This is a genomic window from Dietzia sp. UCD-THP (assembly GCF_000349585.1).
In the GTDB taxonomy this organism is placed as follows: Bacteria; Actinomycetota; Actinomycetes; order Mycobacteriales; family Mycobacteriaceae; genus Dietzia; species Dietzia natronolimnaea_A.
This window is the reverse complement of sequence record NZ_AOSR01000062.1, coordinates 1-56423: the sequence shown is the minus strand read 5'-3', so window position 1 is coordinate 56423 and position 56423 is coordinate 1. Positions and strand designations below refer to the sequence as shown.

Genomic DNA, 56423 nt, shown 5'->3' with positions numbered 1-56423 from the left:
CCGCGGCGGTGGCGGCGTCGACGGGCCGCACGGATCGCGCTGGCCGCCGCACTGGTGATCGCCGCGCCGGTCGTCGCACGTCAGTCCCCGGCGGAGGTGCCGGCGCCGCCGACGGCGGACCCCCGTCATCACGCCGACAACCGGAACGTGCGGGTGGTCCCGGTCCCCCTGGCGGACCCGTCAGTCGCCGACCTCCTGAGCGCTGGTGACCTCGTGGATCTGATCGGCACGGTCGACCCGGACTCGCCCGGCGGGCCGCTGGTGATCGCGCGCGCCGCCCGCGTCGCCGACACCCCGTCCGGCCGGGGCGGGAGCCGGTCGATCCTCGTCGAGGTACCGGAATCCGACGCCGCCCGGGTGGCCTCCCACGCCGCCGGGACCCCGCTGGCGATCCTGGTGCACGGGTGACCTCGACACGGATCGTGCTGGTAACGTCCCTGCGGTTCAGATCGGCGCGCACGCACGCGCACGCGGTGGACCACGCCGCGTCTCCAGGGAGGGGTGCAGGATGCTCAAGGGCTTCAAAGACTTCATCATGCAGGGCAACGTGATCGACCTGGCGGTCGCCGTGGTCATCGGCACGGCGTTCGCGTCGATCGTCGACGCCTTCACCACCGCGATCATCAACCCGCTCATCGCGCTGTTGGGTGGTAACAGCGAGATCGGGTTCGCCGTCCAACTACTGGACAACAACCCCGAGACCCGGATGGACTTCGGGTTGCTGCTCACCGCGATCATCAACTTCCTGCTGATCGCCGCGGTCATCTACTTCGTCCTGGTGGGGCCGATGAACAAGCTGAAGGAGGCCGCCGCCAAGCGTAAGGGTGTGGATGCCCCCGCCTCGGACAACGACCTCCTGGTGGAGATCCGCGACCTGCTCGCCGGGCGTCCGCTCAGCCATCCCTCGGACCCGCGGAACCCGTCCGGCGAGTCCTGACCCCGCACTAGTCCTGACCCTGCACTAGTCCTGACCCCGCGCCCGGGCAACTCACCCGTGGTGGGGCGGGCGTTGCTCCCTCCACCAGTCGTCGCCGAGCCGGCCGTCCCGGTCGCGGACCTCGTCGGAGGTGGTCCGAGGCAGGACCTCGCCGAACACCTCATCGATCCGGGCGCTGTCTATCCGGGCACTGTCCCGCGGCCCGCCGTCCTCGACCCGCCGGTCGGTTACCACTCGTCGATCGCCGACAGCTGAGCCACCACGTACGAGACCAGCGGGCACAGCGTCGCCATCCCGTCACGGATCGCGGCGCGACTCGGCGCGAGGTTGGCGACCACCGTGCTGCCGGACACCCCGACCAGACCGCGGGAGACGATCGAGTCGACGGCTCCGGCCGTGAGACCTGACGACCGGACGGCCTCGGCGATGCCGGGCAGGCGCTGGTCGAGGATCTCCTCCGTCACCTCGGGGGTGATGTCCCGCGGTCCGACTCCGGTGCCGCCGACGGTCACCACGAAGTCGAACCCGCCGACCACCGCGGTCTCGAGTGCCTTGCGGACCTCGGCCTCGTCGGAGGCCACTCCCACGACGCCGCCCACCAGGAACCCCTCCTCCTCGAGCAACTCGGTGACCAGCGGGCCGATCGAATCCTCCCGGCCGTCCAACCGGTCGGTGACCACCACGACCATCGCGCGACCGGCGATGGGAGTGTCCGCCGGCTCGGTGGCCGCGGGGTCGAAATCCACGTCAGCCTGGAGCCTGCGCCCACCGGGCAGAGACCTCGGATCGAATCTCGTGCTCATCTCGCCTCTCCCAGTACCACGTCGACAGTCGTCGGCTGATCGCCCACACGAGAAGCATAGGTGACGGAGATCGTCTCCCCCGGAGCCCTCGAGCGGATGGCGGCGACCAACGCGTCGCCGCTCTCGATCACCCGGTCACCGACCCCGGTGATCACCGCCCCCTCCTCGATTCCCGCCTGCTCGGCGGGTCCCCCCGCCTCGGTGGTGCGCACCAGCGCGCCGCTGATGTCCCGCTGGTCGCTCACCGTGACCCCGAGCACCGCACGGGTGGCGAAACCCTGTTTGATCAGCTGGTCCGCGATCCGCCGGGCCTGGTCGACCGGGATGGCGAAGCCCAGGCCGATGGATCCCGCGTTCCCGGATCCCAGCGACGCGATGGCCGAGTTGATGCCCACCAACTCGCCGTTCATGTTGACCAGTGCGCCACCGGAGTTGCCGGGGTTGACCGCGGCGTCGGTCTGGATGGCATCGATCACCGTGCTCTGGTCGGACTGCGCACCGCCGGCGCGCACCGGCCTGTCGAGCGCGGAGACGATGCCGGTGGTCACGGTGCCGGACAGACCGAGCGGAGAGCCGACGGCGGCGACGGCCTGGCCCTCGTCGAGGGTCGCGGAGGACCCGAGTGCGATCGGGGTGAGCGACCGGTCGGTCTCCGCCCTGATCACGGCGATGTCTGTCGCCGGATCGGTACCGACGATCGTCGCCGGGGCCCTCGACCCGTCGTGGAAGCGCACCTCGATCTGTCCGCCGGCGGCACCCAACGCGATCACGTGGTTGTTGGTGATGATCAGACCGTCCGGGGTCAGGATCACGCCGGATCCCTCACCGCGCCCGGCCTGCCCACGGACATCGATAGAGACCACGCTCGGCAGCACCGTGTCCGCGACGGACTCGACGGTCCCGTCCGCGGCCTGGCTCTCGGGCTGCGCGGCGGAGATCGGGGAGGCGAGCCTCGCGCCGTCGCCCCCGCCGGCCACCGTGGCGCCTATCCACCCGCCGAGGCCACCGGAGACCAGCATCGCCGCCACCAGGCCGGCGACCAGCAGGCCCCGCCCCGACCTGGCGGGAGCGGCCGTCCCGGTGTCCGCGCCGCCGTGCGGGGGGTTCGGGGGCGGTGCCGCGGCCGGGGCGCCCGGGCCACCCCATCCCTGCTCGGGCTGAACGTGCCCGTACTGCCCCTGTCCGTACTGCCCCTGTCCGTACTGGCCCTGCGCCTGCGGGCCCTGTCCGTACTGGCCCTGTCCGTACTGATGCTGTGTGTGCCCGCCCGCGCCCGGGCCCGAGGCCCACTCGTCGCCGGGCCGGGGATCACCTGTTCCCCGATCGTTCTCGTTCTCCATGGGGGCCATGCTTCCTCACCGCGCTGTGTGCCCGCTGAGACCACCGGCGCCGCCACCGGCCGGTTCAGGAACTGTTCAGCTCGGGGGCCGGTCGCTTCCGGGGATGGTCATGCGCACCTCGGTGCCCCCACCGTCCGCGTCGTGGATCTCCACGGTCCCCCCGTGCCTGGTGACCACCTGACGGACGATCGCCAACCCGAGCCCCGAACCCGGCATCGCGCGCGCCTCCCGCGACCGGTGGAACCGGTCGAAGACCAGCTCCTTGTCCGCTTCGGGGATGCCCGGACCCTGGTCGGCGACGGTCAGCTCCACGACCGAGTCCGACACCGGGTTCATCCGTACCGTCACCGTTCCCCCGGTGGGGCTCCACTTGGCCGCGTTGTCGCAGATGTTCAGGACCGCACGCTCGATGCCCGCACTGTCACCGAACGAGTACCAGGGCGCCAGCTCCACGTCGAAGTGCACGTCGTGACGCCGCCGACGGACCCGCTCGAGAGCCCGCTCCACCGCCTCCGACACCGCGACCGGTTCCAGTTCGACATCCCCGGAATCCTCCCGGGCCAGTTCGACCAGGTCCCCGACGAGCTGGGTGAGCTCAGAGATCTGACCGACCACGTCGACCTCGAGCGCACCCCTGTCCGCGTCCGGGATCGTCGGCGCCCCCGGCCTGCTGGCGGCGATCAACAGCTCCACGTTGGTGCGCAGGCTGGTCAGGGGCGTCTTGAGCTCGTGACCGGCGTCGGCCACGAGCCTCGATTGTCGCTCCCTGCTCTCCCCCAGCGCGACGAGCATCTGGTTGAAACTCGCGGTGAGTCGGGCGATCTCGTCGTCACCCGCGACCGGGATGGGCCGCAGGTCATCGGTCCGGGCGATCCTCTCCACCGCCCGGGTCAGCCGGGCGACCGGGGCCAGACCCGTGCGCCCGACCGCCGTCCCGGCCACCGCCGCCAGCGCGATGCCGGCCGCGCCCACCAGGGTCAGGACTATCGCCAGGCGGTTCAGCGCGGCCCTCGTGGGGCTCAGATCCTGCGCGAGGATGAGTGTCGAGCCGTCACGGACACCCACGGCATAGATCTGCTTTCCCCCGGCCGTCCGCAGACTCGAGTCGGCCTCGCCACGCACCACCGCGATCTCCGGGCCACCGATCTGGAACGGTTCGCCGGTGGCCGTCCGCACACCGGAGGGGGCGACGATCTGCGCGTCCAGGTTGGGGTTGAAGGCCCGCAGCGCGATGAGGGTACTGCGGGACTGGAGGGCGAACTCCGAGGCGAGCTGACTGTTCACGAGCTGATCGGCCTGTTGCTGGAGCCGGTTGTTGACCTCGCTGTACATGGACCCGGACACGACGAAGTACGCCGCGACGGCCATCAACGCCACCGCGACGCCCACCGAGCTCGCCGCCAACAGAGTGACCCGCTGATGCAGGGAGATCGGCGTGGAGGACCACCCCACCGTGCGGGCTGGCACTACGGCGTCTCGCGCAACACGTACCCCACACCCCGCACGGTGTGGATCAGCCGACTCTCCCCCTCGCCCTCGGTCTTGCGGCGCAGATATCCGATGTAGACCTCGAGCGCGTTACCCGACGTGGGGAAGTCGTAACCCCACACCTCCTCGAGGATGTGACTCCGGGTGAGGACCCGACGGGGATGGTGCAGGAGAAGTTCGAGCAGCGAGAACTCGGTGCGCGTCAACTGGATCCGGCGGTCGCCCCGGCTGACCTCTCGCGTGGCCAGGTCCATCCGCAGGTCCTCGAACTCCAGCACCTCGTCGACGTCCTCGGCCTCGGGGCCCCGACGGCGCAGCAGCGCCCGGAGCCGGGCCAGGAGTTCTTCCAGGGCGAAGGGCTTGGGCAGGTAGTCGTCGGCACCCGCGTCCAGCCCCGCCACCCGCTCGGACACCGCGTCGCGCGCGGTCAGCATCAGAACCGGGAGATCGTCCCCGCGGCTCCGGAGTATCCGGCAGACCTCGAGACCGTCGCGCCGGGGCATCATGACGTCCAGGATCACCGCGTCCGGACGGTTCGTGTCGAGTCGCTCGACCGCCTCGACCCCGTCCCCGGCGAGTTCCACCGTGTAACCGTTGAACGTGAGGGAGCGGCGCAGCGATTCACGCACGGCCTGGTCGTCGTCCACAACGAGGATCTTCATACGGGGCAGTCTCTCCCACATCCCTGAACCACGGCTGAGGAACACCGCGACCGATGCGCATCGCGCTCGTGATCCGCAGACGCCGACGAGCCCGGCGGGTCGGGGTGGACCCGCCGGGCTCGTGACCGGGCGTGTGCGAGCGGCGCGCGGGCGCCGCAGGGCTCAATGGACCGCGGTCAGCGGTCGAGGTCGATCAGGCCGAGCTTGGCGGCCTTGACCAGGCGACGGGGCAGCACCACGGGGCGGCCGTCGATCTTGGTCTCCTGGAGGGCCGGGTTCTCGGCCTTCCACTGCGAGCGGCGGGAATGGGTGTTGGCGCGCGAGAGGCGACGCTTCGGAACTGCCATGACTGTTACGTCCTCTTAGGTCTCGGGTGTGTGGGAGGGCCGGCGGCGCACCGCCGGCCCTCGGCTCACTTGCTGCGACGGGTGCGGTTGCCGTAACGGCGCTGGAACTTCTCGACACGGCCGGCCGTGTCCATGACGCGCTGCGCGCCGGTCCAGAACGGGTGCGACTCACTGGTCACGTCGACCACGATGAGCGGGTAGGAGTTGCCGTCCTCCCACTCGACGGTCCGCTCGCTCTTGGCGGTGGAGCGGGTGAGGAACTTGGTGCCCGTGCCCGAGTCCTGGAAGACCACCGGGTGGTAGTCGGGGTGGATGTCGTTCTTCATACTGGATCCCTCTAGCTCGGTAGAAGTCTTGGGTCTGGCGCCCGCCCCGTCAGGGACGCGCGAGTGCCAGTGGCCGAACCGGGGATCCCGGTATCAGCACACGCATCGGTAGATCGTACCCGTACGATGACCGGGTACCCAATTCGCGCGCCTCGCCCGCCCTCGCCACCGGCGTTGACGTGCTGATTACCGTTTCGCGCGGTCGGGCCGTAAACTAGACCATCGCTGTTGTCTGCACGTTTGCTATCGCCTCTCACGGTGCCCGCGACGTGACGGTCCACTAGTGCTCGGCGCAGGCCGACACCTGGTTGCGACCCTCACGCGCCACCGTACGGGGAGGCGGAAGGAGAACCACGCCATGTCGGCGCATTGCCAGGTAACGGGACGGAAGCCGGGTTTCGGCAAGTCCGTCTCGCACTCACACCGCAGGACCAACCGTCGCTGGAACCCGAACATCCAGCGTCGTAGCTACTTCCTGCCCTCCGAGGGACGTCGCGTCACGTTGACCGTCTCCACCAAGGGCATCAAGACCATCGACCGCGATGGCATCGAGGCCGTCGTGGCCCGTATCCGCGCCCGTGGGGAGAAGATCTGAGATGGCACGTAACGACGTTCGACCCATCATCAAGCTCAAGTCCACGGCCGGTACCGGGTTCACGTACGTGACCCGCAAGAACCGCCGCAACAACCCGGACCGCATCGTCCTCAAGAAGTTCGACCCGGTCGTCCGCAAGCACGTCGAATTCCGAGAGGAGCGCTGACCCGTGGCCAAGAAGTCAAAGATCGCGCGTAACGAGCAGCGCAAGGCCAAGGTGGCCCGGTTCGCCGAGCGGCGCGCCGAGCTCAAGGCGATCATCAAGAACCCCGAGAGCACGGACGAGGCGCGCATGGACGCCCAGACCGCGCTCAACAAGATGCCGCGTGACGCCTCGCCCGTGCGGGTGCGTAACCGCGACGTCGCCGACGGCCGCCCGCGCGGCTACCTCCGCAAGTTCGGTCTCTCCCGCGTCCGGATGCGCGAGATGGCCCACCGTGGCGAGCTGCCCGGTGTCACGAAGTCGAGTTGGTGAGTAGGTAATCATGGCAAAAGCGCGTAGCACCCCGTCCAAGAAGGTCCGTGCCCAGGAGGGTCGTCGCCCCAAGAAGAACCCGTTGAAGGTCGCGGGTATCGAGACGGTCGACTACAAGGACGTCAACACCCTCCGCACGTTCATCTCCGACCGCGGCAAGATCCGTTCGCGCCGCGTCACCGGTCTCACGCCGCAGCAGCAGCGGCAGGTCGCCGTCGCGGTCAAAAACGCCCGCGAGATGGCACTGCTCCCGTTCACCAGCCGCTGAGCCATCGCTCGGCGCGGTCGAACCGCACCGCACGTCCCGCCCGCGGCACCTAGCCGCCGACTCGGACAACAGCAACCCGATCGGGGTCGCGCCTCCTGGATTCAGGAGTGCACGGCCCCGATCGGCGTTATCGCTCCCCCGTTCCCGACCCCCTCCCCGACCCTCAGGAGACCGCTGTGGCCGGCGTCCTCAACGGCTTCGCCGTGATCGTCGCGCTCGTCGCGCTCGGGTGGCTGCTCGCCCGTTCACGGGTCCTCGGCACCGATGCGCGGTTGGTGCTCAACCGGCTCGTGTTCTTCGTCGCCACCCCGGCCCTGTTGTTCGACGCGCTCGCGCGGACGACGCTCGACCAGGTCTTCACCGGGGTCTTCGTGGTCTCCGCCGGTACGGCGATCGTGATGGCGGTCGCCTACGTGCTCATCGCGAAGGTGTGGCTGCGGCGCCCGACCGCCGACCTCGCGGTCGGGGCCCTGTCCGCCAGCTACGTCAACTCCGCCAACCTCGGCATCCCCATCGCCGTCTACGTCCTGGGGGACTTCGGGTTCGTCATGCCGCTCCTGCTGTTCCAGGTGGCGGTGCTGCAGCCGATCGCGATCGCCGTGCTCGAGCGGGCCGCCCGCGCGGAGGGCACCACCGACGGGGGTGGAGGCGCGCTGGCCTCGGCGCTGCAGGCGGCCCGGACCCCCCTGGTCCTGGCCGCGCTCGCAGGGGTGGTGGTGGCCGCCCTCCCGTGGTCGCCGCCGGAACGCCTCCTCGAACCCGTCCACCTGGTCGGCCAGATCTCGGTCCCCGGCGCCCTCCTCGTCTTCGGCATGTCCCTCTACGGCGTGAAGGTGCTCGAGGCCGGGGCCTCACCCCGGCGGGAGATCGCGTTGGCGAGCGGTCTGAAGCTGGTGGCGCACCCACTCCTGGCGTACGCCGTCGGCGTCGGACTCATGGGGATGCGGGGTCACGAGTTGCTCACCGTCGTGGTGGCCGCTGCCCTGCCCACAGCGCAGAACGTCCTCGTGGTGGCCACCCGGTACGGGCACGGGACGCTGCTGGCCCGCGACTCGGCGGTCCTCACCACCCTCGGGTCGCTCCCCGTCCTGCTGCTGGTGTCCGCGCTGTTGGCCTGAGACCTGCTCAGGTCGCTCCCGCCGCCACGATGCCGGCGAACACGACCGCGTTGTTGACCCCGTGGAGCACGATCCCCGGGACGATCGACCGGTACCACTGCGCCATCACGCACAGTGAGATCCCCACCACGAGCAGGTACGGCAGGGCGGGTGGGATCAGGTGCACCGCGGCGAATACCGCCCCCGCGAGCGCGATCCCCGGGACGGCCCGGAACCGCGCACGCAGCGCGGGCAGGACGATCCCCCGGAACACCACCTCTTCGGCCACGGGGACGAGCACCGCCACGGCGAGCAGCCCCAGCACCACGAAGACGGGCCCACCGGTGGCGAGGTCCGCCAGAGCGTCGTCGGAGCCCTCCTGCCCGGCCCCCAGGGGGATGAGCACGACCATGGACGCGGCGACCCCCGCGGCCATCACGGCCGGGATCTGCCACAGCAGGTGCAACGGCGACCGCTCGGGGGCGCGCAGCCCCACGTCGGCCCAGCGCAACCCGCGTCGACGGAGCAGGTGCACCCACACCGCGAGCAGCGCCGCGACCGCCGTGCCGCCGAGCACCACGAGGGCGAGCAACGCGGTGTCGGGACGCGCGGTACCCACAACGTTCGCGACGAGGAGTCCGAGGAGGACGACGACGACGAGACCGACCACATACCCGGCGGTCCAGGCCAACGCAGAGAGCGCCGCACGGCCCCTGACCGGTGTGATCCAGAGGCCGGCGGCGGGCACGGGTGGTGGCGTGATTACCGCAGCCCCTCGATCACTGCAGCCCCTCGGCGACCCGGTACGGGGCTGCCGTGGCGGCGGCGACCTGATCGAGGGTCACCCCGTCGACCAGCTCGACCAGGGTCAGCCCGTCGGAGTCGCGGTCGAAGACCCCGAGTTCGGTGATGATGCGGTCCACGCACCCCAGGCCGGTGAGCGGCAGGGAGGTCTCCGAGACGATCTTGGACGAGCCGTTCTTGGCCAGCTGGTCCATCACCACGACGATCCGGCGGGCACCCACCACGAGGTCCATCGCGCCACCCATGCCCTTGACCATGGCCCCGGGGACCATCCAGTTGGCGATGTCGCCGGCCGGGTTGACCTCCATGGCGCCGAGGATGGCCACGTCGATCTTCCCCGAGCGGATCATGCCGAAGCTCATCGCGGAGTCGAAGATCGACGAGCCGGGCAGCGTGGTGACGGTCTCCTTGCCGGCGTTGATCAGGTCCGGGTCGACATCATCCGGGTGCGGGTAGGGGCCGATGCCGAGCAGGCCGTTCTCCGACTGCAGGGTGACGTTGACGCCCTCGGGGACGTAGTTGGGCACCAGCGTCGGCAGACCGATCCCCAGGTTGACGTACTGGCCGTCCGAGAGCTCGAGGGCCGCGCGGGCGGCCATGGCCTTGCGGTCGCGTCCGAGTCGGGCGGGCGTGCCGGGAGTGCTCATCAGCGCTGTCCTTCCGAGGGCGGGTTGGTGGTGGTCTTCTCGATCCACTTGGTCTGCTCCACCTGCTGCGGGGTGAGCTCGACCAGGCGGTGCACGAAGATGCCGGGCAGGTGGATGTCGTCGGGAGCCAGTTCTCCGACCTCGACGATCTCCTCGGCCTCGACGATGCACACCCGACCGGCCATGGCGGCCAGCGGCGAGAAGTTGCGGGCGGTGAGGTTGAACCGCAGGTTTCCGCTGCGGTCCGCGACCGCGGCCCGCACGAGCGAGAAGTCGGCCTCGATGGCCTGCTCGAGCACGTAGGTCTCGCCCCGGATCTCCCGGGTCTCCTTGGGTGGGGAGGCCAGCGCGACCCCGCCCTCGGAGTCGTACTTCCACGGCATCCCGCCGTCGGCCACGTAGGTGCCCACGCCGGTGCGCGTGTAGAACGCCCCGATCCCGGAGCCGCCCGCCCGCATCCGCTCGGCGAGAGTGCCCTGCGGCGTCAGCTCGACCTCGAGCTCACCGGACAGGTATTGCCGCGCGAACTCCTTGTTCTCCCCGACGTACGACGAGACGATGCGTCGCAGTTTGCCGGTCTCCAGGAGCATGCCGAGGCCCTTGCCGTCGACACCCGCGTTGTTGGAGAAGACCTCGAAGTCCCCGACGTCGCGGGCCGCGAGTGCCTCGATGACGACCTGCGGGATCCCGCAGAGGCCGAAACCGCCGGCGGCGATCGACGCCCCGTCCGGGATGTCCGCGACGGCCTGTTCCGCGGTCATGATCTTGCTGGACATACTCGTCCTCCTTGAATGTGGGCTGTCAGGCGATGCCGAGGATCTCGATCGCCGTCTTGCGCATGTCGACCTTGCGGACCTTCCCTGTGACGGTCATGGGGAACTCGTCCACCACGTGGACGTACCTGGGGATCTTGTGACGGGCCAGCTTGCCGGTCGCGAAGTCCCGGACCTCCTCGGCGGTCAGGTCGTCGCGTCCGGGCTTGAGCCGGATCCACGCCATCAGTTCCTCACCGTACTTCGGATCCGGGACCCCGATCACCTGGGCGTCGAGGATGTCGGGGTGGGTGTAGAGGAACTCCTCGACCTCACGCGGGTAGATGTTCTCGCCCCCGCGGATCACCATGTCCTTGATGCGGCCGGTGATCCTCACATAGCCGTCGGCGTCCATCTCCCCGATGTCGCCGGTGTGCATCCACCCGTCGGCGTCGAGTGCCTCGGCGGTCTTCTCCGGCTCGTTCCAGTACCCGATCATCACGCTGTAGCCCTTGGTGCAGAACTCCCCCGCCTCGCCGCGCGGCAGGGTCTCACCCGACTCCGGGTCCACGATCTTGATCTCGAGGTGCTGACCGACCCGCCCCACGGTGGTGACGCGGCGGTCCAGCGAGTCGTCGGCCCGGGTCTGGGTGGACACCGGGGAGGTCTCGGTCATGCCGTAGCAGATCGAGACCTCCTCCATGTTCATCCGGTCGATCACCTGACGCATGGTCGCCTCCGGACAGGGCGAGCCCGCCATGATGCCGGTCCGCAGGGAGGACAGGTCGTAGGAGTCGAAGTCCTCGAGCGCGAGCTCGGCGATGAACATCGTCGGCACGCCGTACAGGCTCGTGCACTTCTCCTGCGCGACCGCCCGCAGCGAGGCCGCGGGGTCGAACGCGGGCGCCGGGATCACCATGCACGACCCGTGGGTGGTGCACGCGAGGTTGCCCATCACCATGCCGAAGCAGTGGTAGAAGGGCACCGGGATACAGACCCGGTCCACCTCCGAGTAGTTGATCGTCTCCCCCACGAAGAACCCGTTGTTGAGGATGTTGGTGTGCGAGAGGGTGGCGCCCTTGGGGAAGCCGGTCGTGCCCGAGGTGTACTGGATGTTGATGGGATCGCCGGCTCCGAGACCCGCACGGATCCCGGCCAGCTCGTCGGCGTCGGTGGGCCCCGACATCATGGACTCCCACTCCTCGTCGCCGAACAGCACCACCACCTCCAGGTCCGGGCAGTTCGGCTGGACCTGGGACAGCATGCCGGTGTAGTCCGAGTCCTTGAACTGAGGCGCGGCGACCACGGCCTTGATCCCCGCCTGAGTGAGCACGTACTCGAGCTCGTGGACCCGATAGGAGGGGTTGATGTTGACCAGCACCGCCCCGATCTCGGCGGTGGCGTACTGGATCATCACCCACTCCCAGCGGTTGGGGGACCAGATCCCCACGCGGTCGCCGGTCCGGATCCCGAGCCGCAGCAGACCCGAGGCCAGGCGACGGACGTCGGCGTGGAACTCCGCGTAGGTCCACCGGCGTCCGGCCTGCACGTCGACGAGGGCGTCGCGGTCACCGAATCGCGCGACCGTGGCGGCCAGGTTGTCGGCGATCGTCTGCGTGAGCAGCGGGACGTCGGTGTCCCCCCGGGTGTGGGAGAGCGCGGGGTCCAGTGGGGTGGAATCGAGATCGGAGGTGGTCATCTCGGTGCTCCTTGGCGGTCTGTCGGGGTGTCGGGGTGTCGAGGTGTCGGGGCGTTAGGTCGTGGCGGCCGCGGCGCGACGCATCGTCGCCTCGGCCTGACGGAAGACGGGACCGTCGACCATGCGGCCGTCCAGCCGGAAGACGCCCTGGTTGCTCCGGGCGGCGTCGAGAACCTTCCGGGCCCAGGCCACCTCGTCGTCGTCGGGCGCGTAGGCCTGTCGCACCACCGCCACCTGGGACGGATGGATGCAGGCCGTGGCCACGAAGCCCAGGGCGACGGCGTCGAGCGCCTCGGCGCGCTGACCGGCCTCGTCGGCGATGTCGAGGTGGACCGAGTCCACCGCCCACCGACCGAAGGCGGCCGCGGCGAGCGCGACCTGCGCACGCGCGTGCCGGGGGACGTCGCGGTACTCCCCCGCGACCCGGGGGCCACCGGCCTCGACTGCCGAGAATCGGCTGGTCGACCCGCCCATGGCGGCCAGGAGGTCCTCGGCGCCCCACATCATCCCGGCGCAGCCGGGGGCGGCGGCGATCTCCCCGGCGCGGATCACTCCCAGGGGGGTCTCCACCAGTGCCAGGACCGCCGCGCCGATGGCGGCGTGGACGTCGGCGACCTGGGCCGCCGACTCGGTCTTGGCGAGCATGACGCAACGGTAGCCCGTGGCGGCGAGGGCCTCGAGGTCCGCGGAGTGGTCCTCGGTGTCGACGGGGTTGACGCGGACGATCGTCCGCTCCGGATCCAGGTCGGAGGCCACGAGCGCCTCCCGGGCGGCCGGTCGCGCGTCCGGGGCGACCGCGTCCTCCAGGTCGACGATCACCACGTCCGCCCGCTCGGCCGCCTTGCCGTACCGCTCGGGGCGGTCGGCCGGGCAGAACAGCAGCGCCGGGCCCGGCGGGATCCAGGCCGGGGTCATGCCGTTCCCTCCCCCACCTGGTCGGCCGGACGCTTGCGAACCAGCGTCTTGCGGACGGCTCTGGCCACCACGTCACCGTGCTGGTTGCGGCCGATGTGCTCGAGCGTCACGATGCCCTCTCCCGGCCGCGACTTCGACTCCCGTTTGTCAGTGCACACCGTCTCGGCGTAGAGGGTGTCGCCGTGCAGGACCGGCTTGGGGAAGGTGACCTCGGAGAACCCGAGGTTGGCCACGATCGTGCCCTGGGTGAGCTGCGCGACCGACAGCCCGACCAGCGTAGACAGTGTGTGCATGGAGTTCATGAGCCGCTCGCCGCCGAAACCGGGCTGCTCGGCCGACCACGCGGCGTCCAGGTGCAGGGCCTGGGTGTTCATCGTGAGCGTGGTGAACAGGACGTTGTCCGTCTCGGTCATGGTGCGCCCCGGGCGGTGGAGGTACGCCGTGCCGACCTCGTACTCCTCGAACCACAGTCCGCGTTGGACGACCTCTTTGCGCTGGTCCGTCATGGCCTCAACCTTCTCACTCACAACCCGAGTCCCCGCGCGATCAGCATGAGCTGCACCTCGGTGGTGCCCTCGCCGATCTCGAGGATCTTGGAGTCGCGGTAATGCCGTGCCACCGGGTACTCGTTCATGAACCCGTAGCCGCCGTGGATCTGGGTGGCGTCCCGGGCGTTGTCCATGGCCGCCTCGGAGGAGACCATCTTGGCGATGGCGGCCTCCTTCTTGAAGGGCTTGCCGGCCAGCATGAGGCGAGCGGCCTCGTAGTAGGCGCAGCGCGCGGTATGGGCGCGAGCCTCCATGCGGGCGATCTTGAAGGCGATCGCCTGGAACGACCCGATCTTCTGGCCCATCGACTCGCGCTCACGCGCGTACTTGACCGATTCGTCCACACACCCCTGCGCGGCGCCGGTGGCCACCGCGGCGATCGCGATGCGGCCCTCGTCGAGGATCGACAGGAAGTTCGCGTACCCGCGCCCCTCCTCCCCGAGCAGGTTCTCCGCCGGGACCCGCACGTCGGAGAAGGTCAGCGGATGGGTGTCGGAGGAGTTCCACCCGACCTTGTCGTAGGCCGGCTCGACCGTGAAACCGGGCGTGCCGGACGGGACGATGATGGTCGAGATGGCCTTCTTGCCGTTATCGCGGACGCCGGTCACGGCGGTGACGTTGACCAGCGACGTGATGTCGGTGCCCGAGTTGGTGATGAACTGCTTGTTGCCGTTGACCACCCACTCGTCGCCGTCCCGCTTGGCGGTGGTCCTGGTCGCTCCTGCGTCCGACCCAGCACCGGGCTCGGTGAGCCCGAAGCCCGCGAGCGTCTTCCCGGCCGCGAGATCGGGGAGCCAGGTGTTCTTCTGCTCCTCGGTACCGAAGTGGTAGATCGGCATCGCCCCGAGGCCCACGCCGGCCTCGAGGGTCATGGCGGTGGACTGGTCGACACGGCCCAGTTCCTCGAGGGCCAGGGACAGGGCGAAGTAGTCGCCGCCCATGCCGCCGAACTCCTCGGGGAAGGGAAGACCGAACAGGCCCATCTCCCCCATCCCGGCCACGATCTCGTAGGGGAACGTGTGGTTGCGGTCGTGCTCGGCCGAGGCGGGGGCGACCACCTTGTCGGCGAACTCGGCGACCGTCGACTTCAGGTCGGCGTAGTGCTCTTCCAACTCAGGCATTGCCTTCTCCTTCGGATTCCTCGGTGGAGGGGTCGGGGGTTGAGGGGTGGGGCTCGACCGTCGCGAGCAGGTGGTCGGCGGGCACCTGCTCGCCGGTGGTGACGTTCAGCCGGACCACGCCGTCGATCGGCGCGGCCAGGGAGTGCTCCATCTTCATGGCCTCGACGGCCAGGACGTTCTGTCCCGCGGTCACCTCGTCGCCGTCGGCGGCGAAGCACGCGATGACCGAACCGGGCATGGGGCTGAGGATCTGGCCGTCCGACATACCGGCGTCGTGGATCCGGGAGTCGATCAACGGGAGCAGCCGCAGGTCCCAGGTGCCGCCGTCCCCGGCGACCCAGTAGGTGTCCGATGATCTGGGGGCGGTCGAGCGCACCACGGTCCAGCGCTGCTGGGTGTCGTCGACGGTCAGTCGCAGCGACCGGCCGTCCCGGGCGACCCGGGCCCGGTGCCGCGAGGAGACCTCGGGCTCGGCCGTGGAGCCGATCGTGGCGTCGGTGATGGTCACCTCGGCGTCGTCGGGTGTTCCCCTGAGACCGACGGTGACGGCCGCCGATCCCGGACCGGAGTCCAGCCGGGTCCACACCTCGGCGCGCCCGCCGACCCGCCAGCCGTTGGGGACGTCCCACGGCCCCCGCCGGGCGGCCGGCACGCGGGCCCAGCGCTCCTCGGTGCGGTGCATGGCCACCGCGACCAGGGCGCCCTCGGGCGCCGGGGTCGCGGTGTAGTCGTCGAGAGTCCGGTCGAGTAGTCCTGTGTCGAGGTCACCGGCGACGACCTCCGGCTGGGAGAGCAGGAACCGGCAGAAGTCGATGTTGGTCCGCAGGCCCAGCACGTGGGTGTCGGCGAGCGCGGCGTCGAGCCGGGCCAGCGCCTCGGCCCGGTCGGCGCCGTGGGCGATGACCTTGCCGAGCATCGGGTCGTAGTCACTGCCGACGACCGTGCCGACGCGCAGGCCGGAGTCCACGCGGATGCCGTCGCCCGCGGGTTCCTCCAGCCCGAGCACGGTGCCGCCAGTCGGAAGGAAGCCCTTGGCCGGGTCCTCCGCGTAGACGCGGGCCTCGATCGCGTGACCGGTGAGCGTCACGTCCTCCTGGCGCAGCGTCAGTTCCTCGCCCGCGGCGATGCGGACCTGCCAGTCGACCAGGTCCACGCCGGTGACCATCTCGGTGACCGGGTGTTCGACCTGGAGCCGGGTGTTCATCTCCATGAAGAAGAACTCGTCCGGGGCGTGGGCCGAGACGATGAACTCGACCGTGCCCGCACCCACGTAGCCGACCGAGCGGGCCGCGTCGCACGCGGCGGCACCGATCCGCTGGCGGGTGACCTCGTCGAGCAGCGCGCTGGGCGCCTCCTCGATGACCTTCTGGTGGCGGCGCTGCAGCGAGCACTCACGCTCTCCCAGGTGGATGACGTTGCCGTGGGTGTCGGCGAGGACCTGGACCTCGATGTGTCGCGGGGTGTCGACGAACCGCTCGAGGAACAGGGTGTCGTCGCCGAACGCACCCGCGGACTCGCGTCGGGAGGAGTCGAGCGCGGCGCGCAGGTCCTCGGGTCGCTCGACGCGTCGCATGCCCTTGCCGCCGCCGCCCGCAGACGGCTTGACGAGGACCGGGTATCCGACCTCGTCTGCGCCGGCCACCAGTTCGTCGTCGGTCAGTCCCGGCCGCGAGATCCCGGGCACGGTCGGCACGTCCCGGGCGGACACCGCCGCCTTGGCGGTGATCTTGTCCCCCATGGTCTCGATGGCGGTGGCCGGTGGCCCCACGAAGATCAGGCCGGCCTCCTCCAGCGCCCGCGCGAACCGGGAGTTCTCCGACAGGAACCCGTAGCCCGGGTGGACCGCCTGCGCGCCGGTCCGGCGGCAGGCGTCGATCACCTTGTCGATGTCGAGATAGGACTCCGAGGCCTGCGCCGGGCCCAGGCGGACCGCCGCGTCGGCCATGCGCACGTGCAGGGCGTCGGCGTCCGCGTCGGAGTAGACGGCGACCGAGCGGATCCCCGCTGCCCGCAGGGAGCGGATCACGCGGCAGGCGATCTCCCCGCGGTTGGCCACCAGAACGGTGTGGAGTTTCTGGGACAGTTCCTCTGACATGGGGCTACTCACATCCTGAAGACGCCGTTGTTGACCGGCTGGAGGGGGGCGTTGGCGGCGGCCGCGAGGGCCAGACCGAGGACGGTGCGGGTGTCGGCGGGGTCGATGATCCCGTCGTCCCAGAGGCGGGCTGTGGAGTAGTAGGCGGTGGACTGCTCCTCGAACTGCTCGCGGATGGGCGCGGTGAACTCCGCCTGCTGCTCGTCGGTCCACTCCCCGCCCGACTTGGTCACCTGCGCGGCGCGCACCGAGGCGAGGGTGTCCGCGGCCTGGGGCCCGCCCATCACGGCGATCCGGGCGTTGGGCCACATCCACAGGAATCGCGGCGAGTAGGCGCGGCCACACATGGAGTAGTTGCCGGCGCCGAAGGACCCGCCCACCACGATCGTGAACTTGGGCACGCGCGCGCACGCCACCGCGGCGACCATCTTGGCGCCGTTCTTGGCGATGCCGCCCGCTTCGTACTGACGACCGACCATGAAGCCGGTGATGTTCTGGAGGAAGACCAGCGGGATCTTGCGGCGATCACACAGTTCGATGAAGTGCGCGCCCTTGAGCGCGGATTCGGAGAAGATGACGCCGTTGTTGCCGATGATCCCCACCGGATGACCGTGGATGTGGGCGAACGCGGTGACCATCGACGTGCCGTAGTCCCTCTTGAACTCCGTGAACTCGCCACCGTCGACGACGGTCCCGATGATGTCGCGCACGTCGTAGGGCTGCCGGGAGTCCACCGGGACCAGGTCGTAGAGGTCCGTCTGCGGACGCACAGGTTCGCGGGGCTCGAGGACCTCCCAGTCCGGCTCGGGGGCCGGCGGGCAGGTCGCGATGATCTCGCGGACCTTCATGAGTGCGTCATAGTCGTCGTCGGCGAGGTGGTCCACCACACCCGAGGTCTTGGCGTGCAGGTCGCCGCCTCCGAGCTCCTCGGCGGTGACCTCCTCGCCGGTGGCGGCCTTCACCAGCGGCGGACCGGCGAGGAAGATCGTGCCCTGGTTGCGCACGATCACGGCCTCGTCGCTCATCGCGGGGACGTAGGCGCCGCCGGCGGTGCACGACCCCATCACCGCGGCGATCTGCGGGATCCCCTGGGCCGACATGGTGGCCTGGTTGTAGAAGATGCGGCCGAAGTGGTCCCGGTCGGGGAACACGTCGTCCTGCTGGAGCAACATCGCTCCGCCCGAGTCCACCAGGTAGATGCACGGCAGGTTGTTGGCCAACGCCACCTCCTGGCCGCGCAGGTGCTTTTTGACGGTCATCGGGTAGTAGGTACCGCCGGAGACGGTCGCGTCGTTGGCGATCACCAGGCACTCGCGGCCCGACACCCGCCCGATCCCGGCGACCACGCCGGCGCCGGGCGCCTTGCCCCCGTACATCTCCTCCGCCGCCAGGGGTGACAGCTCGAGGAACGGGCTACCCGGATCCAGCAGCACGTCGACCCGCTGGCGCGCGAGGAGCTTGCCGCGCTCGAGGTGCCGGGCCCGGGCCTTCTCGCCGCCGCCCATCGCGGCCCGCTCGAGGCGGTCGCGGAGGTCGGCGAGCAGCTCCTCGTGCGCCTGGCGGTTGGTGGGCGGGTTGTCGGTGGACGAGCTGTCGGTGGACGAGCTGTCGGTGGACGGGCGATCGGTGGTCGCGGAAGACATCAGCGCCGCTCCCTTTCAGTTAAGTCGGATTAACTGAGTTCGACCATAGTGCCCTGGCTCACAGATGTCCAGAAGGCGGCACGACCCGGGCCGACGGGAGCTCGACAGCGCGGCATGACCGGCCGGGAGATCACGGATGAACCCGGAGCAAAGAGCAGGTCAGGTGCTAAGGCTAACCTGACCTAGCACAGGCTCTCCTTGCTTGCAAGTCGGCGCGACCGGGGGTTGACTCGGTGGCACCCGACCGGATCGACTCACCGACCGGATCGACTCACCGATACGAGGAGCACCCGACATGGCCACTCTGACCGGAATCAGCAACTGCACCGTCACCACGTGCTCGTTCAACGCCGACGCCGACTGCACGGCACCGGCGATCACCGTGGCGGGATCACCCGACCACGCCGAGTGTGGGACGTTCATCTCGCTCGACGTGCGGGGCGGACTGCCCACGGCGACCGCACACGTCGGCGCCTGCCAGCGCGTCGAGTGCACGCACAACAAGGATCTGCTCTGCTCGGCGGAATCAGTGAAGATCGGCTCCGGCGCCGACACCGCCGATTGCCTGACCTACTCCCCGGCCTAGGAGTTCACCGGCCTAGGGGTTCAGCTCGCCCGGGCCACGTACTGGCCCATCTCGCGGACCACGTCCCCCAGGCTCTGCGCCCGGGTCATGAACGGCAGGTGCACGACATCGGCGTCGCGCCCGAGCGCGGTGAGCAGGTGCAGGCCATCGGGGTCGACGCCCAGGACGAACGGCGGATGAGCCGGGTCGCCCGACCCGGCCAGGATCGCCAGGTGCTCTCCGAAGCGCGCCCGTATCTCGTCCGCGAGGCCGGGCGCCTCGGCGGCCAGCGGGTCCGAGGGAACCGAATCCAGGTCGCGCGCGTGGACCGTCCCCTGGTGCCCGAGCCGACGCACCTGCAGGTCACCGAGGTCGATCTCGATCTCGACGACCCAGCCCTCACCCTGGCGCGCGGACCGCGCGACCCCGAAACCGTACAGGCTGGCCACGTGCACCTTCGCCTCCACGATGGGGGCGAACTCGTCGATCATCACGACCACCTCGACCGACGACCCCGGCTCCACGATCAGGCCCGACCACGGTGCGGGAGCCCCGGTGACCACGATGGAACCACCACCGACCCAGCGGTGCTGTGCGGAGACCATCACATCCGAGCGGTTCCGGGTCCCCCGGACGGCGACTGTGGCGACGCCCGACCCGTCCAGCAGTCGTCGGGCGCCGTTCTCGATCGGATTCGGTGCCATCGTTCACCCTCCACGGGTCGCCTACGGCGAGGTCTCGACGGCGAGGTTTAGGTGACCCTCGCCTAACTTAGGTACCCCTAAAGTGCCTGAGTCCCCCGGTCGCTGTCAAGCGGAGGCCCTAGAGTGGTGCCGTGACCGACACCACAACCGACGCCACCGGCAACCCGGGCCCCGCCCTCTCCCCCACCGAGATGCCGCGCCGGGTGCACGCCTTCCGGGACGACGCGCTCGGATACGACGACGCCTCGGCCCTCGCGGAACGTGTCCGCAGCCGGGAGGTCTCACCCACGGAGCTGATCGAGGCCGCCATCGATCGGTGCGCAGCGGTCGACCCCGTACTGGGAGCCCTGGTGCACACCGACTACGAACGCGCGCGTCACCGGGCGTCCTGGGTCCGGGACTCCCACCTGTCGGCCCCGCTCGCCGGCGTCCCGTCCGCATTCAAGGACGCGGTCCGGGTGGAGGGCCTGCCCATGACGCTCGGATCCTCGGCGGTGCCCACCCGGCCCGCCCTCCACGACGGCCCCTACGCACCCCTGTTCCGTGCGACCGGACTCATCCCGCTGGGAACGACCGCGATGCCACCCTTCGGCTGGACCGCCGCCACCGAACGGCAGGGAGGTCTCGTCACCCGTAATCCGTGGGACACCGGCCGCACCAGCGGGGGGTCGTCGGGAGGATCCGCCGCACTCGTGGCCGCCGGCGCGTTGCCGATCGCCCACGCCAACGACGGTGGCGGCTCTATCCGGATCCCTGCGGCGGTCACCGGGCTCGTCGGGTTCAAACCCAGTCGCGGCAGGCACCCCGACGAGGAGTTCTCGGCGAACATGCCGATCCCGATCATCTCCCAGTCCGTGGTCTCCCGGTCCGTGCGCGACACGGTGGCCTTCCTGACCGCCTTCGAGGCCGGGCACCGTCCGGTGGGGGTCCCGCCGCTGGGTGCGGTCTCGCCGACACCCACCCGGCGGTTGCGCATCGGCCTGGTCGAGCACAGTCCCGCGGGCGATCCGACCGATGCCGCCACCCTGGCGGTGCTGCGGAAGGCCGCCGACCGGCTGGAGGCGCTGGGCCACGAGATCGTGCCGACGCCCGCGCCGGTCCCGTCCTCGTTCCGCGAGGACTTCATCGCCTACTGGGGCCTGCTCGCGCTGGCCACGTCCTCCGGTGGGCGGGGCATGTTCAGCCCCGAGTTCGCGGCGGATCGGCTTGATCCGTTCACGATCGGCCTCGCCGCGATGGCCCGGCGGTCCCTGCCCTCGCTCCCGGTGCACCTGTTCCGCCTCTATCGGGCCAGGCGACGGTTCGACTCGGCGTTCGGCGATCTCGACGTGTACCTCAACCCCGTGGTCAACCACGAGACCCCGGAGGTCGGGTACCTGGACGCGGACCTGGACTACGAGACCCACCTCCAGAGGGTGTCCGACTGGGTCACCTTCACCCCCCTCCAGAACATCGCGGGGTCGCCCGCCGTCTCCCTCCCGGCCGGTCGGGCTCCGGACGGCCTGCCCATCGGCGTGCACCTGTCGTCGAGGATCGGTCACGACCGCCTACTACTCGAACTCGCCTCCGAGTACGAGGAGGCCTACCCGTTCGACCGCATCTGGGAGTGACACTCACTCGTCCAGGAGCTGGGCGACCCGCGGGCCGACCCGGCGGCGCAGCACCACCTCCGTGCGGGTCCGCAGGACGCCCGGCGTGGAGATGATGGCGCTGAAGACCTCCTCGAGATGCGCGTGATCGCGGGCCACCACCCGGCAGACCACGTCGAACTCCCCCGCCACACTCATCACCTCGAGCACCTCTCGTACCTCGGCGAGCCCGGAACAGGTCGCCTCCAGCTCGGCCTGCGCCATCTGGATGTGCACCAACGCCGAGAGCGGGTACCCGAGCGCCGCCGAATCGAGGGTCGGCGCCCACGACGCGATCACTCCCCGGGCCTCGAGCTTGTCCAGCCTGGCCTGTGCGGTCCCTCGCGCCACCCCGAGGCGGCGGGAGAACTCGCGGACCCCGACCCTGGGGTCCGCCAGGACGACCTTCAGGAGTCGTCGGTCGGTGTGGTCCAGAGCGGAAGATGCGTGGGGAGCCGAGTCCATGTGCCCATCATAAGGTGCGATCCGTTGAACACAGTGCCTAACGACCTACGCCCCAGAGGCGCCGGAGTGCACACCCTGTTCGGCACAACACTGACCACGTGACGCGCATCACGCGCGCGCCTAGCCTGGAGTCGTATCTCGATTCTCTCGAAGGCCAGGTGTGACCGATGACCTCTCTTCTCGGACCCACGAGCGGTACCCAGGACGACCCGCGTGACCCGCGGGCGGACGCCACCTCGTTCTCCCTCTCCGACCGCTACACGCGGGAGAGCGGGACGGTGTTCCTCACCGGCATCCAGGCACTGGTCCGCACGGTCCGCGACCGCGCGCGCCTGGACCGCCGGCAGAGCCTGCTCACCGCCAGTCTCGTCAGTGGGTACGAGGGCTCCCCACTCGCCGGCTACGACCTCGAGCTGGCCAGGCGCGGGACGTTCCTCGACCCGTTCGACGTGGTCCATCGTCCCGCCCTCAACGAGGAGGCCGCCGCGACGGCCGTCATGGGGTCGCAACTCGCGCGACGCACGGGCACCCTTCGCGCGACCGCCAACACCGGCGGCGCGCCCCTGCAGGGCGTCGTCGGGTACTGGTACGGCAAGGCCCCCGGCCTGGACCGCGCCACGGACGCGATCCGCCACGCCAACCTCATCGGCACCGACCCTCACGGGGGTGCGGTGGCCTTCGTCGGAGACGACCCCGGGGCCAAGTCCTCGACGGTGCCCTGTTCGTCGGAGCTCGCGCTGGCAGACCTCTTTCTCCCGACGCTTTATCCCGCGGACTCCCAGGACGTGCTGGACTTCGGCGTCCACGCGGCCATCCTCTCCCGCGTCTCGGGCCTGTGGTCGGCCGTGAAGATCTCGTCGCACGTGGCGGACGCGTCGTCCACGGCGCTGGTCGACCCGGATCGGATCCTGCCCGTCTACGGCGACCTGGGGACCAGCCCCCACGTGCCCTCGGGCCAGTTGCTCGGGTCCAGCCTCATGGAATTGGAGCAGAACCAGCTCACCACCCGCATCCCGCGGGCGCTGGAGTACGCACGGCTCAACGGACTCAACCGGATCGTCCAGTCGACCACCGACGACCGGATCGGCATCGTCGCCGCAGGCAAGAGCTACCTCGACGTCCGCGAGTCGTTGCGCAAGCTGGGTCTGGACGATTCCGAACTCGCCCGGCGCGGCATCCGGATCCTCAAGCTCGGCATGGTCTACCCCATGGAGCGCTCGGTCCTCGACGAGTTCATGTCCGGCCTCGACGAGGTGATCGTGGTGGAGGAGAAGCGGGACTTCATCGAGACCATGATCCGCGAGATCCACTTCCGACGCGCGGACGTCGCGAATGTCGTGGGCAAGACCCACGAGGACGGCTCCACGCTGTTCAGCCGGTTCGGCGAACTCGACGTCGACGCCGTGACCCGCGGTCTGGCGCAGCGGCTCGGCCGCGTCCACGGGATCGAGTCGGCGCTCGCCTGGCTCGACGGCCCCGGCCGGGGCCGCGCGCGCATCGCCCTGCCCTTGGCCACCACCCGCACCCCCTACTTCTGCTCGGGCTGCCCGCACAACAGTTCCACCAAGGTGGCGGACGGAACGCTCGTGGGCGGTGGCATCGGCTGCCACGCGATGGTGCTTCTGATGGACGAGGAGCAGGTCGGCACGGTCACCGGGGTCACCCAGATGGGCGGCGAGGGCCTTCAGTGGACCGGTATGGCCCCGTTCCTGACCGAGAACCACCTGGTGCAGAACATCGGCGACGGGACGTTCATGCACTCCGGCTCGCTCGCCCTCCGCGCGGCCGTGGCCTCAGGCGACAACATCACCTACAAGCTGCTCCACAACGGCACGGTCGCGATGACGGGTGGCCAGGACCCGGTCGGCCAGATGACCCTGCCGGAGATCCTGCGACTCCTTCAGGCGGAGCGGGTCGCCAAGATCGTCGTCACCACCGATGACGTCAGGGCCACGAGATCCCAGGGGCTGCCCCGCGGCATCGAGGTCCGCGACCGTCGCGACACGCTCGAGGTCCAGAAGGAGCTCGCCGCGGTCCCCGGTGTGACCGTGCTGGTCCACGACCAGTTCTGCGCGGCCGAGAAGCGCCGCCACCGCAAGCGCGGCACCTACCCCACCCCGGCGGAACGGGTGGTGATCAACGAACGCATCTGCGAGGGTTGCGGCGACTGCGGCAAGAAGTCCAACTGCCTGTCGGTCCATCCGGTGGAGACCGAGTTCGGCCGGAAGACCCGGATCGACCAGTCGACCTGCAACCTCGATTTCTCCTGCCTGGAAGGCGACTGCCCCGCCTTCGCCACCGTGGTGCCGGGAACACGGAGCGAGCGTGTGGCGACGGCGCCCGAGCTCGACGCGTCGGCCCTGCCGGAGCCGATCAGGGCCGAGGTCGACGCGGGCCGGGGCTTCTCACTTCGCCTGACCGGTATCGGCGGTACGGGGATCGTCACCGTGTCCGCTGTCCTGGCGACCGCCGCCGTGCTCGACGGCAACGCCGCCCGCACCCTCGACATGACAGGACTGGCGCAGAAGGGCGGCGCGGTGGTCTCCGACGTGCGGGTGGCCCGGACCCCGATCGAGCAACCCCCGAAGATCGGCGCCGGCGACTGCGACCTCTACCTGTGTTGTGACGGCCTCGTGGGCGCGGACGACGCGAACCTCAAGGTCGCCCACCCGGACCGCACCACCGCGGTCGTCTCCACCACCCGGATCCCCACGGGCTCCATGGTGATCGACACCGCCGTGCACTACCCGTCCGGCGCCGACATCCAGGCCTCCATCGATCGGGCCTCGAGGCGGGGCGTCTACCTGAACCCGGGTGAGATCACGGAGAACCTCTTCGGCTCCACCCAGGCCTCCAACATGATCATGGTGGGGGCGGCCTACCAGAGCGGGGCGCTACCGATCTCCGCGCAGGCCATCGAGCGGGCCATCGAGCTCAACGGTGTCGCGGTGGCGGCGAACCTGCAGGCGTTCCGCCGCGGGCGCCAGGCCGTCGCGGACCCGAAGGCCCTCGGCGCGCTGGTCGCCGATCTGCACCGCCCGGTGACCACGGCGACTCCGGACCTGCACGAGCCGTCCCCCGCCGCGCACCGCCTGCTCACCGGCCTGGGCCCGGACGCCTCCGACGAGCTCCGGGCGGTCGTCGCCCTGCGTGTCGACGAACTCATCGGCTTCCAGAGCGAGGCCTACGCGGCCGACTACGTGCGCAGGGTCGAAGACCTGCGGGCGGCCGAGGCGCTGTCCGGGACCGGCGGCGAGCGGCTCACCCTGACGGTGGCCAGGAACCTGCACAAACTCATGGCGTACAAGGACGAGTACGAGGTGGCCCGGCTGGCCGTCGACCCGGAGTTCGCGGCCCGACTCACCGAGGAGTGGGGCGAGGGGGCCGTCCCCAAGCTCAAGCTGCACCCGCCGGCCCTGCGCGCGATGGGGATGAAGCGCAAGATCGCGATCGGCCCGAAGGCCATGCCCGCCATGAGGGCACTGGCGCGGATGAAGCGCCTGCGCGGCACCCCACTCGACGTGTTCGGCTACGCCCACGTCCGCAGAGTGGAGCGCGAGCTGTTGGCCGAGTACCGCGATGTGGTCCGGCACCTGACCACCGCCCTGCAGCGCACGGGCCCCGTCGGCCGGGATGCCGCCTGGTACGACACCGCCGTCGCGCTGGCGGATCTGCCCGACATGGTGCGCGGATACGAACACGTCAAGCTGGACAACGTGGAGCGCTACCGCGAGGAGCTCACCCGGATGCTCAGCGTGCTCAGGACCGCAGTGCCGCCGACGCCATCGCGGTGAGGACGCGCCGCAGTTCGGCCTCGGCCATGGACGGCAGCCGCGGACTGGAGTTGAGCAGTCCGAACACCGCGTGCACATGAGCCCGCGCGTCCACGGCGGGCAGCTCCGGGCGCAGACCCATGAGAGCGTCGACCCACATCTCGGCGTACTCGCGCTGCAGGTTACGCACCTCGTGGCGCGGCCCAGCGGGCAGTGCGCCGAGGTCGCGGAACTGCACGCTGATGAGATCCGGTTCGGTCGCGACGAAGTCCACATGGACCCCCAGGAGCGCGTCCAGCACCTCGGCCGGGTGTCCGCCCTGCTTCACCGCGGCGCGCCCACCGTCACGCAGGCGGCGCGAGATGTCGAGCAGCATCTCGGCGAGCACGTCCTCCTTGGAGGAGAAGTACCGGTACATGCCGGGCCCCGAGATGCCCACCTCGGCGCCGATGTCGTCCAGGCGCACCGCGTGAAAGCCCCGCCGTGCCATGAGCCGGGCCGCGGCGACGAGGATCTCATCGCGGCGGCGGGCCTTGGCCTGGGCGCGGGGGGTCAGCGTCACGGCGTCCTGCTGGTCCATCTGCCCCCTCGCTATCTACGACACCGTTTCCGGCGGGCTCAGTGGAAGAAGTGCCGGGCGCCGGTGAAGTACATCGTGATCCCGGCCTTCTCGGCGGCTTCGATCACCTCGGCGTCGCGGACGGACCCGCCCGGCTGCACCACCGCGCGCACGCCCGCCTCGGCGAGCACCTCGAGCCCGTCGGCGAACGGGAAGAACGCGTCCGACGCCGCCACGGCCCCGACCACCCGCTCCCCCGCGCGCTGCACCGCGAGTCGGGCGGAGTCGACGCGGTTGACCTGGCCCATGCCCACGCCGACGGTCGCACCGGCCTGCACCAGCAGGATGGCGTTGGACTTGACCGCGCGGCAGGCCCGCCACGCGAACAGCAGGTCGCGCAGGGTCTGCTCATCGGCGTCGTCGCCGCAGGCCTTGGTCCATCCCGCGGTCACGTCGCCGTCGGCGTCCAGCGAGTCGCGCTCCTGGACCAGGACGCCACCGGAGATCTGCTTGCGCTCGAGTTCCCCCTGCGCCGGCGGGTTCGCCTCGAGGATCCGAATGTTCTTCTTGCGCTGCAGTATCTCCACGGCACCGTCGGCGTAGGAGGGCGCGATGATCACCTCGGTGAAGATCTCGGCGACCTGCTCGGCCATCTCCAGACTGACCTCACGGTTGGCGGCGATCACCCCGCCGAACGCGCTGACGGGGTCACAGTCGTGGGCGGCGCGGTGGGCCGCGGCGATGTCGGCGTCGATCGCGATGCCGCACGGGTTCGCGTGCTTGATGATCGCCACGCACGGCTCGGCGTGGTCGAAGGCGGAGCGCCAGGCGGCGTCGCCGTCGACGTAGTTGTTGTAGCTCATCTCCTTGCCGTGCAGCTGCACGGCCTGGGCCAGGCCGGGCGCGGCGGCGGAGTCGGTGTACAGGGCCGCGCGCTGGTGCGGGTTCTCCCCGTAGCGCAGGGTGGCGGCCAGGTCGAGGCTCTGCCCCTGCCACACCGGGAACTCCTCGTCGCCGCTCTGGGACTGTTCCGGGGACTGGGACTGGGACTGGGACGAGGTCTGCTCCGTCATCCAGGTGGCCACCGCGACGTCGTAGGCGCCGGTGTGGCGGAAGGCGGCGGCGGCGAGCCGACGGCGCTGCTCCAGCGGGAACCCGCCCGCGGCCACCGCCTCCAAAGCCTCGCCGTAGCCGGCCGGGTCCACCAGCACCGCGACGGACGGGTGATTCTTGGCGGCCGCGCGGACCATGGACGGACCACCGATGTCGATCTGCTCCACGCACGCGTCGTAGTCCGCGCCGGAGGCGACGGTGTCGGTGAAGGGATAGAGGTTGACGACGACGAGCTCGAACGGCTGCACACCGAGATCCGCGATCTGCTCGAGATGCTCGGGCTTGCGCGTGTCGGCCAGGATGCCGGCGTGGACCCGCGGGTGCAGGGTCTTGACCCGGCCCTCCAGGCATTCCGGGAACCCGGTCAGCGAGTCGACCGGCGTCACCGCCACCCCGGCGTCGGCGATGCGCTGGGCGGTGGAACCGGTCGAGACGATCTCGACCCCGGCAGCCGCCAGACCCCGGGCGAGTTCCTCGAGCCCGGTCTTGTCGTAGACGCTGATGAGCGCACGGCGGACGGGCCTGCGGGAGTCGGTCACGATAGGTGCACCTTTCGACCTTCGATGTGGAGTCGGCCACGGGCGGCGGCCTCGAGGATGTCGACGAGCAGCTCGCGCTCGACGATCTTGATTCGTTCGTGGAGGGAGGACTCGGTGTCGTCGGAGAGCACGTCGACAGCGCACTGGGCGACTACCGGGCCCGTGTCCACCCCCGCGTCGACCAGGTGGACGGTACATCCCGTGACCGTCACCCCGTAGGCGAGCGCGTCCCGTACCGCGTGCGCACCGGGGAAGGATGGCAACAGGGCGGGGTGGGTGTTGAGCACGCGGCCGGCGAACTCCTCGAGGAACGCCTCACCGAGGATTCGCATGAAGCCCGCTGAGACGATCCAGTCCGGGCGCATCCCACACACGGCCTCGGTCAGCGCACTGTCCCACGCCGAACGGTCGGGATGGTCGGCGGGACGGATGACGATTGTGGACAGGCCTGCGTCCTCGGCTCGCGACACGGCCTCGCAGTGACGATCGGAGACGAGGCCGACGACTCGGTACGGGCAGTCTGACCCACCGGCGGAGTCCAGCACGCTCTGCGCGAGCGTCCCGGCACCGGAGGCCAGGAGCACGACCCGGCACGGGGCCCCGGACTCGGCACTGACCACGTCCTACGCTCCTGCCCGTCGATCCAGCTGCCCGCCGCATTCCCGGGCTCGGGTGGCAGTCTAGTCGGCGGCTCTCGGCCCCTCCTCAGCGCTCTCCTCGGCGCTCTCCTCGGGGCTCTCCTCGGCCGTCCCGGAATCGCCCGCGTCGGCACCGCCCTCAGCCGCGTCGGCTGGTTCTTCGACCGGGCCGGCAGGCGCGAGGTCCGCGCCGTCATCCTCCCCGGCCGACACCTCATCGCCCTGAGCCGCGACATCGTCGTCGGCCCCGGCGGCATCGTCGGGCTCGGCCGGGTCCTCCGCCACGCCATCGGCCTCGGCCACGGCCACGGCCACGGCGGCATCCTCCACCCCGGCGCGGCGGCGGCGACGCTCGAGTTCGCTCTCCGCGCGCTCGCGGCGTCGCGTCAGGCCCGCGAGGGACAGCGCGATCGTCGCGGACCCGATCACACCGAACAGGGCGAGCGCGGTCCCCGCGGCGATCAGCGAACCGGTGCCCACCGTGCCGAGCACTCCGAGTTCTCCACCGGCCACGACCGGGCTGAGCACCATCACCAGTGCGACGATCGCTGCGGCCAACCACGCGGCCTTGACCGCGTCTGCGGTGGTGCGGAACCAGTGCGCGACCGCGCGCGCGAGCCCGGCCGCCACGAGCACCGTCACCAGCAGGAGCCCCTGCACCACCCAGTGCGGGTCCGTCGTCGGCAACGCCGCCGCGAGCGGAACCTCGGGCATCGGACCCCGGGACACGGCGAACAGACTGTACGACGCCTCACCGAGGTGAGCCTCCCCGCCGACCGCGAGGGTGGCCGCGGCCATCACGACATTGGGCAGGTAGGAGATGGAGATCGCCGCGAGCGCGGCGGTCCCCGTGAAGTCTTTCCCGATCTCGAGGACCGAACCCACCGGCCCCCACGCCGCCACGAGTCCGATCAGCAGGAGGAGCGCGGCGATCGCCCAGACGGCCGCCACGAACGCAGCACCGAGATGGATCCCGCCGCGCACCCACACCGGCAGGACTTCCCGCAGGTCCCGTCGGAAGTAGAGCCAGACCCCCAGCCCCGATCCGAACAGCGCCACCGTCACCGTCCACAGCAGTGCCGCGGTCAACGAGGACTCTCTCACGGCGAAGTCCGAGCCCGCGGAGCCGACCAGCAGGGTCGCCAGCCCCGTCATCAGCAACCCCGCGAGTGTCACCCCCGCCACGGCCGCGCCGGCCTCGCGCGCCCCCGGCTCCTCGATGTCGCCCAGTACGGCGCGGGTCTGCCGGGCCAGCACCGCCACGTAGATCAACGGCGGCAACAGTGGCAGAAAGCCCAGGGACACCTCGTCCACGGTGAGGGGCACCCTGTTGACCACCAACCACTCCACGGCCACCACGGCGAACAGCGAGTCGAACCCCCGGGCGCTGAACACCAGCACGGCCAGGGTGAGCGCCGTCAGCACCAGCACGGAGACGATGACGGGCAGCGCGGCGGCAGCCGCCGTCCACAACAACGATCGGGCACCCGCCGGGGTCCGTCTCGCGGCGGGCCGGATGACACGTGGAGGGCTCACGCTGCCACCGTAGAGAACCCTCAACCCGCGGTACCCCCGGCACGCCGCGACCCCCGCCATCCGGGATGACGGGGGTCGGTCAGCGCGTGCTCGCGGCGGCCCCTGCGGACCACCACGGGCGGATCACAGGGCGTCGAGGATCTCCTTGGCGAGCTGCGCGGTCTCGGACGGCGTCTTGCCGACCTTGACGCCCGCGGCCTCCAGGGCCTCCTTCTTGGCCTGCGCGGTGCCCGCGGAGCCGGAGACGATGGCGCCGGCGTGGCCCATCGTCTTGCCCTCGGGGGCGGTGAAGCCCGCCACGTAGCCGACGACCGGCTTGGTGACGTTTGCCTTGATGTAGTCGGCGGCACGCTCCTCGGCGTCGCCGCCGATCTCGCCGATCATCACGATGACCTTGGTCTCCGGGTCGTTCTCGAAGGCCTCGATGCAGTCGATGTGGGTGGTGCCGATGATCGGGTCGCCACCGATGCCGATGGCGGTCGAGAAGCCGTAGTCGGCGAGCTCGTACATCATCTGGTAGGTCAGGGTGCCCGACTTGGACACGAGCCCGACCGGGCCCTTGCCCGCGATGTTGGCCGGGGTGATGCCGACCAGCGACTCGCCCGGCGTGATGATGCCCGGGCAGTTGGGCCCGATGATCCGGGTCTTGCCACCCTTGGCGAGGTTGTAGTTCCACGCGGTGGCGGTGTCCAGCACGGGCGCGCCCTCGGTGATGACCACGGCGAGCGGGATCTCCGCGTCCACGGCCTCGATGATGGCGTCCTTGGTGAAGGGCGGCGGGACGAACAGGATCGTCACATCCGCGCCGGTGGCCTCCATGGCCTCTTTGACGCCGCCGAAGACCGGCAGCTCCACGTCGTTGCCGTTCGCGTCCTTGTGGGACACGGTGGTGCCGGCCTTGCGGGCGTTGACGCCGCCGACGATCTGGGTGCCGGCCGCGAGCATGCGGGCGGTGTGCTTGCTGCCCTCGCCGCCGGTGATGCCCTGGACGATGACCTTGCTGTCCTTGTTGAGGAAGATCGACATGTGTGTGAGGTCCTCTGCTTCTTACTTGGCGGCCAGCTCGGCGGCCTTGTCGGCGCCGGAGTCCATGTTGTCGGCCAGGGTGACGAGCGGGTGGTTCGCGTCGGCGAGGATCTTGCGACCCTCCTCGACGTTGTTGCCGTCGAGACGGACGACGAGCGGCTTGTTGGCCTCGTCGCCGAGGATCTCCAGGGCCTTGACGATGCCGTTCGCGACGGCGTCGCAGGCGGTGATGCCGCCGAAGACGTTGACGAACACGCTCTTGACCTGCTCGTCGCCGAGGATGACGTCGAGACCGTTGGCCATGACCTCGGCCGAGGCACCGCCGCCGATGTCGAGGAAGTTGGCGGGCTTGACGCCACCATGGCTCTCGCCCGCGTAGGCGACGACGTCGAGGGTCGACATGACCAGGCCGGCGCCGTTTCCGATGATGCCGACCTGCCCGTCGAGCTTGACGTAGTTGAGGTCGTTCTCCGCGGCCTTCTGCTCGAGCGGATCCGTGGTGCCCGCGTCGGAGAAGTCCTCGAAGGACTCCTTGTGGCGGAACTCCGCGTTCTCGTCGAGGGTGACCTTGCCGTCGAGCGCCAGGATCTCGTCGTTCGGGGTGCGGACGAGCGGGTTGACCTCGACCAGCGTGGCGTCCTCCTTGACGAACACCTCGTAGAGCTTGGCGATCGTCACCGCGGCGGCGTCGAGCACCTCCTCCGGGAGGTGGCCGGCCTTCGCGATCTCGCGGGCCTTGGCCTCGTCGACACCGACCGTGGGATCGATGTTGATGCGGGCGAGGCGGTCCGGGGACTCCTCGGCGACCTGCTCGATCTCGACACCGCCCTCGACCGAACACATGGCCAGGTAGTTGCGGTTCGCGCGATCGAGGAGGAAGGAGATGTAGTACTCCTCGGCGATGTCGCTGGCCTCGGCGACGAGCAGCTTCTTGACGATGTGGCCCTTGATGTCCAGGCCCAGGATGTCCTCGGCCCGGGCGCGGGCCTCCTCGGCGTCCTCCGCCAGCTTGACGCCGCCGGCCTTACCGCGGCCTCCGACCTTCACCTGTGCCTTGACGACGACAGGCTTGCCGATCTCGGCCGCGACCTTCTCGGCCTCCTCCGCGGTGTCAGCGACGCGCCCCGGGGTGGTGGGCACGTCATGCTTCGCGAAAAGAGCCTTTGCCTGGTATTCAAAGAGATCCATCAGCTCACCATCTTGACGTGGGTAGATTCGCCCGGCCCTGTTGTAAAGCCGAGTCCTTCCTCATCCTAGGCGCGGGGTGTGTCGCCCGTCGCACACTGGGGGTAGCCGTGTGTGTCCGGTCACATGCGCGCGGGGCCATGCGGGTACCGAAACCACCACTCGAGACCCGAGCATTAACTCCAAACCCCTTGATCACTGGAGTCACACCAGTGTGATCCACCCCTCCCACGCCAGCGGTGCATGACCTTGCGGCGCCGTTGCCGGTCCGTTACCTTGGTGGACGTCTTGATCACGGAAAGATCACAGCACGACCTCAGAGGGGAAACGCCACCGGTGAAGAACGAGTCGCAGCACGTACCACCCGCGGCTCCTGTCGTTGTACCCGCATCCGGTGCACACGCGGGGGGACGTCACCGCCTCCCCTCACCTCCCCACGCACTGCGTGGTCGCGCTGCCGTGCTGGCCGTCGCCGCCGGAGCCGCCGTGTCAGCAGCCTCTGCGGGCTCGGTCATGGATGTCGCGGGCACCCACTCCGCCGAGGCGAGCGACATCGCCCTCCTCGCCAACGGCGAGGCAGCCCCGGCGACCGGTACGCCCGACGCTCCGTCCTCGTCCACTTCCGCGACTCCCTCCCTCCCCGAGCCGCTGGTCGTCTCGGCCTTCGACTCGACCGCGGAGAACGCACAGTCGGCCATGCTCTACGCCGGCACGGAGATCAACACCCAGCGTGAGATCGCCGAGGAGCAGGCACGTCGTCCGAAGGTGGCTCTTCCCGCCGAAGGCACCTTCACCTCGGGTTTCGGCATGCGCTGGGGCGCGATGCACGCGGGGATCGACATCGCCAACGCCAACGGCACGCCGATCCTCGCGGCCACCGACGGAGTGGTGATCGATTCCGGCCCCGCTCAGGGTTTCGGGAACTGGATACGGATCATGTCCGACGACGGCACGATGACCGTCTACGGCCACATGGAGTCACTCGACGTCCGCGAGGGCGAGCGCGTCTACGCCGGCCAGAAGATCGCGGGCATGGGCAACATGGGCTTCTCGACGGGCTCGCACCTGCACTTCGAGGTCCTGCTCGACGGGTCCCAGCACATCGACCCCGTCATCTGGTTGGCCCAGCACGGCATCTACCTCGCGGGCGCAGGAAGCGTGGAGGGTTCGACCTCCAGCCCCTTCGGCAGCTGACCCCCTCGGCCCAGTCCCCCTCGGCAGGCCCCCACTAGAGCTTCTGCATCGGGACTCCCCCGATCAGCATCAGGCGCACCTTCCCGGACGCGCCGAAGTCGATTGTCGCCGTGGCACGCGGACCGCTCCCTTCGCACGTGAGCACCTTTCCGAGCCCGTACTTGTCGTGCGTCACCCGATCCCCCGGCGCCAGTTCCAGGGTGGGCGCGGAGGACTTCGCCCGAGGGATTCCGGACGAGCGTCCGCCACCGGAGCCGAACCCGCCACCGGAGCTGCCTCCGAAGCGCCGCCGCGGGGCGTACGAGTCGTCGTCCCCGAACCCGGCCCCGCCGGCGGGCTCCTCCCGCTGCCACTCGATCGCCTCGGAGGGGATCTCCTCCAGGAACCGCGACCCCGGGTTGGTCATGGGCTGGCCCCACGACGAGCGCATCATGGCCCGCGTCAGGTACAGACGCCGCCGGGCGCGGGTGATGCCGACGTAGGCCAGCCGCCGCTCCTCGGACAGCTCCGCTGGATCGCCCAGCGCCCGCATGTGCGGGAACAGTCCGTCCTCCATGCCGACGAGGAACACCACCGGGAACTCCAGGCCCTTTGCGGTGTGCAGGGTCATGAGTGTGACCTGCCCCTGGTCCTGATCGGGGATCTGGTCGGCGTCCGCCACCAGGGAGACCCGCTCGAGGAAGGCCGCCAGCGAACCGGGCTCGGCGAGCCCCTCGTCCAGATCGGCCGGACCGTCCGGATCGGCGTCGCCGAAACCCTGCTCCCGCGCCGACCGCTGGAGCGCGGCCTCGGAGGAGAACTCCCGGCCCACACCCACCAGCTCGTTGAGGTTGTCCAACCGCGCCGCGTCCTGCGGGTCGTTGGAGGCCTCCAACTCGGCGCGATATCCGGTGCGCTCCAGTACGGCTTCCACCAGGGCTCCGACATCAGGGGCCGAGTCATCGCCCCCGGGGTGGCCGGAGCCGGCCATCCGCCCACGCAGCTCGTCGAGCAGCGAGACGAACCCCGCGATCGCCTTGACCGAGCGCGTCGGCAGGAGCGCCACCCTTCCCTCGGCGGCGTCCCGCAGGGCCTCACCGAAACCGATGGCCCGCTGTTCGGCGTGGACCACCACACAGGCCTCCGCGCGGTCGCCGATCCCCCGCCGCGGAGTGTTGAGGATGCGGCGCAGGGCCACCGTGTCGTCCGGGTTGGCGAGAACCTTGAGGTAGGCGACCACGTCGCGCACCTCCTTGCGCTCGTAGAACCGGGTGCCCCCGACGACCTTGTAGGGCAACCCCAGGCGGACGAACACGTCCTCGATCACGCGGGAGGAGTTGTTGGTCCGGTAGAACACCGCCACGTCGGAGTACCCGACCACCCCGGAGTCCACGAGTCGATCGATCTCACCGGCGATGAACCGCGCCTCGTCGTGTTCGTTGTCCGCCACGTACCCCACGAGCAACTCGCCGGTTCCCTCGTCGGTCCAGAGGTTCTTCTCGCGCCGGCCCGGGTTCCGGGAGATCACCGCGTTGGCGGCGGAGAGGATCGTCTGGGTCGAGCGGTAATTCTGTTCCAGCAGGATCGAACGGGCGTCCGGGTAATCGTGCTCGAAGTCCTCGATGTTGCGGATGGTGGCCCCGCGGAAGGCGTAGATGGACTGGTCCGCGTCTCCCACCACACAGAGTTCGGCCGGAGGGACGCCCACCTCGTCGTCGTCGGACGCCGTGCCGCCCACGAGGGTGCGAACCAGGACGTACTGCGCGTGGTTGGTGTCCTGGTACTCGTCCACCATGACGTGGCGGAACCGCCGCCGGTAGTACGCGGCGACCTCCGGGTGCGCGCGTAACAGGGCGACGGTCTCACCGATGAGATCGTCGAAGTCGAACGCGTTGGCCGCCTGCAGCCGCGCCTGGTACTCGGTGAACACGGCGGCCACGGTCTGCGCGGTGCGGTCCGAGTCCTTGAGCGCCCGGTCCATGGCTTCAGCCGGGTCGCGCAACTCGTTCTTGTGATTGGAGATGGCCGAGGCGAGCATGCGCGGGGTGAACTTCTTGACTTCGAGCTGCTGCTCCTTGGCGATCATCCCCAGCAGACGCCGGGAGTCGTCCGAGTCGTAGATCGTGAAGTTCGAGTTGCGGGTCCCGAGCAGCGCGGACTGGGCCCGGAGGATGCGCACGCAGATCGAGTGGAAGGTGGCCACCCACATCCGCTCGGCGTGCGGGCCGACCAGGGCCGCGACGCGCTCCCGCATCTCCGCCGCGGCCTTGTTGGTGAACGTGATGGCCAGGATCTGCCCCGGGTGCGCACCGCCCTCGGCCAGCAGGTAGGCGATCCGCCGCGTGAGCACGCTGGTCTTGCCCGACCCCGCGCCCGCGACGATCAGCAGCGGGCCGCCGCGGTGGGTGACCGCGGCGGCCTGCTGTGGGTTGAGCCCGTCAAGGAGCGCTGAGTGGGCTGAGTGGGCCGAGTGCTGGCGGGCGGGGGCGGAGGCGGTGTCGGTCATCGTGGGTCCAATCTACCCACCCGGTCCGACATGGCCCGTGGTCAGCGCGTGCGGGCCCCCATGAACTCCTCTACCTGCGAGGCAGTGGCGTCCAGCCGCGGGTCATTGTCCAGGTAATGACGCGTCTCGCGGACGATCAGCCCGGACAGTACGAGCAGGCCGATGAGGTTCGGGATGGCCATGAGGCCGTTCATCACGTCAGCGAAGTTCCACACCACCTCGAGTTCGGTGACGGCGCCGATGAACACCACGCAGGTGAAGACCATGCGGTACGGGATGACGCCGCGCGCGCCCACGAGCCGCTCCATGCACCGCTCGCCGTAGTACGACCAGCCGAGGATGGTGGAGAAGGCGAAGAACGCGATGGACACCGCGACGAGCTTGTCGCCCTCGGGGATCGCCGAGGCGAAGGCGTCGGCGGTCATCGTGCCCGCGACGTCACCGCCTCCCTGCCACACGCCGGTGGTGACCAGGACCAGGCCGGTGAAGGTGACGACGATGATCGTGTCGATGAACGTCTGCGTCATCGAGACCAGACCCTGCCGGGTGGGGTGGGTGGTCCGGGCCGCCGCGGCCGCGATCGCCGCCGAACCCATGCCGGACTCGTTGGAGAAGATGCCGCGGGCGACGCCCATCTGGATGGCGTAGAGGATCGCGGAGCCGGCGAAGCCGCCGACGGCCGCGGTACCGGTGAAGGCGTCGGTGAACACCAGGGCGAACGCGGCAGGGATCTGCTCGGCGTTGACGACCAGCACCACGAGCCCGCCGATGATGTAGAGCAGGATCATGAGCGGGACGAACCCGGCGGTGACCCGGCCGATCGACTTGATGCCGCCGAGGAGCACGGCGCCCGTCAGGACGAAGAGGACGATGCCGGTGGTCACGTGGGAGACACCGAACGAGTTCTCCAGCTGGGTGGCCACGGCGTTGCCCTGGGTCATGTTGCCGATGCCGAAGCTGGCCAGGACGGCGAACACCGCGAACACGATTGATAGGACCAGGCCGACCCGCCCGCCGGTACGGCCGAAGATCTCGGCGAAGCCCCGGTGGAGGTAGTACTGCGGACCACCGGACTGCTCCCCCCGGGCGTCGGTCACGCGGAACCGCACCCCCAGGAAGGCCTCGGAGTACTTGGACGCCATTCCCACGAGGGCGGTGACCCACATCCAGAAGAGCGCGCCGGGCCCGCCCAGGGAGATCGCCGTCGCGACACCGACGATGTTGCCCACGCCGACGGTCGCGGCGAGCGCCGTGGTCAGCGCCTGGTACTGGGTGATGTCGCCCGCGCCGCCGTCGTCCCGACGCCGGAGCAGACCCAGGTTGAGCGCGGGGCCCAGCTTGCGGAACTGGATCGCGCGCAGGCGGATCGTGAGGAACAGGCCGGTGCCGAGCAGCAGCGGGATGAGGACGAAGGGTCCCCAGATCACGGATCCGATGTCCGCGAGAAACGTGTTCACGTTGTCCACGGGCGGAAACATTAGACGGTCCTGAGGGTCCGGCGGAAGAGAGTGGGATGATTACGACATGAACCCCGACCCCGCCGGCACGGACGATCCGCTGTCCGAGGCCCAGATCCAGGAACTCCGTCTGGAGATCGACCGGCTCGACGCCGAGATCCTGGACGCGATCGTCCGCCGCAGCGAGATCTCCAAGCGCATCGGCCGCACCCGGATGCAATCCGGCGGCACCAAACTGGTCCACACCCGTGAACTCAAGGTCTACGAGCGCTTCTCCTCGCTCGGCCAGGAGGGGCAGACCCTCGCGGGGATGCTCCTGCGCCTGGGTCGCGGTCGACTGGGCTGAGGTCGACTGGGCTGAGGTCAACTGGGCTGAGACCCGGCCCGACGCGTCCGGCGGTGGAGGCGAACCCCAACCACGTGTGGTGGTTGTTCGCCCAGCACCAGCCCACTTTCGGGGCGCCCTTGCGCTCCCGGCCGTCGCGGCCCGTCCCCCCGCTGATCCACAGTGCCGGGGTCCGCGCATCCAGCGCACCGTCGGCCTTGCGCTTCCGCGACCCGATGCACATGAAGCATCTGCCGGGTTCGAGCATTCCCGGCTGCTGGAGCAGCCAGCTCACCCCCTCGGAGATGGTCAGCGGAGTGCGCCCCCGCCGGGCGAACTCGGCGTGCGCGTCGGTCGGGGTCCACCCCAGCATGTCGTCGTCGCGTGTGACGTCCCCGACCACGTAGAGCGGGGCGTCCGGCACCCGGAGGTCGTCGGTGGGTGTGAACTCGGCGAGGTCGGTCATGTCGACGACGACGAAGCCGGCCCTCCCCTCTCGTCGCAGCAGGCTCACGAGTTGCGCGGCGGGCACGAACGAGGGGTGGATCGCCAGCAGCGGCCGTCCCACGGCCACGTCAACGGGGAGTGACGCGGCGAGCTCCCGCAGCTGCTCGGCGGTGATCCCGGCGAGCTCGGACACGCCCAGCTCGACCAGTCGTTCCACCTGGGTTGACACGGAGGGGTGGTCGTGAGAAGTCATGGGGGTCACGTGCCTGGAACGGGCGGCGCGGCCGCGGTATTCCCGACTAGCCTCGCAGACGGACGGCGGGCGACCCCCGGGCGGCGACAGTGGGCAGGAGCGGTTATGACGGACATCAGCACGACCCCGCAGTGGTCGGACATCGAGGACCTCGTACCGATGATCGGTGGGGTGACCCTCCGCGAGTTGTTCGCCGCCGATCCGGAGCGAGGTCGCCGGATGACGGTCACCGCGGGCGACCTGCACATCGACCTGTCCAAGCACCTAATTACCGATGACATCATGAGCGCGCTGACCGAGCTGGCCCACGCCGCCCGGCTGCCGGCGCAGCGGGCCGCGATGTTCCGGGGCGACCGGATCAACACGACCGAGGACCGATCCGTCCTCCACACCGCGCTCCGTCTCCCTGCCGACGCCGAGCTCGTCGTCGACGGACAGGACGTGGTGGCCGACGTCCACGGGGTCCTCACCCGGATGGCCGATTTCGCCGACCGGGTCCGCTCCGGCGAATGGACCGGGCACACGGGCGAGCGGATCGACACCGTGGTCAACATCGGAATCGGGGGCTCCGACCTCGGGCCCGCAATGGTCGACAAGGCCCTGCACCACCTCCAGACCGCAGGCATCCGCGCACGATACGTCTCCAACGTGGACCCCGCCGACCTGTCGGCCGTGCTCGCCGAGGTCGACCCCGCCACCACTCTGGTGGTCGTGGCCTCCAAGACCTTCACGACGCAGGAGACCATGGCCAACGCGCATGCCGCGCGCCGACACTTCGTCGAGGCACTCGGGTCACAGGACGCGATCGCGTCCCACTTCGTGGCGGTGTCGACGGCCACCGAGAAGGTCGCCGACTTCGGCATCGCGGCGGAGAACATGTTCGAGTTCTGGGACTGGGTCGGGGGGCGGTACTCGGTGTCGTCGGCGATCGGCCTGTCGGTGATGATCACGGCGGGCCCGGCGGCGTTCGTGGAGCTGCTCGAGGGCTTCCACACCATGGACCTGCACTTCGCGACCGAGGCTCCCGAACACAACGCGCCGGTCCTCATGGCCCTGCTCGGCATCTGGTACACCTGCTTCCTCGGAGCCCAGTCCAAGGCCGTAATCCCCTACGCCCAGGGCCTCCTCCGCTTCCCCGCCTACCTGCAACAGCTCACCATGGAGTCCCTCGGCAAGTCGGTCCGGCTCGACGGCTCCGACGTCTCCTACCCCACCGGCGAGGTCTACTGGGGCGAGCCCGGCACAAACGGCCAGCACGCCTTCTTCCAGCTCCTGCACCAGGGCACCCAGCTGGTCCCGGTGGACTTCATCGGTGTCGCCCGCCCGGTGACGGACCTGCCCGCCGCGGACGGGGCCGGCTCGATGCACGACATGCTCGTGGCCAACCTCTTTGCCCAGTCCCGCGTGCTGGCGTTCGGCAAGACAGAGGAGGAGGTGCTCGCGGAGGGGGTCGACCCCGAGCTCGCGCCTCACAAGGTCATGCCCGGTAACCGGCCGTCCACTACGATCCTCGCCCCGTCGCTCTCACCCGGGGTCCTCGGCCAGCTCATCGCGCTGTACGAGCACGTGGTGTTCACCCAGGCCGCCGTGCTGGGCATCAACGCGTTCGACCAGTGGGGGGTCGAGCTGGGTAAGGCGCAGGCCGGGGAGCTCCTGCGGGCCCTGACCGCCGAGAAGCACCCGGGGGACGGTTTCGATTCCTCCACGGATTCTCTCGTGGAGATCTACCGAGAGGCCCGCGGTCGCCGCTGAGCCTGGTCGGCTCCGCTCGGGGCTGTCGTAGCCGGGCTGTCGTACCCCGGTGCGACCATTCCCGCATGAGCACCGTCTACTGCACCGCCACCAGCCTCGACGGGTATATCGCCGACGACGAGGAGAGCCTCTCGTGGCTGTTCGCGACCTCCGGCGAGGCAGAACCCACCAGTGGGGCACCGACCAAGCCCGACCCCACCCTCCCCGACCTCCGCTTCGACCGCTTCTATTCCGGCGTCGGTTCGATCGTCTGCGGCGTCAACACCTTCGAGTGGGTCCGCCGCGACCTCACGAAGGACGGCAGACCGTTCGTCTGGCCCTACACCGTGCCGAGCTGGGTCGTCACCCACCGCGATCTCGATCCCGTCGACGGGGTCGAGTTCTTCGCCGGTGACGTCGGCGATCTGCACCCCCTCCTTGTCGATGCCGCCGACGGCGGGGACGTCTGGGTGGTGGGGGGTGGCGACCTCGCAGGCCAGTTCGCCGACCGGGGACTACTTGACCGGGTCTGGATCCACCAGTGCCCGGTCGTCCTCGGTTCCGGGCGTCCCCTGCTGCCCCGCCGGCTCCGTCTTCACCGCCGGCAACTCGAGGCCCATGGCCAATTCACCGCGATGCTCTTCGACGTGGTGGGCCCCGAACCCCGCTCCATCCCCTGACCGCACACCGACCGCACACTGACCGCTGACCGTGCCGCCTACCCCGTCCTACCGCTGACCTGCGTGCACGCTCGCATCCCTTCCTGCCCGGATCTCGAAAGTGACAGCTCACGCCCCTTGCCGATTCGAACATACGTGCGTAGTATAGAACGCATATTCGACAGGATGAAGACACCGGAGAATTACGGGGGTGCGGCATGGACGGCGACGAGAACCCGTTCACGGGTGGCCCTTCCGTCAGCTCCTCCGGAGCCGATCCGCTGACCAGGCTGACCGCCTCGGCTCGTGCCGGCTGGGAGGCCGAGAATCGCGCCGCTGCCCGACGATTGTCAGCCTGCTACGACCTACTGCTCGAGTGCCTGCGCCGCGATGACGCGGGTGCCGGCCCGGAGTCCCCACCCGGCCACGCGGTGGTCGACCCGTTCGATGTGGCCACCGGGTACGTTGTGGCGGCGATGGCCGTCTCCGCTCTGCGGGCCGAATCGATGGTCTCCTTCGCCGCGGACCTGCACCAGCGCTACCCCGCCGTCCTCGCAGCCCTGGCCGAGGGGCGCTTGGACCAGCGAGCCGCCGAGTTGCTGGCCCGCCAGATGGCCACCGTCGACCCCTCGGTCCTGGCGCAGGTGCAACAGGAGGTCGTTGACGACTACCTGGCCGCGATGGAGGCCGGCGAGCGCCTCGGAGCGCGAGCGGTTCGCGATGCGGTGGACGCGATCATCACCCGATACGACGCCGACGGCATCCGCAAGCGCAAGGAGGATGCCAGCCGCGCCCGCGGACTGCGCATCAACAAGGGCGCCGACGGCATGTCCACGGTGTCGGCCATCCTTGCCACCGAAGAGGCCGCGGTCCTCGCCGAGGCGATCGACCAGCGCGCTGCCGAACACGCCGCCTCTGATGCTGCTGCCTCTGCCGCTGCCGCTGCGAGTGCAGCCTCCGCTGAGGGGACCGGCCAGCCGGACTCTGCTTCGGACTCGGCCCCGGAGTACCACTACTCGAAGGCCGAACGCCGCGCGGACGCACTGCTGTCACTTGTGTGCGGCGACAGCCAGCAGCCCGGCGGCTCGAACCAACCCCCAGCTCCATTGCGACCCAAGGTCACCGTGATCGCTCCCGGCAACACCGGCGCGGACAACACCGGCGCGGACAACACCGCCGCCGCCGACGACGGGGTGCGGGTGGAGTTCACCAGGACGGGCGAGGCCGCGTTTCAGGCTCTGCTGGACATGCTGAGCACGAGCGACGGGGCCAGTTTCGAGAAGGTCGACCCTCGGATCGGCGCCGCCGACGACGCCCGGCGCGCCCTGAAATACCGGCCCGGAGCCGAGTTGGCCCGCCGCATCAGGCTGCGGGACGGCACCTGCCGCCACCCCGGTTGTGCGGTTCCAGCCGAGGACTGCGACATCGATCATGTCCGGCCGTTCGACCACACCGACCCTGCCCGGGGCGGGCCGACCGAAGAGCACAACCTGATGTGTCTGTGTCGGCGTCACCACCGGTTCAAGACCTTCTCCGACTGGATCTACGACCTGCAGCCCGATGGAGGTCTCACCGTCATCAGCCCCGATGGGGCGACCATGACGACCCGACCCTCCGGGCCGCTCGGGGCCTACCGCCGGGAGCGCGCCCGAAACGAGTCCCGTGCCTGGGATAGACAACAGCAGCGCAATCCGGGCCCGGCCACCACGGATGGTGAGACACGTCCAGAGCCCACGTATTGGTCTCGCCGAGCACTCCGCCTGAACGCCGAGCGCGCCCGCGCACATAGGCCGGCGGAGGCCCGCTCGGCCGACCACAGTCGCTGGTGGCGGCGGAACGCGCCCGTCGTCAGCACGGTCGAGCTCGATGTCCAGGCCCTGCTCGACGACATCCTCAACCCGCCGCCCTTCTAGCGGGTCAGACGAACCTGCGGCTGACCTTCTCCGGTAGGAGCGTCAACAGGGGTCCGATCGCCTTCCAGGGCTTGGCGGGGACGAGTGCACGAGTGGGCTCGGCGTCGATCGTCGCGACCAGAGCGTCGACCCCCTCGTCGAACTCGGTCATCAGTGAGGTCTTGACCGAGCGGTTGATGTCGGTGCGGATGTATCCGGGGAGGATGTCGGTGACCTTGATGCGGCTGCCGGCGCTGTCGAGTTCGGCGTGCAGACCCTGCGCCAGCGAAGAGACGAACGCCTTGGTGGCGCCGTACGTGTTCTGCGCCTTGGGCATACCGCGCAGGGAACTCACGGACGAGATGAACACCAGGTGCCCCTCCCCCCTCTTGTGCATGAGCTCCATCGCGGCCTCGGCCTGGTTGAGGGTGCCGATCACGTTGACCATCGCGGTCTCACGGTTGGCGTGCGCCTTGCCGGTGCCGATGGACGCTCCCTTGCCGAGTCCTGCGTTGAGGACAAAGCGGTCGATTCCTCCGAGCTCCGCGTCGAGCTCACCGAACACCCGCTCCACCGCGTCGCCATCAGCCACGTCGAGTTCGCGGACAGCCACCGTGATCGAGGGGTTGGCGGCCAGCAGCTCGACGCGCAGCTCCTCGAGTCGCTCGAGGCGGCGGGCGCACAGCGCCAGGCTCTTCCCCTGCGCAGCCCAGCGACGGGCCATACCCTCGCCGAGACCTGCGCTGGCTCCGGTGATCAGAATCGTGGTGCGGTCGGTCACAGGTTCTCCTCCGTTGGCGATGGCCCCAGTGTGGCACGCCCCGGCTGGCACGACGGGCAGCGGTAGGCGATGCGATCGAGCGAATCGCTCGGTTCATCGGGATCGGCGAGGCCACCCAGTCGGAACGTCTCCACCTGGGTTCCACACCTGCGGCAGGGTTTGCCGTCCCGCCCGTACACCCACAGCTCCCTCCCGCGTCGCGTGTCCCCGGTCGTGACCCGGACGGAGCGGTCGGCATTGGCGAGGAGCATCCGCCGGGCGAGGATCACCACTGCGCGTAGATCCGGCACCGCCTCGACCGGCTCCCTCGGGTCGAGGCCCCGCAGAAAGCAGAGCTCGGCGCGATAGACAGTGCCGATCCCGGCGAGGTTCCTCTGGTCCAGAAGTGCCTCCCCAATCGTCCGGGAGGGCCGCTCCCGAATTCGTCTGAGCACCTCCGCGACGCTGGCATCGGGGTCCCAGTCCCGCGCCAACAGGTCGGGGCCGAGGTGGTCGACCGCGCGGTCGGCCTCGGACGGGTCCAGCGCCCGTAGCAATCCGAGTTCGGTACCCACCACCTCGACGTCGCCCGCGCGCAGCAGCAGCCGGACGGTGTGCGCGGGGAACCGCCACCGCTCTCCCGCGCGATGAATGTGGATGCGGCCCTCCATCTTCAGGTGGATGTGCAGGGTGACCGGGTCCCGACCCTGCGTGTCGGGGCCGACGACGACGAAGAGGTGCTTGCCGCGGGACCGGGCGGTGACCACGGTCCTGCCCCGCAGGTCCACCGCCGCGAACCGGGGAACTCGCAGCTCGGACTTGTCGAGGGTCCGTCCGGCCAATGCCCGTTCGACCCGTGTGGCCGCCTTGTAGACGGAATCGCCCTCCGGCACCGTCAGCCCCCTGCCCGCTGTGTCTGCCTGCCCGCTGTGTCTGCCTGGCCGCTGTGTCTGCCGCCGAGTTCACCATCCCAGAGCGCGGCACTCCACGACGCCGGCGGTCTCGATCTGCACTGTCGCGTGCTCGATTCCGTGGCCTTCCCGCAGGACGCGGCGCGCCTCGTCGAGGATTCCGGCATGCAGCGCCCCGGGGGCGGCCACCAAGTGGACCGTGCCGACATCCATTCCGGAGGTCAGCGTCCACAGATGCAGGTCGTGCACCTCCTCCACACCGGGCACCGACGCGAGTTCGGACTCCACCGCAGCGGGGTCGACCCCGGCGGGCGCGTGCTGGGCGAGCACCGCGACGACCTGCCGACCGAGCATCCCCGCTCGGATGACGATGAACGCGGCGATGGCCACGGCCACCACGAGGTCCCACACCGTCGATCCGGTGGCCCGGATGAGCAGCGCTGCCGCGATAACCCCCACCGATCCGGCGGCGTCGGCCAGGACCTCGAGATACGCGCCGCGGACCGCGAGGCTCTCCGATGAACCGCCGCGCAGCAGGAGCAGCGAGACGACGTTGACGACCAGTCCCATCGCGCCCACGATCAGCATGGTCCCGGTGGCGACGTGCGCCTCCGACCCCAGCCGGCTGAACGCCTCGACCAGGACGTACACGCCCATGCCGCCCATGATGAGCACCGCGAGGGCGGAGGCGAAGATCTCCACGCGATAGTGGCCGAACGTCCGTCGTCCGGAGCGGTCCGGGCGCGATGCGATCACCGTGGCCGCGAGCACTGCGCCCAACGCCACCACGTCCGCCCCCATGTGGCCGGCATCGGAGAGTAGTGCCAGGGATCCGGAGATGACACCCGCGATCAACTCGACAACAAAGAACACCGAGGTCAGGACGAAAGCGCACGCCAACCTCACCCGGTAGCGAGCCCCGGCGTGGCCGGTCGTGCGGGAGTGGGCGGAGCCGGGGGAGTCGCCCCCGTGTGCGTGCCCCATTCCCATTCGAACCACCATCCTACATATGCATTAATGCGCATATTCTAACCGGTTTAGGTGGGTGTCTCAATGCCGGCTGCGGCGTCGTTTCCCGCCGGCTGCGGCGTCTCTTACCGCCGGAGGCGGAGTCCCTTCGGCGTCGCCCCGAAACCGGCGTTCTCGAAGGCGGCCGCGGCGGGCGAGGTGTGGACGGGGTCGCCGGCGATGGTGGTGACGGTGAGTGGTCCCACGGCCCCCGACTTCACCGCTGCCGCCAGCGCGGTCGCGGCGAGTGGGACCGCGTCGGCGCGGTCATCGAGTACCAGGACGGTGCGGCCACCGCGCTCGACGAACAGGACACACAGTCCGTCGACCAGCACCACGAGCGCGCCGGCCTTCCGGCCCGGGCGGTGACCCGACCCGCCCTCCGGGGCCGGTGGCCAGGGCAGAGCGGCGCCATACGGATTGGCGGGGTCGGTGGCGGCGAGGACCCGCACGATCGGCTCGTCGGTGCCGGAGGGCCAGTGGGCGTCGTCGGCGGTGTCATCGTGGGAACGCAGCCGGTCGATGGTGCTGCCGGCGGCGAACTGGGCGGCACCCAGCCCCTCGACGAAGTAGCCACGGCGGCAGCGACCCGAGTCCTCCATCTGCGCCAGCACCTTGTAGACGGCAGCGAATCCGCCCGGGATCTCCTCCGCCTCCACCGCGCCCCGGGTCACCACGCCGTGGCGCAGCAGGAGGGTCTCGGCCCAGGCGTGGGCGCGCAGGGTCGCGTCGGTGACCGGCTCCGGAACCAGCGACCAGCGCCCGGCCACCACGGGAGGCGTCCGCGTACCGGCGGCCATCGCACCGTTCAACTGGGCCATGGAGGTCCGGCCGAGGCGGGCCCGACGCGGCCGAGCCGAGGACCGCGGAGAGCGGTGGGCGGTGCCCGACCCCGACGACCCACCGCCGGACAGGACCGCCCGCAACGGCGAGAGGGTGTCGTTGGTGACCACGCCGTCCCACACCAGGTCCCAGAGGGCGTCGCGCACGACGGCCTCGGTGATGGTCACCTCCCCGGTCGACTCCTGTGCAGCCGCCTCCTTCACCGTGGTCACGATGTCCCGGAAGAACAGGGCACCGCCGCGGAGCGACTCGGCCACGGCGAGGTGGACGGCGCCCTCCGGCTGCGGCCGGTCGAGCGGAAGGGTCGCCCCCGCGGAGTCGGCCGGGTGCAGGGAGACCCAGCCGTCGCGGGTCCCCGCTCTGCCCCGCCCGCTCCAGAGCACCTCTCCCCCGGCGAGCAACTCGTCCAGCATCGCCGGGGAGTAATCGCGGACTCTGGGCGCGAGGACGAGTGGTTCGAGAGCGGAGGCGGGTACCGCCAGCCCGTCGAGCTGCTCGACCACGGCGAGGACGCCGTCCACGCCGGATTCGGAGCCGGTGCTGGCACCGAAACCGGACCCCAAGCTCTGCCAGCCGGGCAGGAAACGGGCCAGCGCGGTGTGCGAGACCGGTTCGATCTGGCTGCGCAGCGCGGCGAGGGAGCGCCGGCGGATGTGGCGCAACACCTCGGCGTCGCACCATTCCGGGCCCGCTGCCCCCGGGCGGAACTCACCGGCCAGCAGAGTCCCGGCCGAGGTCAACCGCTCGAGCACCCCGCGGGCCACGGCCGCGCCCAGCCCGAAGCGCGCCGCCAGGGCGTCCACCGTGAACGGGCCGTGGGTGCGCGCGTAACGGCGGATGAGTTCGCCGAGGGGATCGTCGACGTCATCGAGGAAGGCCGAGGAGACCCCGGGGGGCGGGGGCACGCCCAGCCCGTCGCGGAGCCGGGGCACGTCCTCGACCCCGGCCCACCAGGTGCGGCCGGCGTGCTCGACGGTGACCACCCGGGAGGAGGTCGCGAGCGTGGCTAACCACCCCGGAACGGCCTCCGGTTCCGTCGACCGCTCGGCGATCTCCTCGACCGTCAGCGGGCCGAGCAGCCTCAGTAGGTCGGCCACGGCCTCGGCATCTCGGGCCGCGCGCTCGGGCTCGAGGTGCTGGAGCCGCCGTTCGATCGCGTCCAGCACCTCCACGTCGAGCAGTTCGCGGAGTTCCACGCGTCCCAGGAGCTGACCGAGGAGGGAGGGGTCGATCGCCAACGCCGCCGCCCGCTTCTCGGCGAGCGGCGAGTCCCCCTCGTAGAGGAACGCACCGATGTAGTCGAAGAGCAGCGACTGCGCGAACGGCGATGCACTCGGGGTGTCGACCTCCACGATCCGGACCGCGCGCGAGTCGATCTCGCCCAGCAGACGTTCCAGCGCGGGGACGTCGTACACGTCCTGCAGACACTCACGAACCGCTTCGAGGATCATCGGGAAGTCCGGGTATCGGCGCGCCACGTCGAGTAGCTGCGCCGACTTCTGCCGCTGCTGCCACAGCGGGGCCCGCCGACCCGGGTCCAACCGGGGGAAGAGCAGCGCCCGCGCCGAGCACTCCCGGAATCTGGACGCGAAGAGCGCGGACCCACCCACGTGGGTGGTGACCAGATCCACGGCCTCCTCGGGGCTGAGGGCGAACGTCTCGGCTCCCGGGCGGGCGCCCACCTCGCCGTCGTCGACGGTGTCCGGGACCCGCAGGATGATGCCGTCGTCGGACACCACCGGGACGGCGTCGAACCCGTGGGCGGCGGCGAGCCGCGCACGCACCGCCTCCGCCCACGGCCAGTGCACGCGCGCACCGAACGGCGAGTGGAGCACGATGCGCCAGTCCCCCACCTCGTCCCGGAACCGTTCCACGACGAGGGTCGTGTCGCTGGGCAGGTGTCCCGTGGCCTCCCTCTGTTCGGCGAGGTAACGCCGGAGATTGGCCACCGCGTTGGCGTCGAGACCGGCGGCGGCGAGGCGGGGGGCCACCTCGTCGTCGGACCCGTGCCCCACCTCGCGCAGGAACCCGCCCAGGGCGCGGCCCAGCTCGGCGGGCCTCCCCTGGTCGTCCCCGAGCCAGAACGGCAGCCGTCCCGTCCCGCCGGGCGCGGGCGTGACCAGCACTCTATCGTGCGTGATCTCCTCGACCCGCCAGCTCGAGGCGCCGAGGGCGAACACGTCGCCGACCCTCGACTCGTAGACCATCTCCTCGTCGAGCTCCCCGACCCGCGTCGCCTTCTCCCCCACCATGAACACGCCGAACAGTCCGCGGTCGGGAATGGTGCCTCCCGAGGTGACGGCGAGGCGTTGTGCACCCGGTCGGCCGGTCAGCGTCCCGGCGTCGCGATCCCACACGAGGCGCGGCCGGAGTTCTGCGAAGTCCGCCGACGGGTACTTTCCCGCCAGCATGTCCAGCGTCGCGTCGAACGCCGACCGGGGCAGCCCGGCGAACGGGGCGGTCCGGCGGACGGCGGCGAACCACTCCTCCACGTCGATCGTCTCGAGCGCGCACGCGGCCACCGTCTGCTGCGCCAGGACGTCCAACGGATTGGTGATGACCGACATCGCCTCGATCGCACCCGCGACCATCCTCTCCACGGTCACCGCGCTGTGGAGGAGGTCGGCGCGGTGCTTGGGAAAGACCGCCGCCCGGGAGACCTCGCCGACCTGGTGTCCGGCGCGGCCCACCCGCTGGAGGCCCGAGGCCACGGAGGGGGGCGACTCGACCTGCACGACCAGGTCCACCGCGCCCATGTCGATCCCCAGCTCAAGCGACGACGTGGCCACCACCGCGCGCAACCGGCCCGACTTGAGGGCGTCCTCGATCAGCGCCCGGCGCTCCTTGGAGACCGACCCGTGGTGGGCCATGGCCAACTCCGCCGGGGCTCCGCGCGAGACCTCGGAGGGCACCATGATCTGCGCGGGTGGGCGGGCGGGTGCAGGCGGCAGCGACCCCGGCTCGGTGTCCTCGGCGTGGATCTCGTTGAGCCGCGCGGTCAACCGCTCGGCCAGCCGCCGGGAGTTGACGAACACGATGGTCGAGCGGTGGGCGGTGATCAGGTCCACCACCTGCCGCTCGACGTGCGGCCAGATCGACCCCTCGCCCGGGGTACCGGGCGGTGCCGTGACGTCCGAACTCGCCGAGGACAGGTCCGCCATGTCCTCCACGGGCACCCGGACCGTGAGCTCGAAGCGCTTGTCCGACCCGGGCGCGACCACGGTGACCGGCCGCTCGCCCGCGAGGAAGCGGGCCACCTCGGAGTGGGGGCGGACGGTGGCGGACAGTCCCACCCTCCGGGCAGGGGTGACCAGCAACTGGTCCAGTCGCTCGAGACTCAGGGCGAGATGGGCGCCGCGCTTGCTGGCCGCCACCGCGTGGATCTCGTCGATGATCACCGTGTCGACAGTGGCCAGTGTCTCCCGTGCCGCCGAGGTGAGCAGGAGGAAGAGTGACTCGGGAGTGGTGACCAAGACGTGCGGTGGCCGGGAGCGTTGCCGGCGGCGCTCCTCCGGTGGGGTGTCGCCGGTGCGGATCCCCACCGTCACCTCCGCGGTCTCCACCCCCAGGGACGCGGCCTCCCGGGCGATACCGGCGAGCGGCGCCCGGAGGTTGCGCTCGACGTCCACGGCCAGCGCCTTGAGCGGGGAGATGTAGAGAACGCGCGTGCCGGGTGGGGGCTCAGCCGAGGCGTCGGCATCGCTGCCCCGGCCGCCCGCACCACCCAACATCAGTCGGTCGAGCGAGTCGAGGAACGCCGACAGGGTCTTGCCCGATCCCGTGGGGGCCACGACGAGCGTGTGGGCGCCGCTGGCGAGGGAGTCCCACGCTCCCTCCTGCGCGGGGGTGGGCCGGTCGAACGCCCCACGGAACCACGAGGCCGTGGCCGGGTGGAACCGCTCCAGTGCGTCGGACATGAACTCATGATGTCCCACGACTACGACATGGTCCCGATCGCCGCCCCTCCTCCGTAGAGTGTCTGCCATGCACAGCGACAGCATGCGTGATCTCGACGACGACGACCTCGCCTGCTTCCTGGCCACGGGGATCGGGGACATCGTCCGGGGCACGCGGGCCGGAGGCCTGCTCCGCGGACGGTCGCTCGCCCGCGTCGCCAACGAGGTCGCGCAGAACTGGACCGACGAGGTGTTGGCCGTGCACCGCCCGGACGACGGCACCCTCTCCGAAGGGGTCTCCGACGACCTGAGCAGATTGGACAAGTCCCGCGTCTGGATCATCGACGTGATCGACGGCACCAAGGAGTTCTCCACCGGCCGCTCGGACTGGTCGGTCCACGTCGCGCTCGTCGTCGACGGGTACCCCACCGTCGCCTCGGTGGGACTCCCCGACTCGGGGCGCGTCTTCCGTTCGGATCAGGTCGATTACGTGGACGGCCCCCGCTCGGGGACGATGGTCATCAGCCGCAACAACCCCCCGCCCGGGTCGCTCCAGGTCGCCGACGCGGTCGGTCTGCGGGTGCGACCCATGGGTTCCGCCGGGGCCAAGATGCTCTCGGTGCTGCTCGGCGACGCGGACGCCTATCTCCATGCCGGGGGGCAGGACGAGTGGGACCAGGCCGCGCCTGTGGGGGTCGCCCTGGCGGCGGGGTTGCACGCCTCCCGCCTCGACGGGACGCCCATCCGGTTCAACAAACCCGACACCCACTCCCCGGACGTCCTGATCTGCCGCCCCGAGCTCACGGAGAACATCCTGGCCGCGCAGGCCGCGCAGGCGACTCGAACGTAGACTGCCGGTCATGACCGTCCCCACCCCGTACGAGGACCTGCTCCGACTCGTCCTGGAGCAGGGCACGCCCAAGTCCGACCGCACGGGGACCGGAACCCGCAGCCTGTTCGGCCATCAGCTGCGCTATGACCTGGCGGCGGGCTTCCCCCTCATCACCACCAAACGCGTCCACTTCAAGTCGGTGGCCTACGAGTTGCTGTGGTTCCTGCGCGGGGACTCCAACGTGGGCTGGTTGCGCGAGAACGGCGTGAGCATCTGGGACGAGTGGGCTGACGAGCGCGGCGAGCTCGGGCCCGTCTACGGCGTGCAGTGGCGGTCCTGGCCCACACCCGACGGTCGACACGTCGATCAGATCGCCGCGTCGGTGGACCTGCTGCGCTCCGACCCGGATTCGCGGCGCAACATCGTCTCCGCGTGGAACGTGGGCGAACTGTCGGACATGGCCCTGCCGCCGTGCCACCTGCTCTTCCAGTTCTACGTGGCCGACGGGAAACTGAGCTGCCAGCTCTACCAGCGCAGCGCCGACCTCTTCCTGGGGGTGCCGTTCAACATCGCCTCCTACTCGCTGCTCACCCACATGGTGGCGCAGCAGGTCGGACTGGAGGTGGGCGAGTTCATCTGGACCGGTGGGGACTGTCACATCTACGACAATCACGTCGAGCAGGTGCGGACCCAACTGTCCCGCGAGGCCTTCCCCTACCCGGAGCTGCGTGTGCGCCGGGCCGACTCGATCTTCGACTACCGCTTCGAGGACTTCGACGTGGTCGGGTACGAGCACCACCCGGGCATCAAAGCCCCGGTCGCGGTCTGAGCGGAACGGAGGCGACCGTGCCGGTGCGGATGGTGTGGGCGCAGGCCCGCGGCGGGGTGATCGGCGACGGCCGGGACATGCCGTGGCACATCCCGGAGGACCTCGCGTTCTTCAAGCAGACCACCGCGGGCCTGCCGGTGGTGATGGGCCGGGCCACCTGGGATTCGCTGCCGGAGCGTTTCCGTCCCCTGCCCGGCCGCCGCAACATCGTGTGCACCCGGGACTCCGAATGGGCGGCCAGAGGGGCCGAGCGCGCACTGTCGGTGGCCGAGGCGCTGGTGTCGGCCGGACCCGACGCCGTCGTCATGGGCGGCGGACAGATCTACGCCGCGGCGCTCGTCGCGGCGGACGAGTGCCTGGTCACCGAGATCGACGCGGACGCCCCGGGGACCGTCCTCGCCCCGGAGCTGGACGGCACCTGGGAGCGGGTCGAGGTGGGCGACTGGATCACCGATCCACGGAGCCGCGTCGAGGGGCGCCACGACGGCCACGACGACGAGGTCCGGCACCGACACACGGTGTGGCGGCGCCGGCCCGGCTCATCTGCCTAGAACCACTTCCAGGTCTTGGGGATCCGTTCCCCCGCGGCGAGGATCTTGATCTTCACGCCGGCCATGAAGCCGTTGATCTCGAAGTCCAGGTGCGGGCCCCCACGGACGTCGTAGCGGCCCTCGTCGATCTTGAGCTCGGACCACGTCCGGTTGCCGGTCACCGCGACCGAGACACCCGGGGGGAGCAGGATCTTGGCGTTGGCGGCCCAGAGATCGAGCTTGATGTGCGTGCGTGGGCGGTCGACCACGGCCTCGCGGGCGTCGAGGAAGATCTCACCCATCCAGGACGTCAGCCGGTAGTCGTCCGGGAGGGACCACCGACCCTCCCGCTTGAGGGTGTCGAAGACCGAGGTCCTCTTCTGTCCCTCGTCGACGGTGATCGCGCCGTGCCCCCGGGTCGCCGGCGGCCGAGCCGTGCTGGTGGGGGGCCCTGCGACGGGTCCGTGGACGGCACCGGGCGGCAGCCCGCTCAGGGCCGCCTCCAACTCGGAGGGGCAGGTGGCGGACCAGATCCGGGCGGCCCGGTCCGAGAACTCGGCGAGGGACAACTCCCCCCGTCCCACCATCGCCTCCAGTCGCTGCTGGGCGAGGGCCCGCGGGTCGGTGTTCGGCTCCTGGGTCATGCCCCCAGGCTACTCAGCGGGTGAGGTCCTTCATCATCGACCGCATCTGCGCGGACAACTCATCAGCCATGTCCTGCAGACCACCCGAGATGACCTGCGCCAGCAGTGCCGGGTTCTGCGCCTCGATGACGCAGCCCCCCGAAGACTCGCGGACCACGACGTTGCAGGGCAGCATCAGCGCGACCTCCTTGCTCACGTCGAACGCCTCCCCGGCGAACCCGGAATTGCAGGCGCCGAGGATCAGGACGCGCTCGATGTCCTTGTCGATCTTCTTCTTGAGGGTGGCCGTGAGGTCGATCTCGTGCAGGATCCCGAAACCGCGGTCGGCGAGCGCTTCGCGTGTCGCCTCCACCGCCTCGTCGAACCCCATCGCCGTGTACGTACCGATTCCGACGTCCATGTCGTACTCCTCACTTCTGTGGTCGGGTGTCAGGCGAGCGAGAGGAAGAGCTTCTCCAGCTCGGCGACCGTGATGCCGTCCTCGCCGGACTCACCGTCCGCCGCCAGGCATTCCTGGATGTTGGTGCTGATGATCTTGAACCCCGCGCGGTCCAGCGCCTTGGAGACCGCCGCCAACTGGGTGACGACGTCCTTGCAGGGACGCTCCTGTTCGACCATGTCGATCACCGCGTTGAGCTGCCCCCGCGCCCGGCGCAGGCGGTTGAGCACCTGGGTCCTCGCCTCGTCGTCAGCCATACCGGGCCCTCCTGCTCTGTCGCGGATGCGTGTCGATCCGCGACCCAGTGTACCCGTGGGGGTATTGATGTCCAGCCCGTTGCCCGACCGTGACGATCAGTCGTCGTGGACGATGATCCCGCGGACCATGCCGTGGCCGCCGGACTCCATGATCTCGTACCCCTCGTTGACCTGATCGAGGGTGAAGCGGTGGGTGATCAGCTCGTCGAGTTTCAGTTGCTTCTCGTCCCACAGTCGAAGGATGTTGGGGATGTCGTGGAAGGCGTTGGCCGAGCCGAACAGCGATCCCTTGATGACCTTCTCGTACTGCGAGACGAACAACCCGGTGAGGTTGATGGACTGGTTGTCGAGTCCGCCCATGGAGGTCAGGACCACGACCCCGCGCTTACCCACCATATCGGTGGCGTCGGCGGTGACCTTCGCATCGGCCACACCGATGGTGATGATGGCCTTCTCCGCCATGGCGCCCCACGTCAGGCCCGGCAGCTCGGCCTTGGCCTGCTCTACGTCGGTGTAGACGTGGGTCGCACCGAACTCCGTGGCCTTGGCCAACTTGGACTCGTCGGTGTCGATGGCGAGGATGAACCGCGCCCCGGCGTGCTTGGCGCCCTGGATCGCGTTGATGCCGATGCCGCCGATGCCGAACACCACGACGGTGTCCCCGGCCCGGACGTCGGCGGAGTAGACGGCCGATCCCCACCCGGTGGTGACGCCGCATCCCACGAGCGCCGCGACCTCGAACGGGATCCAGTCCTGGATTTTGACCACCGAATTCATGTTGGCGACGGTGTACTGGGAGAACGTGCCGAGGGTGCACATGGCGCCCGCGGTTTCCCCGTTGGCCAGAGCGAACGGGTAGCGGCCGTCCGCCATCTCGCCGATCGTGCCGTTGAGTCCGCCGTCGCACAGGTTGGTCATGCCCCGGGCGCAGGCCGAGCACTTGCCGCAGGCCGGGATGAACGAGCCCACCACGTGGTCGCCGGGCTGGACGTGGGTCACCCCCTCCCCGACCGCCTCGACGACGCCCGCGCCCTCGTGCCCGCCGACGATCGGAAGACGCCCGGGCAGGTCACCACTGGTGATGTGGAGGTCGGAATGGCACAGGCCGACGACCTTCCACTTGACGAGCACCTCGCCGAAGTTGGGCCCGTCGAGCTCGGCCTCGACGATCTCGAACGGCTTGCCCAGCTCACGGGCGATGGCGGCCTTGGTCTTCATTCGACTCCCTCCGGGCGCGACGGGGGGATCCCGCCACTGGAACGTGTTCTCATCACGATATCCGCATCACCGGCGCGGAGTTCGCCGATTCGAGAACGTGTTCCTGTTTTGCGCGCCCGTTCGGGAGTGGACGGACTCAGGCCTGGGCGTCGCCCTGCTGCGCCTGGGCCTCCTCGACGGCCTTGCGGACCTCGTCCATGTCGAGGCCCTTGATCTGCTCGACCAGGTCGTCGAGCGCCTGCTCCGGGATCGCGCCGGAGTGACGGAACACGGCGATACCCTCACGGAACGCCATGAGGGTGGGGATCGACTGGATCTGGAGCATCGCCCCCAGCTGCTGCTCCGCGTCGGTGTCGACCTTCGCGAAGGTGAGCTCGGGGTTCTTGCCGGAGACCTTCTCGAACACCGGCCCGAAAGCCTTGCACGGGCCGCACCACTCGGCCCAGAAGTCCACCAGGACGATGTCGTTGTCGGTGACGGTCTTCTCGAAGTCGGCGGTCGTGATGTCGACGGTGGTCATACGATTGCCCTCCTAGCGGGACGGGGCGACTCTCGTCCCGTCGTCTCTCGTCGCCAGCCTACGGACAGCCCGCGCCGACGACGACCTTCTCGCACGAACCATACCCGTGCGGGTATTCACGGCCGTGCAGTGTGGAACAACGCCGCGCGATCGGGGTTATTCCCCGGACGCCCCCTGTCGGGGCGGGGAGCCGAGGATCTCCGCGAGGAACCACTCGAGTTGGTCGAGGAACACGGCGTTGTCGTCACCGGCCACCATGTGGCCGGCGTCCGCGACCTCGTGCGTGTAGGCGTGCGGGAGATGTCGCAGCAGGTGGGCCACCGACTCGTCACTGACGATGTCCGATCGCGAACCCCGGATGAGCATGGTCGGTTCGGACACGTGGGGCACGATCCCCTCGAAGTAGTCATTCCCGATCTGGGCGTTGTCACCGGTGGCGCCGGCGACGAAACGCGGGTCCCAGTGCCAGTACCAGCGGCCGTCGTCCTTCTGTCGGAGGTTCTTGCGCAGACCGTCCAGGTTCGATGGACGACGACGATTCGGCTGGTAGGAGGCGATCGCGTCCGCGGCCTCCTCGAGGTCCGCGAACCCGTCCAGACCGGAACGCATGAACTCCCCGATCCGCTCGACACCCTCCGCCTCGATCCTCGGCGTGACGTCCACCAGCACCAGCGCCCGCGCGACGGGCTTGGCCGTCCCCAGCGCCAACAACCCGGTCAACCCGCCCAGTGAGGCCCCGACGATCACGGGCAACCGATCGGCGAAGCGCGCGGCCACGATCAGTTCCAGATCGTCGACCATGCGGTGGATGTCGTAGTCTCCGTCGTCCGCCCAGTCGCTGTCACCATGGCCGCGCGCGTCCATCGTCGTCACCCGGTACCCCTCGGTCGCCAGACGCCGTGCGGCACGGTTCCACGAGTTCCTGGTCTGCGCCCCGCCGTGCAGCATGAGGATCTCGTCGACCGGATCGGCTCCACCGACCGGCTCCCACACGTCGCCG

The 56423-nt window shown here is 70.0% G+C and carries 55 protein-coding genes (1 of these 55 running past the window's edge); 18 read left to right on the top strand and 37 right to left on the bottom strand.

Annotation, left to right across the window (positions count from 1 at the left end; genetic code table 11):
- Together H483_RS26410 and mscL are read left to right on the top strand one after the other, a co-directional pair.
- Nucleotides 1-408, top strand: partial view of a hypothetical protein gene (locus tag H483_RS26410; protein ID WP_017836299.1) — the 3' portion only. It extends 30 nt beyond the left edge of the window; only the last 408 of its 438 coding nucleotides appear in the window; its start codon lies off the left edge, out of view; it ends in the stop codon at nucleotides 406-408.
- A 100-nt stretch (nucleotides 409-508) separates the two neighbouring features.
- On the top strand, nucleotides 509-937 hold the full coding sequence (gene mscL / locus H483_RS26405; protein WP_017836298.1) for a large conductance mechanosensitive channel protein MscL: 429 nt from the start codon (nucleotides 509-511) through the stop codon (nucleotides 935-937).
- A gap of 51 nt (nucleotides 938-988) precedes the next feature.
- On the opposite strand, the gene H483_RS26400 is transcribed toward mscL, so the two are convergent.
- From H483_RS26400 to H483_RS26375, 7 genes are all read right to left on the bottom strand, one after another.
- Entirely contained in the window at nucleotides 989-1171 is a 183-nt protein-coding gene (locus H483_RS26400) for a hypothetical protein (protein WP_017836297.1), read from the bottom strand.
- Nucleotides 1165-1740, bottom strand: a complete 576-nt coding sequence (locus H483_RS26395; RefSeq protein WP_031264699.1) for a molybdenum cofactor biosynthesis protein B — start codon at nucleotides 1738-1740, stop codon at nucleotides 1165-1167. Before H483_RS26395 ends, H483_RS26400 begins: the two co-directional genes overlap by 7 nt.
- Nucleotides 1737-3080, bottom strand: a complete 1344-nt coding sequence (locus tag H483_RS0119260; protein WP_017836295.1) for a S1C family serine protease — start codon at nucleotides 3078-3080, stop codon at nucleotides 1737-1739. The genes H483_RS26395 and H483_RS0119260 overlap by 4 nt, the downstream gene beginning before the upstream one ends.
- 75 nt (nucleotides 3081-3155) lie before the next feature.
- Nucleotides 3156-4547 (bottom strand): HAMP domain-containing sensor histidine kinase, encoded by a 1392-nt coding sequence (locus H483_RS26390; protein ID WP_017836294.1) that lies wholly within the window; start codon nucleotides 4545-4547, stop codon nucleotides 3156-3158.
- Nucleotides 4547-5230, bottom strand: coding sequence for a response regulator transcription factor (locus H483_RS26385; protein ID WP_017836293.1), 684 nt, complete (start codon nucleotides 5228-5230; stop codon nucleotides 4547-4549). Before H483_RS26385 ends, H483_RS26390 begins: the two co-directional genes overlap by 1 nt.
- A gap of 176 nt (nucleotides 5231-5406) precedes the next feature.
- Nucleotides 5407-5577, bottom strand: coding sequence for a 50S ribosomal protein L32 (gene rpmF / locus H483_RS26380; RefSeq protein WP_017836292.1), 171 nt, complete (start codon nucleotides 5575-5577; stop codon nucleotides 5407-5409).
- Between the two features lie 65 nt (nucleotides 5578-5642).
- The gene (locus H483_RS26375) at nucleotides 5643-5903 is read right to left on the bottom strand and encodes a type B 50S ribosomal protein L31 (protein ID WP_017836291.1); all 261 of its coding nucleotides are present in this window, start codon (nucleotides 5901-5903) and stop codon (nucleotides 5643-5645) included.
- Between the two features lie 358 nt (nucleotides 5904-6261).
- Between H483_RS26375 and rpmB the strand changes: the two genes are divergently transcribed.
- The 5 genes from rpmB (at nucleotide 6262) to H483_RS26350 (ending at nucleotide 8359) form a co-directional block, all read left to right on the top strand.
- Nucleotides 6262-6498 carry a 50S ribosomal protein L28 gene (rpmB, locus tag H483_RS26370; protein ID WP_007632788.1) on the top strand — a complete coding sequence of 79 codons (237 nt, stop codon included), beginning with the start codon at nucleotides 6262-6264 and terminating at the stop codon, nucleotides 6496-6498.
- Nucleotide 6499: 1 nt separating this feature from the next.
- Nucleotides 6500-6664, top strand: a complete 165-nt coding sequence (rpmG, locus tag H483_RS26365) for a 50S ribosomal protein L33 (RefSeq protein WP_017836290.1) — start codon at nucleotides 6500-6502, stop codon at nucleotides 6662-6664.
- 3 nt (nucleotides 6665-6667) lie between these two features.
- Nucleotides 6668-6973 (top strand): 30S ribosomal protein S14, encoded by a 306-nt coding sequence (rpsN, locus tag H483_RS26360; RefSeq protein WP_017836289.1) that lies wholly within the window; start codon nucleotides 6668-6670, stop codon nucleotides 6971-6973.
- 10 nt (nucleotides 6974-6983) lie between these two features.
- Nucleotides 6984-7241, top strand: coding sequence for a 30S ribosomal protein S18 (rpsR, locus tag H483_RS26355; RefSeq protein ID WP_017836288.1), 258 nt, complete (start codon nucleotides 6984-6986; stop codon nucleotides 7239-7241).
- 176 nt (nucleotides 7242-7417) lie between these two features.
- Entirely contained in the window at nucleotides 7418-8359 is a 942-nt protein-coding gene (locus H483_RS26350; RefSeq protein WP_017836287.1) for an AEC family transporter, read from the top strand.
- Between the two features lie 7 nt (nucleotides 8360-8366).
- On the opposite strand, the gene H483_RS26345 is transcribed toward H483_RS26350, so the two are convergent.
- Genes H483_RS26345 through H483_RS26305 form a run of 9 tightly spaced genes read right to left on the bottom strand, consistent with a single transcriptional unit; the run spans nucleotide 8367 to nucleotide 18562 of the window.
- On the bottom strand, nucleotides 8367-9086 hold the full coding sequence (locus H483_RS26345) for a CPBP family intramembrane glutamic endopeptidase (protein ID WP_017836286.1): 720 nt from the start codon (nucleotides 9084-9086) through the stop codon (nucleotides 8367-8369).
- Between the two features lie 31 nt (nucleotides 9087-9117).
- Entirely contained in the window at nucleotides 9118-9789 is a 672-nt protein-coding gene (locus tag H483_RS26340; protein ID WP_017836285.1) for a 3-oxoacid CoA-transferase subunit B, read from the bottom strand.
- Nucleotides 9789-10565, bottom strand: coding sequence for a CoA transferase subunit A (locus H483_RS26335; protein WP_017836284.1), 777 nt, complete (start codon nucleotides 10563-10565; stop codon nucleotides 9789-9791). The genes H483_RS26340 and H483_RS26335 overlap by 1 nt, the downstream gene beginning before the upstream one ends.
- Before the next feature lie 25 nt (nucleotides 10566-10590).
- Nucleotides 10591-12240, bottom strand: coding sequence for an AMP-binding protein (locus H483_RS26330; RefSeq protein ID WP_017836283.1), 1650 nt, complete (start codon nucleotides 12238-12240; stop codon nucleotides 10591-10593).
- Nucleotides 12241-12294: 54 nt separating this feature from the next.
- Nucleotides 12295-13155: a CoA ester lyase gene (locus H483_RS26325; protein ID WP_017836282.1), complete on the bottom strand. Its 861-nt coding sequence runs from the start codon at nucleotides 13153-13155 to the stop codon at nucleotides 12295-12297.
- Nucleotides 13152-13661, bottom strand: a complete 510-nt coding sequence (locus H483_RS26320) for a MaoC family dehydratase (RefSeq protein ID WP_017836281.1) — start codon at nucleotides 13659-13661, stop codon at nucleotides 13152-13154. The genes H483_RS26325 and H483_RS26320 overlap by 4 nt, the downstream gene beginning before the upstream one ends.
- Before the next feature lie 17 nt (nucleotides 13662-13678).
- Nucleotides 13679-14824 (bottom strand): acyl-CoA dehydrogenase family protein, encoded by a 1146-nt coding sequence (locus H483_RS26315; RefSeq protein WP_017836280.1) that lies wholly within the window; start codon nucleotides 14822-14824, stop codon nucleotides 13679-13681.
- Nucleotides 14817-16919 (bottom strand): acetyl/propionyl/methylcrotonyl-CoA carboxylase subunit alpha, encoded by a 2103-nt coding sequence (locus H483_RS26310; protein WP_017836279.1) that lies wholly within the window; start codon nucleotides 16917-16919, stop codon nucleotides 14817-14819. The genes H483_RS26315 and H483_RS26310 overlap by 8 nt, the downstream gene beginning before the upstream one ends.
- Before the next feature lie 8 nt (nucleotides 16920-16927).
- Nucleotides 16928-18562, bottom strand: a complete 1635-nt coding sequence (locus H483_RS26305; protein ID WP_017836278.1) for a carboxyl transferase domain-containing protein — start codon at nucleotides 18560-18562, stop codon at nucleotides 16928-16930.
- Between the two features lie 295 nt (nucleotides 18563-18857).
- Between H483_RS26305 and H483_RS26300 the strand changes: the two genes are divergently transcribed.
- Nucleotides 18858-19148, top strand: coding sequence for a DUF1540 domain-containing protein (locus H483_RS26300; RefSeq protein WP_017836277.1), 291 nt, complete (start codon nucleotides 18858-18860; stop codon nucleotides 19146-19148).
- A 20-nt stretch (nucleotides 19149-19168) separates the two neighbouring features.
- Here the strand turns inward: H483_RS26300 and H483_RS26295 are convergent, their stop codons facing one another.
- Nucleotides 19169-19831 carry a hypothetical protein gene (locus H483_RS26295; protein ID WP_017836276.1) on the bottom strand — a complete coding sequence of 221 codons (663 nt, stop codon included), beginning with the start codon at nucleotides 19829-19831 and terminating at the stop codon, nucleotides 19169-19171.
- Nucleotides 19832-19962: 131 nt separating this feature from the next.
- On the opposite strand from H483_RS26295, the gene H483_RS26290 reads away from it, so the two are divergent.
- Complete coding sequence (locus H483_RS26290; protein ID WP_017836275.1) at nucleotides 19963-21441, top strand: amidase; 1479 nt, start codon at nucleotides 19963-19965, stop codon at nucleotides 21439-21441.
- A 3-nt stretch (nucleotides 21442-21444) separates the two neighbouring features.
- On the opposite strand, the gene H483_RS26285 is transcribed toward H483_RS26290, so the two are convergent.
- Nucleotides 21445-21924: an Lrp/AsnC family transcriptional regulator gene (locus H483_RS26285; RefSeq protein ID WP_017836274.1), complete on the bottom strand. Its 480-nt coding sequence runs from the start codon at nucleotides 21922-21924 to the stop codon at nucleotides 21445-21447.
- 167 nt (nucleotides 21925-22091) lie between these two features.
- On the opposite strand from H483_RS26285, the gene H483_RS26280 reads away from it, so the two are divergent.
- The gene (locus H483_RS26280; RefSeq protein ID WP_017836273.1) at nucleotides 22092-25718 is read left to right on the top strand and encodes an indolepyruvate ferredoxin oxidoreductase family protein; all 3627 of its coding nucleotides are present in this window, start codon (nucleotides 22092-22094) and stop codon (nucleotides 25716-25718) included.
- Here H483_RS26280 and H483_RS26275 read toward each other — a convergent pair.
- From H483_RS26275 to sucC, 6 genes are all read right to left on the bottom strand, one after another.
- Nucleotides 25684-26277 carry a TetR/AcrR family transcriptional regulator gene (locus H483_RS26275; protein ID WP_017836272.1) on the bottom strand — a complete coding sequence of 198 codons (594 nt, stop codon included), beginning with the start codon at nucleotides 26275-26277 and terminating at the stop codon, nucleotides 25684-25686. The two genes, H483_RS26280 and H483_RS26275, sit on opposite strands and share 35 nt — an antisense overlap.
- Before the next feature lie 38 nt (nucleotides 26278-26315).
- Entirely contained in the window at nucleotides 26316-27908 is a 1593-nt protein-coding gene (gene purH / locus H483_RS26270; protein WP_017836271.1) for a bifunctional phosphoribosylaminoimidazolecarboxamide formyltransferase/IMP cyclohydrolase, read from the bottom strand.
- Complete coding sequence (purN, locus tag H483_RS26265; protein WP_017836270.1) at nucleotides 27905-28528, bottom strand: phosphoribosylglycinamide formyltransferase; 624 nt, start codon at nucleotides 28526-28528, stop codon at nucleotides 27905-27907. The genes purH and purN overlap by 4 nt, the downstream gene beginning before the upstream one ends.
- 60 nt (nucleotides 28529-28588) lie before the next feature.
- Nucleotides 28589-30082: a DUF6350 family protein gene (locus tag H483_RS26260; protein WP_238556246.1), complete on the bottom strand. Its 1494-nt coding sequence runs from the start codon at nucleotides 30080-30082 to the stop codon at nucleotides 28589-28591.
- Nucleotides 30083-30205: 123 nt separating this feature from the next.
- Entirely contained in the window at nucleotides 30206-31108 is a 903-nt protein-coding gene (gene sucD, locus H483_RS26255; protein WP_017836268.1) for a succinate--CoA ligase subunit alpha, read from the bottom strand.
- A 21-nt stretch (nucleotides 31109-31129) separates the two neighbouring features.
- Complete coding sequence (gene sucC / locus H483_RS26250) at nucleotides 31130-32296, bottom strand: ADP-forming succinate--CoA ligase subunit beta (protein ID WP_017836267.1); 1167 nt, start codon at nucleotides 32294-32296, stop codon at nucleotides 31130-31132.
- 483 nt (nucleotides 32297-32779) lie between these two features.
- Between sucC and H483_RS26245 the strand changes: the two genes are divergently transcribed.
- On the top strand, nucleotides 32780-33487 hold the full coding sequence (locus tag H483_RS26245) for a M23 family metallopeptidase (RefSeq protein ID WP_238556245.1): 708 nt from the start codon (nucleotides 32780-32782) through the stop codon (nucleotides 33485-33487).
- 34 nt (nucleotides 33488-33521) lie between these two features.
- Here H483_RS26245 and H483_RS26240 read toward each other — a convergent pair whose 3' ends face one another.
- Nucleotides 33522-35972, bottom strand: coding sequence for a UvrD-helicase domain-containing protein (locus H483_RS26240; RefSeq protein ID WP_017836265.1), 2451 nt, complete (start codon nucleotides 35970-35972; stop codon nucleotides 33522-33524).
- Between the two features lie 41 nt (nucleotides 35973-36013).
- Entirely contained in the window at nucleotides 36014-37438 is a 1425-nt protein-coding gene (locus H483_RS26235) for a sodium:alanine symporter family protein (protein ID WP_042329269.1), read from the bottom strand.
- A 58-nt stretch (nucleotides 37439-37496) separates the two neighbouring features.
- Here H483_RS26235 and H483_RS26230 point away from each other — a divergent pair, with 58 nt between their 5' ends.
- Nucleotides 37497-37775 (top strand): chorismate mutase, encoded by a 279-nt coding sequence (locus tag H483_RS26230; RefSeq protein WP_017836263.1) that lies wholly within the window; start codon nucleotides 37497-37499, stop codon nucleotides 37773-37775.
- Here the strand turns inward: H483_RS26230 and H483_RS26225 are convergent.
- Complete coding sequence (locus H483_RS26225; RefSeq protein WP_031264693.1) at nucleotides 37684-38454, bottom strand: DUF5701 family protein; 771 nt, start codon at nucleotides 38452-38454, stop codon at nucleotides 37684-37686. The genes H483_RS26230 and H483_RS26225 overlap by 92 nt on opposite strands.
- Nucleotides 38455-38559: 105 nt before the next feature.
- Here H483_RS26225 and pgi point away from each other — a divergent pair, with 105 nt between their 5' ends.
- The 3 genes from pgi (at nucleotide 38560) to H483_RS26210 (ending at nucleotide 42757) form a co-directional block, all read left to right on the top strand.
- Entirely contained in the window at nucleotides 38560-40206 is a 1647-nt protein-coding gene (gene pgi, locus H483_RS26220) for a glucose-6-phosphate isomerase (RefSeq protein WP_017836261.1), read from the top strand.
- 65 nt (nucleotides 40207-40271) lie between these two features.
- Nucleotides 40272-40865 carry a dihydrofolate reductase family protein gene (locus tag H483_RS26215; RefSeq protein WP_017836260.1) on the top strand — a complete coding sequence of 198 codons (594 nt, stop codon included), beginning with the start codon at nucleotides 40272-40274 and terminating at the stop codon, nucleotides 40863-40865.
- Between the two features lie 197 nt (nucleotides 40866-41062).
- Complete coding sequence (locus H483_RS26210; protein ID WP_017836259.1) at nucleotides 41063-42757, top strand: HNH endonuclease signature motif containing protein; 1695 nt, start codon at nucleotides 41063-41065, stop codon at nucleotides 42755-42757.
- A 4-nt stretch (nucleotides 42758-42761) separates the two neighbouring features.
- On the opposite strand, the gene H483_RS26205 is transcribed toward H483_RS26210, so the two are convergent.
- From H483_RS26205 to H483_RS26190, 4 genes are all read right to left on the bottom strand, one after another.
- The gene (locus H483_RS26205; RefSeq protein ID WP_017836258.1) at nucleotides 42762-43517 is read right to left on the bottom strand and encodes an SDR family oxidoreductase; all 756 of its coding nucleotides are present in this window, start codon (nucleotides 43515-43517) and stop codon (nucleotides 42762-42764) included.
- The gene (locus H483_RS26200) at nucleotides 43514-44389 is read right to left on the bottom strand and encodes a DNA-formamidopyrimidine glycosylase family protein (protein ID WP_017836257.1); all 876 of its coding nucleotides are present in this window, start codon (nucleotides 44387-44389) and stop codon (nucleotides 43514-43516) included. Before H483_RS26200 ends, H483_RS26205 begins: the two co-directional genes overlap by 4 nt.
- Before the next feature lie 69 nt (nucleotides 44390-44458).
- Nucleotides 44459-45397 carry a cation diffusion facilitator family transporter gene (locus H483_RS26195; RefSeq protein ID WP_017836256.1) on the bottom strand — a complete coding sequence of 313 codons (939 nt, stop codon included), beginning with the start codon at nucleotides 45395-45397 and terminating at the stop codon, nucleotides 44459-44461.
- 104 nt (nucleotides 45398-45501) lie between these two features.
- Complete coding sequence (locus tag H483_RS26190) at nucleotides 45502-50175, bottom strand: ATP-dependent helicase (RefSeq protein WP_031264691.1); 4674 nt, start codon at nucleotides 50173-50175, stop codon at nucleotides 45502-45504.
- A 67-nt stretch (nucleotides 50176-50242) separates the two neighbouring features.
- Here H483_RS26190 and H483_RS26185 point away from each other — a divergent pair, with 67 nt between their 5' ends.
- Genes H483_RS26185 through H483_RS26175 form a run of 3 tightly spaced genes read left to right on the top strand, consistent with a single transcriptional unit; the run spans nucleotide 50243 to nucleotide 52366 of the window.
- Nucleotides 50243-51004 carry an inositol monophosphatase family protein gene (locus H483_RS26185; protein WP_017836254.1) on the top strand — a complete coding sequence of 254 codons (762 nt, stop codon included), beginning with the start codon at nucleotides 50243-50245 and terminating at the stop codon, nucleotides 51002-51004.
- 10 nt (nucleotides 51005-51014) lie between these two features.
- A complete protein-coding gene (locus H483_RS26180; protein WP_017836253.1) occupies nucleotides 51015-51815 on the top strand; it encodes a thymidylate synthase in 801 nt (266 codons plus the stop codon).
- A 17-nt stretch (nucleotides 51816-51832) separates the two neighbouring features.
- Entirely contained in the window at nucleotides 51833-52366 is a 534-nt protein-coding gene (locus H483_RS26175) for a dihydrofolate reductase (RefSeq protein WP_017836252.1), read from the top strand.
- On the opposite strand, the gene H483_RS26170 is transcribed toward H483_RS26175, so the two are convergent.
- From H483_RS26170 to H483_RS26145, 6 genes are all read right to left on the bottom strand, one after another.
- Nucleotides 52363-52989, bottom strand: a complete 627-nt coding sequence (locus tag H483_RS26170; protein ID WP_017836251.1) for a DUF1707 domain-containing protein — start codon at nucleotides 52987-52989, stop codon at nucleotides 52363-52365. The two genes, H483_RS26175 and H483_RS26170, sit on opposite strands and share 4 nt — an antisense overlap.
- Before the next feature lie 13 nt (nucleotides 52990-53002).
- Nucleotides 53003-53389, bottom strand: coding sequence for a DUF302 domain-containing protein (locus H483_RS26165; RefSeq protein ID WP_017836250.1), 387 nt, complete (start codon nucleotides 53387-53389; stop codon nucleotides 53003-53005).
- A 29-nt stretch (nucleotides 53390-53418) separates the two neighbouring features.
- Entirely contained in the window at nucleotides 53419-53685 is a 267-nt protein-coding gene (locus H483_RS26160; RefSeq protein ID WP_017836249.1) for a metal-sensitive transcriptional regulator, read from the bottom strand.
- A 96-nt stretch (nucleotides 53686-53781) separates the two neighbouring features.
- Nucleotides 53782-54903, bottom strand: coding sequence for an NDMA-dependent alcohol dehydrogenase (locus H483_RS26155; protein ID WP_017836248.1), 1122 nt, complete (start codon nucleotides 54901-54903; stop codon nucleotides 53782-53784).
- A 136-nt stretch (nucleotides 54904-55039) separates the two neighbouring features.
- The gene (trxA, locus tag H483_RS26150) at nucleotides 55040-55423 is read right to left on the bottom strand and encodes a thioredoxin (protein ID WP_017836247.1); all 384 of its coding nucleotides are present in this window, start codon (nucleotides 55421-55423) and stop codon (nucleotides 55040-55042) included.
- Nucleotides 55424-55579: 156 nt separating this feature from the next.
- Nucleotides 55580-56423: alpha/beta fold hydrolase (locus tag H483_RS26145; protein WP_017836246.1), on the bottom strand; the 844-nt coding region annotated here is incomplete at its 5' end.

Excerpts from the sequence above, each read along its gene's own strand:
- H483_RS26300 (WP_017836277.1), top strand. The coding sequence starts at position 18,858 with ATGGCCACTCTGACCGGAATCAGCAACTGCACCGTCACCACGTGCTCG.
- H483_RS26280 (WP_017836273.1), top strand. The coding sequence starts at position 22,092 with ATGACCTCTCTTCTCGGACCCACGAGCGGTACCCAGGACGACCCGCGT.
- H483_RS26335 (WP_017836284.1), bottom strand. The coding sequence starts at position 10,565 with ATGTCCAGCAAGATCATGACCGCGGAACAGGCCGTCGCGGACATCCCG.
- H483_RS26155 (WP_017836248.1), bottom strand. The coding sequence starts at position 54,903 with ATGAAGACCAAGGCCGCCATCGCCCGTGAGCTGGGCAAGCCGTTCGAG.
- H483_RS26240 (WP_017836265.1), bottom strand. The coding sequence starts at position 35,972 with ATGACCGACACCGCCTCCGCCCCCGCCCGCCAGCACTCGGCCCACTCA.
- H483_RS26185 (WP_017836254.1), top strand. The coding sequence starts at position 50,243 with ATGCACAGCGACAGCATGCGTGATCTCGACGACGACGACCTCGCCTGC.
- mscL (WP_017836298.1), top strand. The coding sequence starts at position 509 with ATGCTCAAGGGCTTCAAAGACTTCATCATGCAGGGCAACGTGATCGAC.
- rpmF (WP_017836292.1), bottom strand. The coding sequence starts at position 5,577 with ATGGCAGTTCCGAAGCGTCGCCTCTCGCGCGCCAACACCCATTCCCGC.
- H483_RS26330 (WP_017836283.1), bottom strand. The coding sequence starts at position 12,240 with ATGACCACCTCCGATCTCGATTCCACCCCACTGGACCCCGCGCTCTCC.
- H483_RS26295 (WP_017836276.1), bottom strand. The coding sequence starts at position 19,831 with ATGGCACCGAATCCGATCGAGAACGGCGCCCGACGACTGCTGGACGGG.
- rpmG (WP_017836290.1), top strand. The coding sequence starts at position 6,500 with ATGGCACGTAACGACGTTCGACCCATCATCAAGCTCAAGTCCACGGCC.
- H483_RS26225 (WP_031264693.1), bottom strand. The coding sequence starts at position 38,454 with ATGACTTCTCACGACCACCCCTCCGTGTCAACCCAGGTGGAACGACTG.
- H483_RS26275 (WP_017836272.1), bottom strand. The coding sequence starts at position 26,277 with ATGGACCAGCAGGACGCCGTGACGCTGACCCCCCGCGCCCAGGCCAAG.
- H483_RS0119260 (WP_017836295.1), bottom strand. The coding sequence starts at position 3,080 with ATGGAGAACGAGAACGATCGGGGAACAGGTGATCCCCGGCCCGGCGAC.
- sucC (WP_017836267.1), bottom strand. The coding sequence starts at position 32,296 with ATGGATCTCTTTGAATACCAGGCAAAGGCTCTTTTCGCGAAGCATGAC.
- rpmB (WP_007632788.1), top strand. The coding sequence starts at position 6,262 with ATGTCGGCGCATTGCCAGGTAACGGGACGGAAGCCGGGTTTCGGCAAG.
- H483_RS26340 (WP_017836285.1), bottom strand. The coding sequence starts at position 9,789 with ATGAGCACTCCCGGCACGCCCGCCCGACTCGGACGCGACCGCAAGGCC.
- H483_RS26230 (WP_017836263.1), top strand. The coding sequence starts at position 37,497 with ATGAACCCCGACCCCGCCGGCACGGACGATCCGCTGTCCGAGGCCCAG.
- sucD (WP_017836268.1), bottom strand. The coding sequence starts at position 31,108 with ATGTCGATCTTCCTCAACAAGGACAGCAAGGTCATCGTCCAGGGCATC.
- H483_RS26195 (WP_017836256.1), bottom strand. The coding sequence starts at position 45,397 with ATGGGAATGGGGCACGCACACGGGGGCGACTCCCCCGGCTCCGCCCAC.
- H483_RS26395 (WP_031264699.1), bottom strand. The coding sequence starts at position 1,740 with ATGAGCACGAGATTCGATCCGAGGTCTCTGCCCGGTGGGCGCAGGCTC.
- H483_RS26160 (WP_017836249.1), bottom strand. The coding sequence starts at position 53,685 with ATGGCTGACGACGAGGCGAGGACCCAGGTGCTCAACCGCCTGCGCCGG.
- H483_RS26375 (WP_017836291.1), bottom strand. The coding sequence starts at position 5,903 with ATGAAGAACGACATCCACCCCGACTACCACCCGGTGGTCTTCCAGGAC.
- H483_RS26315 (WP_017836280.1), bottom strand. The coding sequence starts at position 14,824 with ATGCCTGAGTTGGAAGAGCACTACGCCGACCTGAAGTCGACGGTCGCC.
- H483_RS26385 (WP_017836293.1), bottom strand. The coding sequence starts at position 5,230 with ATGAAGATCCTCGTTGTGGACGACGACCAGGCCGTGCGTGAATCGCTG.
- H483_RS26210 (WP_017836259.1), top strand. The coding sequence starts at position 41,063 with ATGGACGGCGACGAGAACCCGTTCACGGGTGGCCCTTCCGTCAGCTCC.
- H483_RS26320 (WP_017836281.1), bottom strand. The coding sequence starts at position 13,661 with ATGACGGACCAGCGCAAAGAGGTCGTCCAACGCGGACTGTGGTTCGAG.
- H483_RS26180 (WP_017836253.1), top strand. The coding sequence starts at position 51,015 with ATGACCGTCCCCACCCCGTACGAGGACCTGCTCCGACTCGTCCTGGAG.
- rpsR (WP_017836288.1), top strand. The coding sequence starts at position 6,984 with ATGGCAAAAGCGCGTAGCACCCCGTCCAAGAAGGTCCGTGCCCAGGAG.
- H483_RS26310 (WP_017836279.1), bottom strand. The coding sequence starts at position 16,919 with ATGTCAGAGGAACTGTCCCAGAAACTCCACACCGTTCTGGTGGCCAAC.
- H483_RS26305 (WP_017836278.1), bottom strand. The coding sequence starts at position 18,562 with ATGTCTTCCGCGACCACCGATCGCCCGTCCACCGACAGCTCGTCCACC.
- H483_RS26215 (WP_017836260.1), top strand. The coding sequence starts at position 40,272 with ATGAGCACCGTCTACTGCACCGCCACCAGCCTCGACGGGTATATCGCC.
- pgi (WP_017836261.1), top strand. The coding sequence starts at position 38,560 with ATGACGGACATCAGCACGACCCCGCAGTGGTCGGACATCGAGGACCTC.
- H483_RS26165 (WP_017836250.1), bottom strand. The coding sequence starts at position 53,389 with ATGGACGTCGGAATCGGTACGTACACGGCGATGGGGTTCGACGAGGCG.
- H483_RS26170 (WP_017836251.1), bottom strand. The coding sequence starts at position 52,989 with ATGACCCAGGAGCCGAACACCGACCCGCGGGCCCTCGCCCAGCAGCGA.
- H483_RS26190 (WP_031264691.1), bottom strand. The coding sequence starts at position 50,175 with ATGTCCGACGCACTGGAGCGGTTCCACCCGGCCACGGCCTCGTGGTTC.
- H483_RS26325 (WP_017836282.1), bottom strand. The coding sequence starts at position 13,155 with ATGACCCCGGCCTGGATCCCGCCGGGCCCGGCGCTGCTGTTCTGCCCG.
- trxA (WP_017836247.1), bottom strand. The coding sequence starts at position 55,423 with ATGACCACCGTCGACATCACGACCGCCGACTTCGAGAAGACCGTCACC.
- H483_RS26285 (WP_017836274.1), bottom strand. The coding sequence starts at position 21,924 with ATGGACTCGGCTCCCCACGCATCTTCCGCTCTGGACCACACCGACCGA.